The sequence below is a fragment of the Marinobacter sp. MMG032 genome (genome assembly GCF_040112695.1).
GTDB classification, from domain to species: Bacteria; Pseudomonadota; Gammaproteobacteria; order Pseudomonadales; family Oleiphilaceae; genus Marinobacter; species Marinobacter salsuginis.
The window spans coordinates 2346325-2403995 of sequence record NZ_CP157802.1 but is presented as its reverse complement, the minus strand read 5'-3'; the positions used below and the strand labels follow the sequence as shown (position 1 = coordinate 2403995).

Genomic DNA, 57671 nt, shown 5'->3' with positions numbered 1-57671 from the left:
TCCCGCTCAATCCGGCTGCGGGCGGTCATGATCAGCGCCGACAGAACGTCTTCTTCAGCGATGCCGTCGTACAGGTTGGTCAGGGCATCGTCCACCAGGGAATCACCGTCGATGCCCTCAAGCCCTGTGGCGGCCTGTTCCACCTGCAGTTTCATCAGGCCCAGATCCAGGGGCGCGATTTCACCGCTGGTCTTTTTCACCGTCAGATGGGGGTGTGCCTCAACCGGGGCGTGGCGGGCACGCTCCCGGGCATGCTCTTCCCGGTAAAGCACGTAGGCGCGGGCCACCTTCTGCTCCTCCGCCCGCATCAGGGCCAGTTCCACCTGATCCTGGATGTCTTCGATATGCACCTTGCCACCGGCTTTCAGGCGGCGACCGATGGCCTGGATCACCTGGTCAGTCACCCGATGTACGGCATCGTTGATCCGGGCGGAGCCGGCGGCTTTGTCACCCTCGACGGCGAGGAAGGCTTTGGTCACGGCAATGCTGATCTTCGACGGGTCGAAACCGACAAGGGTGCCGTTGCGCTTGATGACCTGGAGGGATTCGGTATCGGTGTGCGAGGTTGGCCGGGGTTCGGCCAGGGCTGAGGCAGACATGTGTGTTCTCCTGAATACGCGTTGAATTCCTTTCACCATCGCGTACGCAGGGGCACACCTCGCCATAGTAATGGCTGGGCATAACCGGTCTGCTCACCCTGGGTCGCGAAGGTGCAGTCAGGAGCTGTGAAGCTCCGTATCCCTGGCAGGTCTTCGGACTCAGGGGCGTGAATCGTTGGATTCGGCCTCGCTCGGCGACTTCCCGGTATCAACCAGTGTCGTAATGCCGTGCTTGTTCCCCAATACCGCTGCGCGTCAGTTCCGGAGTCTCACCGGATTCCCGATACCAGAATGGCGGAGATGATCACACGTTGACCGAGTTGGTTACGCATTGATCACTACATCTGGTATCTGACCAAGGATTAAATCACTATATAGGGGTATCTCTTACAGAACAAGGCACTTTCCGGTAAAACATTTGTCTGCAACGGAAATACCCGGACAGAGGAGAGGCACTGTGGAGATAATCGGATACCGAAGAATCTGGAGCCTGCTCCTCGCTTCCTTGATGCTCCCTGCCCCCGTCAGTTCGCAGGAAGCAACATTGACGCGTTTCTCCGAAATGCAGTCCCTGAATGACGGCTGGGAACCCCTGGAATTTCCCAAGATCGATCAGCTTAGTCGGTATGAACTGACCACCGAAGATGGTCAGCAGGTTGTCAGGGCCACCACAGACGGCGGGGCGTCTGGCCTCATTGCCCGGGTACGACTGGAGCCCGCCGGTTCACTGATTCTGCAATGGCGCTGGAAGGTCTCGAATGTGTTCGAGAAGGGCAATGCCCGGGAAAAGTCCGGGGACGACTATCCTGCCAGAATCTACGTGGCATTCGAGTTCCAACCCGAACAAGCGGGCTTCTTTGAACGCGCCAAACGGAAGACGGTTGAAGTGTTGTTCGGCGAGTCGCTACCAGGCAATGCCCTGAACTATATCTGGGCCAACACCCTGCCCAAGGGCGAGATCGTGCCCAACCCTTACACCGAAAAAACCATGATGATCTCGGTGAATTCAGGATCAGAAAAGGTCGGTGAATGGGTCACCGTGGAACGAGACATCATGGCCGACTATCGGGAAGCGTTTGGTGAGGAGCCGCCACCGGTGGTGGGTATTGCCATTATGTCGGATTCGGACAACACCGGGGAAAAAGCAACGGCCTGGTATGGGGATATCTTTCTTGATCCCGAATCGTGAACACCAAAAGATGGCTATCGGTATTGTTCCGGAAAGCCCGGTATCACAAAGCTCTCCCCGAACTTGCGTATCGGGGGCACTTCACCCTGTTCAGCCAGACGCAGGTAGGCATCGTCAAACTCTTCCCGCAAAATCGCTGCTTTGGGATTAGCAAGCGAAAACAGCCAGGTTAGATTTCTTAAACGAATCTCTGATTCACGAATCTTCTCGTCTTCGGGCATTATCAGAGTTTCCAGAACAGGATCCCGGTGTCCGAACAAGTATTGTCCGCGGCCAAGCTTGAGCATGTCCAAAGCCGCTCGATAATTGGGTGCCTGAGTGACGTCAATTGAACTCTCGCCCTCCAGCCAATACAAAAGCCCGCCATAGGTGTATCCAGCAATCGTGATTACTGTCTTCCCCCGCAATTGATCAAAATGGGACAGTGGTTCTGTTCCCTCCAAATACCAGGCGCTCAATTGGGAAGCGAAGGGACTCACCCAGGTTTCGAGAACTTCACCCTTTAGAGCCGGGACGTTGGCTGATCCAGGCCAAACATCAATCCGGCCGTTGCGCAAATACAGGTAAACACGACTGATGGGAAGGTAGAGGAATTCCGGTTCATAGCCCGCTTCGATCGCCACTTTTCGGGTAATCTCAATGAACGTGCCCGCCGGACTGCCATCGGCTTTCTGATAGGTCATCGGAGGAAAGTCGACATAGGCGATTTTGAGCAGTTTGCTGGCTGTTCCCGCTTCAGCGAGCGCGCCCGATGCTAAAAATAATCCTGCCAGCAATGCACAAATTCGGATACTGACAAAGCGCATGGCTTCAGACATCAGGGAAAGGCGGGCTGGGAAGTTTCTTGGCATGGAATCCGTGTTGTTGTGATCTGTTTAAGCAAAGATTAACAGACCCGCGCAAATCTGCACTGACACCGCCCGCAAAAATCTGAACAGAATGTCAAATATGGTTAATAACCATGTACAGGCCCACACCGCCCATGACCAGCATATAGGGAAACGCCATGATCACCATCTTGCCGTAGGACAGACGAACCAGCGGCGCAATGGCAGACGTCAGCAGGAACAGGAAAGCCGCCTGGCCATTCGGGGTCGCCACACTGGGAAGATTGGTGCCGGTGTTTATGGCAACCGCCAGCTTCTGGAAGTGATCATAGCTGATCGCACCTGCATCCAGGGCCTGCTTCACCTCACTGATATACACGGTGGCAACGAACACGTTATCGCTGATCATCGACAGTACGCCATTGGCAATAAAGAACATGCCCGGCTGCCGGGCTTCGGGAAGCGACAGAACGTAATCAATGATCGGCTTGAACAGGTGCTGTTCGTGGATCACCGCAACCACCGCGAAGAACACTACCAGCAGAGAGGTAAACGGCAGGGATTCCTGGAAAGCCTTGCCAATCTGATGCTCGTCGGTGACACCGGTAAATGAGGTAATCAGGATTATCACCAGAAGGCCAATCAAGCCGACCTCGGCCAGGTGGAATGCCAGGCCCACCACCAGAACTGCCGCGGCAAACGCCTGTACCCAGAGTGCGGCCTGATCAGCCTTGGTACGCTTGGCCCGCTCGTTCTCGGCAAACTCCTCCAGCACGCGGCGCACGGGTTTGGGCAAGCGCCCGCCGTAGCCAAACCAACGCAGCTTCTCCAGAGCCCAGCAGGTAAACAACCCGGCCGCCAGCACCGGTAGACTCACCGGCGCCATGTGCAGGAAGAAACCGGCAAAATCCCAGCCCACTACCTTGGCAATCAGCAGGTTCTGCGGCTCGCCCACCATGGTGGCCACGCCACCCAGGGCTGTACCGATTGCACCGTGCATCAACAGGCTGCGCAAAAAGGCCCTGAAGTTTTCCAGATCTTCCCGGTGCAGTTCGATCACTTCGTCATCACTGCCAGCGTTGTGGTCCTTGTGCTGATAGCCCTTACCGGAAGCCACCTTGTGGTAAACCGAGTAGAAACCTACTGCGACGCTGATGATTACCGCCGTCACCGTCAGGGCGTCCAGGAAAGCCGAAAGAATCGCCGCCGCGCAGCAGAACAATAATGACAGAGCCGACTTGGAGCGCACACCCACCAGAATCTGGGTGAAAGTCACCAGCAGCAGCTCCTTCATGAAATAGATGCCCGCCACCATGAACATCAGCAGCAGGATAACAGGGAAATTGGTGAGCACTTCCAGATAGACCGCGTCCGGCGTGGTCAACCCGATCAGCAAGGCCTCCACCGCCAGCAGACCACCCGGCAGCAGCGGGTAGCACTTCAGGGCCATAGCCAGGGTAAAAATAAACTCCGCAATCAGAAGCCAGCCGGCCGTTCCCGGCCCCAGGGTCCACATGACAATCGGGTTGGCGACAAGAAACAACAGGATGACCTGCTTGTACCAGACGGGCGCCTTGCCAAGGAAGTTGTGGGTAAAGCCGGAAATAACGGTAGTGGGCATTACGGAAATCTTCTGAGAAAACGGTTATTGGTATTGTGTGGCAGCAGGCTCGAATCTTCCTTGATATTTGCGTACCGGGGTATGGTCCAAAGGTACAAATCTGAGACCACTTTTGGTCTTAATAACAAAAAGAAAAGCTCAAAGGTCTCGCCAACACGACTATTTTCGTAACATTACTTAAATTAAACCCCTAATGCGACGGCATTTTAACCGATTTCCGCGGTCATGCGGTGATTTCATTAAAAATTTACCGTGTCATTTCTGCTCAAACCTACTGCATCTAAATGATATTGGTTTGCATTACGATTTATTTAAGAATAACATTCGGCGGATTTGATGACTTTCACCACTTAACCACTGTCCGCTATGAAGGTGTTCCCATTATGCCCGCCGTCGTTTTACCCAAGCCTTTGGCCCTCGCAATCCGTCTGACCCTGAGTATTGGTATTGCGACGGCGTCAACGCCACTTCTGGCGCAGGACGAGGCCGAAACCAGCCTGGATGCACTCGTGGTCTCAGCCACCGCACTGAAAGTTGAAACACCTCTGGTAGAAACGCCCCGCCCAGCTTCCGTGGTTGATGAAGAAGAGCTTCGTGAGCGCAACGTACAATCCCTTGATGAAACATTCCGCTATCGCGCCGGCGTGGTTTCCGGCCACTACGGCGCGGACAACGACACTGACTGGTTCAAAATCCGGGGTTTCGACCAGGCCACCTATCAGGACGGCTTGCGCATCTATCGCGAGGGTTTCTATCAGTGGCTGCCGGAAACCTATGGCCTTGAACGCGTGGAACTTCTCAAGGGACCCGCGTCCATTCTTTACGGTGAGGCACCCCCTGGCGGCGTAATCAACGCCATCAGTAAACGCCCGACCGATCAGGCGCAGGGAGAACTGCAGATTCAGGCTGGCACCAACGAGCACCGCCAATTGGGTCTGGACACCTCAGGCCCGATTGGAGACAGCGATTCGGTCAGCTATCGCCTGGTTGGCCTGTACCGTTCCACCGATGGTGATATTGACTACACCGAAAACGAGCGCTATTACCTGGCGCCCAGCCTGCGCTGGGATGTGTCCGAGGATACCTCCCTGACGTTCCTGGCGAGTCTTCAGAAGGATGATGCCGTACCCTACAATGGCTTCAAGCTGGCTTACGGCACGATCCAGGACACGCCCTTTGGCAAGGTTGAACCTTCCACCTTTTACGGCGAACCCGGATACGACACCAACGAACGTACCCAGTCCTCTGTCGGTTACAGCCTTTCACATCGCTTCAACAACACCTGGGAGTTTCAACAGGATACCCGTTACAGCGAGCTTGACCTGCTACTGCGCAGTATCTACATGTCGTTCCAGAGTGGCCCGAGAGAAGGGACCCGCGGCATCGTCTATCGCGATGGGGATCTGTCCAGCTGGACGGTGGATAACCGGCTGGTGGGAACTTGGTTTACTGACCGCACTGAAAACACCCTGTTGATTGGTGTGGACTATCAGGACCTCGAAACCAACGGTCTGGAGCTGGATAATTTCGCCTTTTCCACGATCGACATCTTCGACCCGACCTACGGTAATTTCACGCCGGTATCGCCTGCAGACCTGACCCTCCGAAACATCACCAAGGAGCAAACCGGCCTTTATCTCCAGAATCAGCTCCGACTGGACGACCGCTGGATTTTTCTCGCGGGCGCGCGGTACGACCAGGCTGAAGTGGTTGATCGCAACCTGACCGCGGATTCCCGGCAGAGAGCCGATGACGATCAGATATCTCTCTCCGGTGGGGTTATGTACCTCGCGGACAATGGCTTCTCGCCATACCTTTCGTGGACCGAGTCGTTCCAACCGATTGCCGGCGTGGATAACAACGGCAACCTTTACGAACCGCGGGTTGGTGAACAGTTGGAATTCGGCGTCAAATACGCTCCGAACAGTCTGGACGGCTATGTGACGGCGGCCATCTATAACATTGAGGAAGAAAACTCACTGGTCACCAGTCCCTCCGGCTTTCAGGTTCAGGGAGGCGTCAGGGAAACCCAGGGCTTTGAACTTGAGAGTGTCGCCTATCTGACCGAACAGCTCGAGTTGACAGCTGCCTACACCTACAACGACGCGACAACGGACAACACCTCCGACAACCAGCCCGCGGCTGCTGCGAATCTGATCCCCCGTCATTCTGCGTCGGTTTGGCTGGACTACGCCTTCCAGGATTTTGCGCCGGGTCTGAAGCTCGGTGGTGGCGCCCGGTACGTTGGCAGTACCGACGACAGCTTCACGGGAACCGAGGTGCCTTCTTACACGGTGGTGGACCTGATGGCACAGTACCAGTTCATGGATAACTGGGTGGCACAGCTGAACGTGAACAACGTTGCTGATCGCGAGTACGTCGCCAGCTGTGAGTTCTACTGTTACTACGGCGAAGAGCGCAGTGTGGTCGGCACCCTGAGCTATCGCTGGTAAATCCCCTGCCCGGTAACAGGAGTACCCGATGACCCCGTCAAGCCGGCAGACCCAGCTGGGCAGAATCGGGAAGGTTCTGGATTACATCCACCTGAACCTGGACAAGCCGCTGGCCGTTACCAGCCTTGCCAGGATCGGGGGATGGTCCCGCTGGCAATTCAACCGTGTGTTCGCCTTCGAGACCGGTCAATGCGTCGGGCAGTATGTGAGGGAACTGCGGCTGAGCCTGGCGGCGGAAATGCTGCTGTTTACCGATCAGCGCATCATCGATATTGGTCTGGCCTGCGGTTTTGGCTCCGACATCAGCTTCAGCCGCAGTTTCAAACAGCATTTCGGGTGTCCACCGGCCCAATACCGGCGCCGAGGACTGCCGTGCCTGCTGAGTACGCCCTTATGTCTCAATCCGGCCCTTCTGCCGGATGCCTCCCTCCGGGCCCGAGTTCCTGCCATCCGGCTTGATTCAAGGCCGGCGTTCACCGTGGCCGGTCGCTCCGAGAAGATACGGGGACTGTTCTCGTCCAATCCTGATTTCAACGTCAAGGTCCCTGCGCTCTGGGGTTCGTTATCAGCCGCCGGGCTGCTGCCAGAGGAGCGACCCAGGTTTGGCGTTCTTGATCTCTCCGGGGGAGCGGGTCCCGAATTCCACTATCTGGCTGGTGTTGAAACCGGTGAAGCCCACGCTCCTCAAGGTCTCGAAGTGCTTCAGGTGCCTGCCCAGAATTACGCGGTGGTCTCCTTTCAGGGCCCCATCCGCTCACTCGCTGAAATCCTGAAATGGTTTTTCAATGCCTGGCTTCCACATGCCGGCTGCAAGGCGGTCTATGGATTTGATCTGGAGGTCTACCCTCCGGAATTCGACGCCCGGGCGCCGGAAGTGAGCATGGAATACTGGATTCCAGTCGTGCTTGAGACACCATTAATTACCGGCATGCACCAATCGGTTAAGTCCTGTTCAACCAGATAAATATAATGGGAATGATTCGCAATTAATCATTCGAGGTTTAACAGGACCCATTATGCATTCACACGTTATCAAACCCTCCGCACTGGCTGTTGCCATTGGCCTGGCTGTCAGCCAGATGGCTGCCGCAGACTCCAATGACCCCCTGGAACTGGACACCATGACGGTGTACGGCGAGACCTACCGAAACACCGCCACCAAGACGGCACTGGAACCGGGCGAAACCCCGCAAAGCATCTCCGTTCTGGACCAACAGGCCCTGGAAATGCGCGATGCGGACTCGGTTGCGTCAGCGCTTCGTTATGCGCCGGGTGTGAACACCGAGTTGCGAGGCGGGGCTGTGGGCCGACTGGATCTGTTCAGCATCCGCGGTTTTATCAACTACCAGAATTATTATGACGGCCTGCAACTGCTCTACAACGACTGGAATCTACAGCCCCAGATTGATCTGAAGGCTGTGGAGCAAGTTGAGGTCTTCCGGGGCCCTACATCGACGCTATACGGGTCCATGCCGCCGGGCGGGATGGTGAATCTGATCGGCAAACAGCCCTCCACCGAGAGCTTTAACAAGATTGAGGTGGCGGGTGGTTCCCGCAATCTGGCGGAAGCCTCCGTTGAGAGCCGGGGTCAACTGGGCGATTCCAGCCTGTCCTACAGCCTGGTGGGTCTGACCCGTACCCGGGATGGTCAGGCCGAAACCTCCGAGGAGGAGCGCCACATGATCGCGCCGTCGGTGGATTGGCAGGTGAGCGAGGACACACTCATCAACTTCAACCTCTACTATCAGAAAGATCCGGCCATGGGGATTTATACCACCCTGTCCGCTTCCGGTCTGTTCCTGCCCAACCCCAATGGCGAACTGCCGCAGGATGCCTTCTCCGGCGACGCCAACTGGAATGAGTTTGAAAAAGAGGTGTTGCTGGCCGGCTACAAGGTCAACCACAACATCAACGACAACTGGAATTTCCTGCAAAACTTCCGGTACACCGACGCGGAAGCGTTTCAGACCAACACCTACGGAACGGGTCTGGCCGCGGATGGCAGGACTCTCTCCCGACAGGCCTATCTTACAGATGAGACAACCACCGGCTTCACCGTGGACAACCAGTTTTCGGGACGCTTTCAGACCGGATCGGCCCGGCACAATATACTGGTGGGCCTGGATTACTTCAGTCTCGACTCAGACGTAATCTACGAGGATACCGCAGCCCCCGCCATCGATCTGTTTGATCCGGACTACTACCAGATCACTCAAGACAACATAAATATAGAGAACACCGCACTGTCTTCTGACTTCAATATTCGCAAGAAGCAGCTTGGCATCTATTTCCAGGACCAGATCGAACTGAACCGGTTCGTAATCATTGGCGGCGTCCGCTGGGATGATTTCACCGGTGAGGAAAAAGGCAGACAATACGGTGGCACGGTCGACAGGAAGCTTGACCAGGACAACGTTTCCACTCGCGCGGGCGTGATGTATCGGGGTGCCAACGGCCTCTCACCTTACATCAATTATGCCGAAAGCTTTGAGCCACAAACCGGCAGTGACCGCAATGGCAATGAGTTTGATCCGTCGACAGGCGACCAGTGGGAGCTAGGTGTGAAATACCAGTCCCAGGATCAGCAAACATCAGCCAACCTTGCGTTTTACCAGATCACCAAGGACAACGTGCCGACTCGCGACCCCAACGGTGGCCCTTATGATCAGATCCAGGCCGGGGAAGTACGTTCCCAGGGCATCGAACTTGAAGCCCGGGCACAGCCCATCGACAGCCTGTTGGTGACCGCCAGCTACACGCTGCAGGATGTTGAGGTCACCAAGGACAATACCGGACTGAAAGGTCGAACGCCGGTCTGGGTACCCGAGCACCTTCTGTCTGTGTGGGCCGATTATGGCTTTTATGACGGACCTTTGAATGGCCTGGTTGCAGGCATTGGTGCCCGGTACATCGGCGAAGCTGAATACAACGCCGCCACCAATGAGGGGAACGTACCAGATACAACACTGGTGGATATCGCCCTGCGTTATAGCCTGGGCCGAGTCTCCCACACGTTGCGAGGTACCGAACTGGGCCTGTCAGTTAACAACCTCACCGATGAGCGCTATTACAGCTGTTTCGACAGTTCCAACTGCTGGTTTGGCGAGGAACGAACGGTAGAGGCGTCTGTTTCCTATCGCTTCTGAGGCTATGACTAAAAAGCCCCGCGTATGCGGGGCTTTTTTCATTCAACGGTAACGCTTTTGGCCAGATTGCGGGGCTGGTCCACATCGGTGCCCTTAAGCACGGCTACATGATAGGAAAGTAGCTGCAGTGGCACGGTGTAGACAATCGGGGCCGTAATCGGATGCACGGAAGGAATCTGCATCACATGAAGGCCCTCTTCGGCTTTCACATTGGCCCTCTTATCAGCAAAGACAAACAGCTCGCCGCCGCGGGCCCGCACTTCTTCCAAGTTGGACTTCAACTTCTCAACCAGATCATTGTTGGGCGCGACGGTGACCACCGGCATTTCGCTGTCAACGAGTGCCAGGGGACCATGCTTCAGTTCACCGGCCGGATAGGCCTCGGCGTGAATGTAGGAGATTTCCTTGAGCTTGAGGGCACCTTCCAGGGCAACCGGGAACTGGGAACCGCGGCCCAGGAACAGGCTGTGGTTCTTGTCCATGAAGGCTTTGGACATCTCGGCAATCTCGGCATCCAGGGCCAGGACATCACTGACCTGGCCAGGCAGCAGATGGATGGCCTCAACGATCTCTGCTTCCTGCTCTTCCGGCAGCCCGTTGTGACGAGCAAGAGCCAGGGTGAAAAGGAGCAGTGCGGTCAGTTGGGTGGTAAAGGCCTTGGTGGAGGCCACGCCGATTTCCGGTCCGGCCTGGGTCATGATCACCAGGTCGGATTCCCGCACCAGGGAGCTGCCCGGCACGTTGCAGATGGCCAGCGCCGCCCGGAAGCCTGCTTTCTTGGCCTGGCGCAGGGCCGCCAAGGTATCGGCGGTTTCGCCGGACTGGGAGATACACAAGAACAGGGTGTCCTGCTGGATCACGTGCTTGCGGTAACGAAACTCAGAGGCCACTTCCACCGAGCAGGCAATACCAGCCAACTCCTCGATCCAGTAACGGGCCACCATACCGGCATGGTAACTGGTGCCGCAGGCAATGATCTGTACGTGACGAACGTTCTCAAGGAGATTTGCTGCCTCGGTACCCAATGCCTGTTCCAGCACCCGGGTTTTGGTGACCCTGCCTTCCATGGTGGCCTTGATCACTTTGGGCTGCTCATAAATTTCCTTGAGCATGAAATGACGGTATTCGCCCTTGTCGGCTGAATCGGCGCCATGTTCGAAACGAGTTACTTCCCGCTCCACCGACTGACCCTCGCGATCGAGAACAGTGATGGCATCCTTGCGGATGTCGGCAATGTCCCCTTCATCCAGGAACATGAAGCGATCGGTGACCGGCAGCAGCGCGAGCTGGTCCGACGCGATGAAGTTCTCACCGATACCCACGCCGATCACCAGGGGGCTGCCCTCACGGCACACGACAAGATGGTCCGGTTCATCGGCGTGAACAACGGCCAGGGCATAGGCGCCACGAAGACGGGCAATGGCGGCCCGCACCGAATCATGGAGATTCCCCAGGGTCCGGTAGTTCTTCTCGATGAGGTGGGCAACGACTTCAGTATCAGTCTGGGAGGAAAACTCGAAACCGTCCGCCCGCAGCTCTTCGCGCAGCTCCTGATAGTTCTCGATAATGCCGTTATGGACGATCGCAAGCCGCTCGCCGGACATATGCGGGTGGGCATTGATCTGGGACGGCTCACCGTGGGTGGCCCAGCGGGTGTGCGCAATGCCCAGATGACCTGCAAGCGGGTTGGCTTTCATGGCGTCGCCGAGCGCGGCAACCTTGCCGACTTCCCTTGCACGCTGGACGCTGTGGTCACCACCGATCACGGCCATGCCCGCGGAGTCATACCCGCGATATTCCAGACGGCGCAGACCCTCAAGAAGGATGCCCTGAACGTCCCTTTCCGAAACCGCGCCTACAATTCCACACATGCTGCTCTACCTGTCTGTCGATCGTTTAAATCAGTGTTTCTTCGGCTTTTCCCAACCGGAGATATTCCGCTGTCGGCCCCGCGCCACGGCCAGCTCGTGGTCTGCTACGTCACGGGTAATGGTCGACCCCGCACCAATGGTCGCCTCCGCGGCAACAGTCACCGGAGCTACCAGGGCCGTGTTGGAACCAACAAAGACCCCATCGCCGAGCACCGTCTGATACTTGTTAACACCATCATAATTACACGTGATGGTTCCTGCACCCACATTCACATTACGACCCAGTGAGGCATCGCCCACGTAGCTCAGGTGGTTGATCTTGCTGCCTTCACCGACGATCGCCTTCTTGGTTTCCACAAAGTTGCCAACCTTGGTATTTGCGGCCAGTTCGGTGCCCGGACGAATTCGGGCAAATGGCCCAATCTGCGCGTGAGCGCCAATCACTGCCCCTTCGATCACACTGTTGGCCTTGATCTCGGCACCATCGGCAATGGTCGTATCCTTGATGACACAGCCCGGGCCAATGGACACGTTGCTGCCCAGGTTGACCTTACCCTCGAAGACCACGTTCACATCGATCCAGAGATCATTGCCAATCGTCAGCTCGCCACGAACATCCAACCGGGCAGGATCGGCGAGCGTGGCGCCTTCTGTCATCAGTCGGTCAGCCTGTTGACGCTGGAACCAGCGCTCCAGTTCCGCCAGTTGCAGGCGATTATTAACCCCCTGCACTTCAAAGGGATTCTCCGGCTGGGATACCGAAATACCCAGACCCTGATCCACTGCCATGGCAATGATGTCAGTCAGGTAGTATTCACCCTGGGCATTACTGTTGGAGAGGGTCGGCAGCCAGTTCTTCAGATGTTTTGCGGACACCGCCAGGATGCCGGTATTCACCTCGCGGATCTGCTGCTGCTCGGCAGACGCGTCTTTCTGCTCCACGATGGATTGCACCTTGCCATCAGCGTTTCGGACGATCCGACCGTAACCCTGGGGGTTGTCCATAGTCACCGTCAACAAACCCAGGGTGTTGTCATCCAGGGTCCCAACCAGCCCGTCGAGCGTTTCATGTCGCGTCAAAGGCACATCGCCATAAAGTACGAGAACCCGCGCATCATCCGGCAGGTCCGGCAGGGCCTGGGCCACAGCGTGACCGGTACCCAGTTGTTCGCTCTGGGTTACCCAGTTTACCGAGGCCTCATCGGTAGTTTCGCGAACTTTCTCGGCGCCATGACCAATCACAGTGTGAATCTTTTCCGCGCCAAGCTGTTTCGCCGTTGCAATCACATGATGAAGCATGGGGCGGCCGGCAATCGGATGCAGCACCTTTGGCAATGCGGATTTCATTCTGGAACCCTGGCCGGCGGCCAGAATGACGACGTGTAGCGGGCTCATGGAAAAGTCAGGCTCCTGGAGTGTTGAGTCTCTGAATACTGAAAATAAAAAAACCGCACCCTTCAGGGCCGGATGGCCAACGTAACACGTTGGTCTTCCAGCCGCTCAGGATGCGGCTTCGGTGTTCGGCAAACCCGAAACGGAAATGCTTATCGCATTTTGTTACGCAGCTGCTGGATGGTACGAAGCTGAGCAACAGCTTCGGCCAGCTCTGCAGCGGCACGGGAGTACTCGAATTCACCGGTCTTGTTGGCAAGTGCTTTCTCGGCTTCTTTCTGAGCTTCGAGCGCGGCTGCTTCGTCCACATCCTTTGCACGAACCGCGGTATCCGCCAACAAAGTCACCAGATTGGGCTGAACTTCCAGATACCCGCCGGACACGTAAAGAATCTCTTCTTCACCGCCCTGCTTGATAATCCGAATAGGGCCCGGCTTCAGCTGGGTCAGCAGCGGAGTGTGACCCGGGGCAATACCCAGGTCACCTTCAGAACCGGCTGCGATCAGCATTTCCACCAATCCGGAATAGATCTTTGTTTCGGCACTTACCACATCACAATGCACGGTCATACCCATGTCAGTTGCCTCTTTGATCGATCCGGAAACAAATGCGTCGGCTCAGATTAGCTCTTTGCCTTGCTCTTCATTTCCTTCGCTTTCTCGACCGCTTCCTCAATGGTACCAACCATGTAGAACGCCTGCTCGGGCAATTCGTCATAGTCACCATTCAGGATGCCCTTAAAGCTGCTGATGGTTTCCTTGAGGGAAACGTACTTACCGGGGGAACCGGTGAATACTTCAGCAACGTGGAACGGCTGGGACAGAAAACGCTCGATCTTACGGGCACGGGCAACGGTCAGTTTGTCTTCTTCTGACAGTTCGTCCATACCCAGGATGGCGATGATGTCTTTCAGCTCCTTGTAGCGCTGCAGGTTAGTCTGCACGCCACGGGCCACTTCGTAGTGCTCCTGGCCGATGATCAGCGGATCCAACTGACGAGAGGTGGAATCCAGCGGATCGATCGCCGGGTAGATACCCTTGGAAGCGATGTCACGGCTCAGTACCACGGTCGCATCCAGGTGCGAGAAGGTGGTTGCAGGCGACGGGTCAGTCAAGTCATCCGCCGGTACGTAGACCGCCTGGATGGACGTGATGGAACCGTTCTTGGTGGAGGTAATACGCTCCTGCAGCTGACCCATCTCTTCGGCCAGAGTCGGCTGGTAACCTACCGCAGACGGCATACGGCCGAGCAGTGCGGATACTTCGGTACCGGCCAGGGTGTAACGGTAGATGTTGTCAACGAACAACAGTACGTCACGACCTTCGTCCCGGAACTTCTCAGCCATGGTGAGACCGGTCAGGGCCACACGCAGACGGTTTCCAGGGGGCTCGTTCATCTGGCCATAAACCATGGCAACCTTATCGAGAACGTTGGACTCCTTCATTTCATAGTAGAAGTCGTTACCTTCCCGGGTCCGCTCACCAACACCTGCGAATACGGAGAGACCGGAGTGCTCTTTCGCGATGTTGTTGATCAGTTCCATCATGTTTACGGTTTTACCAACACCGGCACCACCGAACAGACCAACCTTACCACCCTTGGCGAACGGGCAGATCAGGTCGATAACCTTGATGCCAGTTTCCAGCAGGTCCGCAGACGCTGCCTGGTCGGCGTAGCCCGGGGCCTTACGGTGAATCGCCCAACGCTCTTCTTCGCCGATCTCGCCGGCTTCGTCGATGGGGCGACCCAGAACGTCCATGATACGGCCCAGAGTCTGGGTACCCACCGGTACCGAAATCGGGTTGCCGGTGTTTTCTGCTTTCAGGCCACGCTTCAGGCCTTCGGTACTGCCCATGGCGATGGTACGAACAATGCCGTCGCCCAGCTGCTGCTGGACTTCCAGAGTTGTTTCGCCACCTTCAAGCAGCAGTGCGTCATATACTTTGGGTACGGAGTCACGTGGGAATTCCACGTCGATAACCGCGCCAATGATCTGAACGATTTGTCCGCTACTCATGCTCGGTTCCTCGTTATCTTGATAGTCAATAAAACCAGTTGGATTGTGGGCTGGATCAGACCGAAGCGGCGCCGCTCACAATCTCCGATATCTCTTGGGTAATGGCTGCCTGACGCGCCTTGTTATAAGCCAGCTGAAGCTCGTCGATAATGCTACCGGCGTTGTCAGTTGCGCTCTTCATGGCGATCATCCGGGCTGCCTGTTCACATGCCAGATTTTCTACCACACCCTGGTACACTTGGGATTCAATAAAACGTGGCAGAAGGCCATCGAGGATCTGCCTGGCATCGGGCTCGTAGAGATAATCCCACTGGTTCTTGATCTCTTCCTCGTCTTCGCTCTCCGGCAGGGGCAGAAGCTGCTCCACCTTCGGGCTTTGGGTCATGGTGTTAACGAACTCGTTGCTGACCACGTACAGGCGATCAATCTTTCCTTCCGAGAACGCATCCAGCATAACCTTGACGTTGCCGATGAGTTTTTCAGAGCTCGGGCTGTCCCCCAGATGGGTCAGCGCCGCGACGACATTGCCGCCGTAGCTCCGGAAAAAGGAAGCCCCTTTCTGCCCGATGGCGCACAGATCGGTTTCCACTCCTTTTTCTTTCCACGCTTTCATTTCACGGACAAGCGCTTTGAACAGGTTAATGTTCAGACCACCGCAGAGGCCACGATCAGTTGACACCACGATATAGCCCACGCGCTTGACGTCGCGCTCGACCATGAACGGGTGCTTGTACTGAGCATTCGCCTTGGCAATGTGCCCGATCACCTGACGCATCTTGTCGGCATACGGGCGGGTTGCCTGCATGCGCTCCTGAGCCTTACGCATTTTACTCGCAGCCACCATTTCCATGGCGCTGGTGATTTTCTGCGTGCTCTTGATGCTTGATATCTGGTTACGTATTTCTTTGCCGACGGCCATAACTCACTGCCTTCTCAAGTTAGACACTCGTTGCTACGAAAAGCGGCCCGCGACAGTTGCCGCAGGCCCGTTTTCTTACCAGCTCTGAGTGGTCTTGAATTTCTCAAGTGCAGCTTTGAGGCCGGCAGCGATTTCGTCGTTGTAATCGCCTTTCTCGTTGATCTTGTCGAGGAGGTCTTTCTGCTCGGAGCGCATCCAGTCGAGCATCTGCGCTTCAAACTTCACTACCTTGTCGACATCAACGTCGTCCAGGAAGCCTTCGTTGGCTGCGAACAGAACCGTACCCATTTCAGCCACAGACATCGGGCTGTACTGGTTCTGCTTCATGAGTTCCGTTACACGCTGACCGTGCTCAAGCTGCTGACGGGTTGCTTCGTCGAGGTCGGAAGCAAACTGTGCGAAAGCGGCCAGTTCACGATACTGGGCCAGAGCCAGACGGATGTTACCGCCGAGCTTCTTCATGATCTTGGTCTGGGCGGAACCACCTACCCGGGATACGGAGATACCGGCGTTCATCGCCGGACGGATACCGGAGTTGAACAGGTTGGTTTCCAGGAAGATCTGACCGTCGGTAATGGAGATTACGTTGGTCGGTACGAACGCGGACACGTCACCAGCCTGGGTTTCGATGATCGGCAGGGCGGTCAGGGAACCGGTCTTGCCTTTCACTTCACCATTGGTCAGCTGCTCAACGTAGTCAGCGTTTACACGGGACGCTCGCTCCAGCAGACGGGAGTGCAGGTAGAATACGTCACCCGGGTAGGCTTCACGGCCTGGCGGACGACGCAGCAGCAGGGAAATCTGGCGGTAAGCCACGGCCTGCTTGGACAGATCATCATAGATGATCAGGGCGTCTTCGCCACGGTCACGGAAGTATTCACCCATGGAAGTACCGGAGTACGGAGCCAGGAACTGCATCGCTGCAGGATCGGCGGCACCGGCGGCAACCACGATGGTGTGATCCATCGCACCGTGCTCTTCCAGCTTGCGCACAACGGCAGCGATGGAAGACTGCTTCTGACCGACGGCAACATAGATACACTTGATGCCGGTGTCTTTCTGGTTAATGATCGCGTCGATGGCGACAGCGGTCTTACCGATCTGACGGTCACCGATGATCAGCTCACGCTGGCCGCGACCGATCGGCACCATGGTGTCGATTGCCTTCAGACCAGTCTGAACCGGCTCATCAACGGACTGACGTGCGATAACGCCCGGTGCAACCTTCTCGACAGGAGAGGTCAGGTCGGTACCGAGGTCACCCTTGCCGTCGATGGGGTTACCCAGCGCGTCAACAACGCGGCCCATCAGTTCCGGACCAACCGGCACTTCCAGGATGCGACCGGTGCAACGAACTTTCTGGCCTTCAGCCAGATCTTCGTAGTCGCCCAGCACAACCGCACCAACGGAATCACGCTCCAGGTTCAGAGCCATACCGAACGTGCCGTTGGCAAATTCAATCATCTCACCGTACATAACGTCGGCAAGACCGTGGATCAGCACGATACCGTCGGAAACCGACAGGATCGTACCTTCGTTCTTTGCTTCGGAAGAGATATCGAGTTTTTCGATTCTCTTCTTGATGATGTCACTGATCTCGGATGGATTCAGTTGCTGCATGCCAATATCCTCAAACCTTGTGCTGAAATCAGGAGCCCAGAGCGTCGGCCAGCTTGGTCAGCTTTCCGCGTACAGATGCGTCAATGACCAGATCGCCGGTGCGAATAATCACGCCGCCAATCAGAGACTTGTCCAATGACGCTGCGAGTGACACTTGCCGCTCGAGTTTCTTCGAAAGTGCCTGGGCGAGCTTCTGTTGCTGTTCGTCCGTCAGCTCGAAAGCCGCGGTGACATCGATATCAACAGTGCGCTCCAGATCAGCCCGGTACGTGTTGAAGAGCGCTGCAATCTCAGGAAGAAGAGTCAGCCGGCGGTTTTCAGCCAGTACAGCGAAAAAGTTGCGGACCTGATCGGTGACGCCCTCTTCGGCGACCTCCAGAATCAGCTCTGCCTTCTTCTGCTCTTCCAGACCCGGATTCGCGAGAAGCTGTCGAATGTCTTTGTTCGCGGTGACCTGCCCGGCAATTGTCAGCACCTGGGACCACTCAGCCAGCTGTTCATGCTCCTGAGCGGCACTAAATGCTGCCTTTGCGTAGGGACGGGCCAGCGTTCTCAGTTCTGCCATGATGAACCTCGTCGTTTAAAGTTCTGCCGCCAGTTTTTCCAACATCTCGTTGTGCTTGGAGGCATCGACAGAGGTTTCCAGGATCTTCTCAGCACCGGCAACGGCAATGGTGGCAATTTCTGCACGCAAAGCGTCACGAGCCTGATTGCGCTCCTGTTCAATTTCGGCCTTGGCCTGCTCAATCAGCTTCTGGCCTTCCTTGCGGGCGTCATCCTTGGATGCTTCCACAATCTGGGCCGCGCGCTTGTTGGCCTGTTCAATCAGACCAGCAGCTTGCTGCTTGGCTTCACGCAGTTCCTGAGCTGACTTTTCCTGAGCCAGTTCCAGATCGCGCGCAGCGCGGTCTGAGGCAGCCAGTCCGTCAGCGATCTTCTTTTGACGCTCCTGCAGTGCGGCCATGATTGGCGGCCACACATATTTCATGCAGAAGACGACAAAGATAAAGAACGCGATGGCTTGACCAATCATCGTCAAATTAATGTTCACGTCTTCACCTCTCGCCTGTTTTGTTAAGAATCATCTGACCGGGGCGAAACCCCGGCTCTGGCGACTCGATTAACCGGCGATCTGGCCGACAAACGGGTTGGCGAAAGTGAAGAACAGAGCGATACCAACACCGATCATGGTTACGGCGTCCAGCAGACCTGCAACGATGAACATCTTAACCTGCAGCATCGGGGTCATTTCCGGCTGACGCGCAGCGCCTTCCAGGAACTTGCCACCGAGGATACCAAAGCCAATCGCAGTACCCAGGGCACCCAGGCCAATCAGCAGTGCAACGGCAATAGCGGTCATTCCAACTACAGTTTCCATGATAACTCCCAGTTTTCAGTTAGGTTTTTCAGTTTAAGGGTTTAGGGTTTAGAACTACGGCTTAATGGTGTCCGATCAGTGACTGTCTTCGTGAGCCATGCTCAGGTACACGATCGTCAACATCATAAAGATAAATGCCTGCAGGGTGATAACCAGGATGTGGAAAATCGCCCAGGGAACAGACAGTGCCCACTGCGCCCAGAAGGGAAGCAGCGCAATCAGGATGAAGATCAGCTCGCCGGCGTACAGGTTACCGAACAGACGCAGTGCCAGTGAGATCGGCTTGGCGATCAGGCTCACGCCTTCCAGCAGCAGGTTGACCGGAACCAGAAGGATCTTCAGGAACATATTGTCGGAAGAGAAGGGGTGCAGGGTCAGTTCACCCACGAAGCCACCAACTCCTTTCACCTTCAGACTGTAGTAGATGATCAGCGCAAAGACAGACAGGGACATGCCCAGGGTCACGTTCACATCCGTGGTCGGAACCACCTTCATGTATTCAAGACCCATCAGGTGGAACAGCTGCGGCAGGAAATCCACCGGAACCAGGTCCATCAGGTTCATCAGGAATACCCAGCAGAAAATGGTCAGTGACAACGGAGCAATGACCTTGTTCTTTCCGTGGAAGGTTTCTTTCACGCTCTGGTCAACAAACTCGACCATCACTTCAACGAAGTTCTGGAGGCCCCCGGGCTGGTCCGAGGTAGCACGCTTGGCGGCCATTCGGAAAATGAACAGGAACAGGGCACCGAGCGCTACCGCCCAGCCCAGTGAGTCAATGTGCAATGCCCAGAAGCCCATGTCGGATGCTTCCTTGCCGGTGTGAGCCAGCGTCCAGGTTGCATCTTGAAGCACGGTTCCGTCGGCACGCTCATAGCCTGCCGGCAGCTTACCGTAGGTGAGGTTCTGGAGGTGATGCTGGATATATTCGGATGCACTTCCTGCCATAACGGTTTCCCAGGTCCAGTTAGCTTTGCTGCGTATTGCTGCCCGCCAGTAGCGGTGTCAACCAGTTGGTGACCAGCATGATCGCAAATGTTAAAAAAAGTGCCGCTATATCAAGCGGCTGAATCCATTTGAACACCATCGTGAAAAGGATGGCGCACAGGATGAGCTTGCCGGCCTCACCCTGGTAAAAAGAAGTCATGATCTTCTTGGCAGACCGCGCGCCGGCGTAGCGGAATGCCTTGAGCGCAAAATAACCATGGGGGATCAGAAAGATAAGTCCGCCCAGCAGCGCTGAATAACCGGAAACCTGGCCTCGCAAGAGAAACGCCAGGCTGACGAAGACAAGTACCACACCTTCTATTACAAACCATCGTGCGATGGGCGGGCGGCGAATACCGCCTGAAACTGCCTTCGTCATGTTCGTCCCGGAAGTACGGTGCTTTTCAGTCGATGTCGTTTAAAAAGTAAGCAAATACACCGATACGAGCGCCGCAGATTATATGTGTTCAATGTGCACGAATCAACAAAACCGGGCGCGGGCTGATCCGTCAAACGCGGCGGAATAACTGGGGTTCGGCAATTTCAGTCACAAATAGACGGCCGTTCAGATTTTCACCACTACATGTTGTGTGCGTGGCCAGATACGAACTTTCGTAGGGGGGCCGGAAGGCTTACAAAACCCCGACGTTTTATTTGATATGGCCCAGAATACCGTCCAGCTCGTCCAGCGAGCTGTATTCAATGACCAGTTTGCCCTTACCGCGCTGGCCATGATCGATTGATACCCGGGCGCCCAATCGTTCGGCCAGATCATCCTGCAAGGCGCGAATGTTCGGATCCAGCGTTCCCTTTTTCCGGGATTTGCTGTCCGGGGTTTCCTGTTGCACACGTCGAACAAGAGCCTCGGTCTGGCGCACCGATAGCGATTTTGCCACCACCTGTTTGGCCACCTGCATCTGCAGTTCCGGGGCGAGAGTCAGCATCGCGCGACCGTGGCCCATCTCCAGATCACCATGCTCGAGCATGATACGAACGTCTTCCGACAAACCGATCAGTCGCAACAGGTTGGTAATGGTGGTACGGGATTTACCAACGGCCTCGGCGACCTGGGCCTGGGTCAGACCAAACTCATCCTGCAGGCGCTGGAGAGCGAAGGCTTCTTCGATCGGATTGAGATTTTCACGCTGGATGTTCTCGATCAGCGCCATGGCGATGGCGGCTTCATCGGGCACATCCCGGATGATCGCAGGAATGCTGTCGAGTTCGGCCATCTGGGTGGCACGCCAGCGGCGCTCACCGGCGATCAGTTCGTAGCGACCTTCCGCGATCGGGCGAACGACCACCGGCTGCATCACGCCCTGCTGGCGAATGGAATCCGCCAGTTCCTGCAGGGCTGCAGGGTCCATATCGCGCCTGGGCTGATACCGGCCACGCTGGATCAGATCAATGGGAACTTCGCGGAGCTCACCGTCGTGGTCTTTCAGCTCCTGGTCAAGGTTGACCTTGGAGCCTGCCAGCAGGGCGCCCAGTCCACGCTCACCCAGTCCTCGTTTCTTCGCCGCCATGGTGTCAGTCATTCTTCCCGTTGAAAATCGTTGTGCTTAAGTGAGTGACAGGGCGGTATGTTACACCGCAACCGGCGCGGATGTCTTTTTTGAACCGTGGCGGCGGACCATTTCACCGGCCAGCGCCAGATAGGCAATGGCACCCTTGGAGGCGCGATCGTATTTCAGGGCCGGAACGCCGTAGCTGGGCGCTTCCGCCAGGCGAACATTGCGGGGAATCACCGCTCGATACACCTTGTCGCCAAAGTACTCACTCAGCTGACCGGACACATCGAGAGTCAGACTGTTCCGGGGGTCGTACATGGTACGCAGAATGCCTTCCACCTGCAGATTCGGGTTCACCGTCTCCTGAATCTGCTCTACGGTGTTCATCAACGCTGCCAGCCCCTCCAGTGCGTAGTACTCGCATTGCATGGGGATCAGCACGGAGTCTGCGGCGGAAAGGGCATTCACCGTCAACAGGCTAAGTGAAGGTGGGCAATCAATCAGAATGTAATCGTAATTGTCGCGGACTGTATTCAGCGCCAGGCGCAGGCGATGTTCCCGGCCAATTTCGTTCATCAGCTCAACTTCGGCGGCTGTGAGATCGCCGTTGGCCGGCAGGATATCGAAACCGGACGCCTCGGCCGGAATAATAACCTCGGCGGCGCTGGCGCGCTTGGTCAGCATGTCGTAGCCGGACAGTTCCAGAGCGTTTTTATCCACACCGCTGCCCATGGTGGCGTTACCCTGGGGGTCCATATCCACCAGCAGCACCCGGCGCTTGGTGGCGGCCAGGGAGGCAGCAAGGTTGACGCAGGTGGTGGTTTTGCCCACACCGCCTTTCTGATTGGTCACTGCAATCACGCGCGCCATGTCCTGCCTCCTTGTTGATAGGTTAGCGGTATTGAAATTCGACTGCCGAATTACCCGGAAATCGTCGCCCGGGCGACCACCAGGAGATGGCGCTCGCCATCGGCACCGGGAACGTCCAGGGGATGGCTGGATTTTACCTGCCAGCCAGCCGGGAGGGCAGCCACTTCATCATCCGGAAACTGGCCTTTCATGGCAAGGAACTCGCCCTCATTTGCCAACAGATCGCCACACCAGTTCACCAGGTTTTCCAGAGCGGTAAAGGCGCGGCTGCTGATCTGGGCAAAGGGTTCCGGGGGGCTGCAATCTTCCGCCCGACCGTGAATCACCTCGACATTATCCAGGCCAAGCTCCAGGACACACTGATTGAGAAAGCGGGTTTTCTTGCCGTTGCTATCAAGCAGGGTAAATCGCTTTTCCGGCAGGGCAATCGCCAGCGGGATACCGGGCAGACCGCCGCCGGCACCCACATCCAACAGATGCTCCGCGGTGATCCAGGGCAGAATGCTCAGGCTGTCGAGCAGTTGCCGGGACACCATCACACGCTCATCACGCACAGCCGTGAGGTTGTAAGCCCGGTTCCACTTGTTAAGCAGGCCCAGAAAAGCCAGCAGCTTTTCCTGCCGTTCCTCATCCAGGGACAGGCCCATTGTGGCCAGTCCATCCCGGAGCTGGCCGTGCCACAGTGAATTGGTCATGGGCGCAGATCAGGCCGACTGTTTGCGCAGCAAGTCGCGCTTTTTCAGGTGCACCAGAATCTGGCTCACCGCCGCCGGGGTCACGCCCTGGATGCGTGAAGCCTGGGCAACGGTTTCCGGCCGCACGGTCTTGAGCTTCTGCTTGATCTCGTTGGACAGGCCACCGATGACGTCGTAGTCCAGATCCACCGGCAGGGCAGTGTTTTCATTCTTGCGCAGCCGCTCGATCTCGTCGGTCTGGCGGGAAATGTAACCCTCGTACTTGATTTCGATTTCAACCTGGTCGGCGACCACCGGGTCGTCGGCCTGCTCGGCACCGATCTCGGCGATATGGCCGTAGACAATCTCGGGGCGACGCAGCAGCTCGGCCAGGGACTGGTCCCTGGTCATGGGCTGCTTGAGATAACCGTTGGCGCGCTCACCGGCCTCGGTATTCGGGTGAATCCGGGTGGACTCCAGGCGGCTGCGCTCGGTGGCGATGGCCTCGCGCTTGTCATTGAACTTCTGCCAGCGCTCGTCATTGACCAGGCCGAGCTTGCGACCGGTTTCGGTCAGACGCAGATCGGCATTGTCCTCGCGCAGGATCAGGCGATACTCGGCGCGGCTGGTAAACATGCGATAGGGCTCGGACGTGCCCATGGTGATCAGGTCATCCACCAGTACACCGAGGTAGGCCTCGTCCCGGCGCGGATACCACTCATCCTTTTCCTGCGAACGCAAAGCCGCGTTGATCCCGGCCAGCAGGCCCTGGGCCCCCGCTTCTTCATAGCCGGTGGTGCCGTTGATCTGGCCGGCGAAATACAGGCCCTGGATAAACTTGGTTTCCAGGGTATGCCGCAGGTCCTGAGGATTCAGGTAATCGTATTCGATGGCGTAACCCGGACGGGTGATATGAGCATTCTCAAAGCCGGGAATGGAACGTACCGCTGCCAGCTGAATATCGAACGGCAGGCTTGTGGAAATCCCGTTCGGGTACAGCTCGTTGGTGGTCAACCCCTCGGGCTCCACAAAGATCTGGTGGGAATCCTTGTCGGCAAAGCGGTTCACCTTGTCCTCGATGGACGGGCAATAGCGCGGGCCCACGCCTTCAATGCTTCCAGCGAACATCGGCGAGCGGTCGAAACCGCTGCGGATGATATCATGGGTCTGTTCGGTGGTCCGGGTCACGTAGCAGCACACCTGTTCCGGGTGCTGGCTACGGCTGCCGATAAACGACATCACTGGAGTGGGGTCATCCCCCCACTGCTCCTGCATCATCGAGAAATCCACAGACCGGGCGTCGATGCGCGGCGGCGTGCCGGTTTTCAGGCGGCCGACGTTGAACGGCAGTTCCCGCAGGCGCTGTGCCAGGGCATTGGCCGGCGCATCGCCGGCACGACCGCCGGAATGGTGTTGCATGCCGATGTGAATAACACCGCCGAGGAAAGTACCGGTGGTGAGTACCACTGTTTTGGCGTTGAAGCGGATACCGGTCTGGGTAACGACACCGGTCACCTGGTCGTTTTCCACAATCAGGTCGTCCGCCGCCTGCTGGAACAGGGTCAGGTTCGGCTGACTTTCCAGGGTATGGCGAATGGCAGCCTTATAGAGAACGCGATCTGCCTGGGCACGGGTGGCTCGCACGGCCGGTCCCTTGCGGCTGTTCAATACCCGGAACTGGATACCGGCCTTGTCCGTGGCTTCAGCCATGGCGCCACCGAGGGCATCTATCTCTTTCACCAGATGGCTCTTACCAATGCCGCCGATGGCCGGGTTACAGGACATCTGACCCAGGGTTTCAATGTTGTGGGTCAGCAGCAGGGTTTGGGAACCCATGCGTGCAGCCGCCAACGCGGCCTCGGTACCGGCATGGCCACCACCAATGACAATGACATCGAAACGGGTCGGAAAATCCACAGCTCACCTCGGAAATCGGGGATAAAATAGGGCGGCGAGTATAACGCCTCACCCAAGAAATTGCAGTCAGAATGTGCAAATTTTAACCAGAGGTAGCCGGGGTTAAAAGCTCATTGCCCCCATGCGCCGTCGCCGAGAGCCTCCCTGGCCAGGTTCAGAGGATAGTGGAAAACCGAAATTCATGGCTTTTCAGACGCTTGGATAAGTCTTTTTAGAAAAGTTTTCAAGAAAGTTATCCACATGCTCGACTACTTGTTAAACACCCTTAAAAGCGATCTAACCTTCTGTTTAAAATACCTATTTTATAATTTATCCGGCGTGTTTCCGCAGGTTTTCCAATTAATTATCCACAGAATGTGAGGCGGTTTTTCGTCGAAGCCGCCAGACCACCAGCAACACCAGGCCATTGAGCAGCGAGAGCAGCAGGAAAAACCCGGGAATGCTAAAGCCCAACACACCCAGCACCAGGATTCCGGCCAGGGCACTCACCACCATGAATAACGCATTGATGACGTTCAGCGCGGCGATAATACGGGCGCGCTTGGCCCGGGGCGTTTCGTGCTGAATAAAGGCATACAGGGGAACGATGAACAGACCACCGCAGATGCCGATACCCACCAGATCCACGAGCACTCTCAGGTAGACTGGATCGGTCAACAGGGTCACCCAGGTGGAAGCCACAGGATCGCCCGGCACCGCAAAATACAGGTCAATGCCAAACAGACTCAGGCCCAGAGCCCCCCAGGGTACAGGCCCCAGAGTGATCCGGTGTTTGGTAAGCCGCTCACACATCATGGCGCCGATGGAGATACCGATGGTGAACATGGCCAGCAACAGGGTGACAACGGTTTCATCACCCAGCAGATCGGTGCGGGCAAAGTTGGGAAACTGGGTCAGGTAGGCTGCGCCAAGAAACCAGAACCAGGAGATGGTCAACACCGCCAGCAACACTTGCCGACGCTCGGCGGCCAGGGCCATCAGCCGCCAGGTCTCCACCACCGGCCGAAAACGCACCGTAACGCAGGAACCATCAGGCTCGGTTGCGGGCACCTGGCGCGCCGCCAGATAACCAAGCACCGCCATCACCACGACCCCAATCGCCGTCAGGCGCGCAGCCGTCTCGAAGCCCATCAACAGGCCTGCGGCAATGGTGCCCAGCAGGATTGCAACAAAGGTGCCCATACCGACAAGGCCATTACCACCGACGAGCTCATCGTCCGACAGCACCTGGGGCAGGATGGCGTACTTCACCGGACCAAAGAAGGTGGACTGGGTGCCCATCAGAAACAGTAGCACCAGCAACAACTCGTACCAGCCGAACCAGAGCCCAACTGCGGCAACAGACATGATCACAATTTCCGCCAGCTTCACATTGCGGATGATCCGGGCTTTTTCATAGCGGTCCGCCATTTCGCCGGCAATGCCCGAGAACAGAAAAAACGGCAGAATGAACAGGAAGGCTGCCAGGTTGACCACCACATTCACCGAAAGCCCCATCAGACCGCCGGCGCTGTAGGTGATCAGCAGCAGCAGCGCGTTCTTGAACAGGTTATCGTTGAAGGCGCCGGAAAACTGGGTCAGGTAGAACGGCAGAAAGCGGCGTTGACCCAGCAGACGGAACTGACTTTTTGATGGCATCAAGAAATCCTGTTTTGGTGCATTGCCAACCCTGCCGCTCGGAATCTGCCCGGCTCTGGTGCAATGTTTCGGAAACCGATAGCGCAGTTCATTTATTTGACGGAACTAATCTAACTTAAACGCTTGATTTTTGGCTATCTGGTACGAAATTCGCTTTACCTGCATGTTCAGACACTCATAAACATCAGGCCAGGATGGCCAGAACATCGGCAGTTTAAAGGTTCCTGACCATGAGCAGCGTAGTCCGACTTCCCCGACGCATCTATCGCGGAGCCGAAATAACCCGGGCTCCGGACATGATCAACAACTATGATTTCAGTTCGGTTTACCAGCCTATACTGAGTCCGACCCATCGAAAACTGGTGGGTTACGAAGCACTGGTAAGGGTCCGGAAAGATAACGAGAACATCTCTCCGTTCGAGCTTTTTGAGCAGGCGGAAGCCAAAGACCTGACAGCCGAACTGGACAGACATCTGTTGCAGATTCATCTGGATAACTTTGCCGCAAGCTCGCAGCCCGTGTGGCTGTTCCTCAATATAAATCCCGGCACCTGCATTCATCCAGAAGCCTCCCTGGAAAAGCTGGCGCTGCAGTGCCAGAGCAGCGGAATCGATCCTGAAAAAGTGGTTCTGGAACTGGTGGAGACAGCATCCGACAATCCGGCAGCATTGCTGGAGTTCATCCTGAAAGCCAAGGCCCACGGTTTCCAGATTGCCATTGACGATTTCGGTATGGGCGATTCCAATTTCGAGCGTCTTTGGCGCATCAACCCACTGATCGTCAAACTTGACCGCAGCCTGTTGGTAAACGCGGAGAACCACAGCCGGGCCCGAATGCTGTTGGAGAGCCTGGTGAAAATGATTCGCGAGAGCGGAAGCCTCGTACTTCTGGAAGGCATCGAGAACTGCACACAGGCTCATATCGCCCTGCAAACGGAAGCGGACCTGCTGCAGGGGTTTCTGTTCGCCCGGCCAACCAGCCTGAAAGAGCACGAGCCGGAACTGATAGAACTCGCCTTGAAGGGCGTTATAGCTGACTCCAGTGAGTCTTCGGCCCAGGATATCCGGGACCAGGAGAGCTATTTTCGGCTTCTCCGCTTCGAAATTCTGGAAGCCTGCCACTCCCTGAGCCGGGAGCTACCTTTCAATTCAGCCTGTGAAAAGCTGTTGGGCGTCGACGGTGTGAAACGCTGTTTCCTGCTCAACCCCCAGGGTATCCAGCAGGGTAACCTTGCCCGGGCCAACCCGGACATCCATCGCGGAAAGTTCAATCCTCTGTATCACTCGGCCGGCGCCCGATGGACGCACCGGGAATACTTCCGTAATGCGCTGGAACGGCCGCAGCATATCAGCAGTTGTCGGCCCTACGTCGGCCTTCCGGACGCAAAACGTACGGTAACTCTCTCGACCATGCTGCCGGGACAGCGGGTGTTCTGCGTTGATATCCATCCGGATGAGATTTTCGGTGGCCAGCTCGAATTCCCGGCTACCCTGTGATCCAGAACTGATCAGAAATCATCCGCGCGTTTCTGGGGCGCCGCCGCCAGGCCCGTACCACCGGCCTGGCCCGACGCCTGGCGTTCCAGTTCCTTCTCGACGGCGTTGGACGATTTGGCAAACCGCGCCAACAGGTTATAGAGCACCGGAATGATGAACAGGGTCAGCGTGGTGGCGAAAATCAGGCCACCGAGGATCACCATGCCAATGGCTGCCCGGCTCTCCGCTCCGGCGCCGGTGGCAATCACCAGCGGCACAGCTCCGAAGATGGTTGAGATGGTGGTCATCAAAACAGGCCGGAACCGAAGACTCGCCCCCTCGATAATGGCCTCCCGCACCTCATAGCCTTTGTCCCTGAGCTGGTTGGCGAACTCCACGATCAATATTCCGTTCTTGGCCATCAACCCCAACAACATGATGATGCCTATCTGGCTGTAAATGTTGAGACTGATCCCGGTCCACCAGAGCGCCAACAGGGCCCCGGTCACCGCCAATGGCACCGACAGCATGATGATCAACGGATGAATCCAGCTTTCGAACTGGGCCGCCAACACCAGGAACACGATGACGAAGGCCAGCGCAAAAGTAACGTAGATGGCCGCCGAGGATTCCTGGAACTCCCGGCTCAGGCCCTTGTAACTGACCCGGGCTTCCGGCGGCAGGTTATCCACAGCCAGGTTGTTCAGGTAGGTCAGGGCCGAGCCCAGGTCATAGCCATCGGCGAGAGAGGCGCTGATGACCACGGCGGGCAGGCGGTCAATGCGGCGCAGGTCCGGGTTGGCGCCAATCTCCTGCACCGAGACCAATGCCTGCAGGGGGATGAGATTGCCGCCCTCCCGGGGCCGCAGGAAAATCTGGCCCAGATCCTCCGGCGTTGCCCGGTTGGATTCCTCGGCCTGGACGATCACATCATACTCCCGCCCCCGATCTATGTAAGTGGTTACCTGCCGTGAGGCAAGCATGGTCTGTAAGGTAAGGCCGACGTCTTCTACCGTAATATCCAGATCCGCCGCCCGCTCCCGGTCGATATTGACCCGCAGTTCAGGCCGGGTCAGCTCGAAGTCGGTGTCCAGATTCTGCAGATTCGGGTTTTCCTTGGCCCGTTCCACGATTTCCTCGCTCCAGGCCTGCACCGATTCATAGTCCGGACCCGCTACCACAAACTCAACTGCCTGACTGAAACCCCGTTGGCCCAGACCCGGCGGATTCACAGCCACGGTCCGGATGCCAGACACATCGGCCAGTTTCTTGCGGATTTCGCTGGTCACTTCCTGCTGCTTGATGTCCCGCTCTTCCCAGGGCACCAGGCCCATGATCAGGAACGCATTATCCTCCTCGTTGCGGAACCCGACGATGGAGAGCAGGCGATTGGCGATGCCCTCATCCAGATACGGCAACAAAGACTCTTCCACCTGGCGCACGTAGTGATCGGTGTATTCCACCGTTGAGCCCCGGGGCGCGCTGGTAGGCATGATAATCACCGCACGGTCTTCGGTCGGCGCCAGTTCCTGGGGCAATTTGGGGTAGACCACGGCCGCAATGACCAGCCCCACCAGACCGAGGCCCAGCAACAGGCCCGGCTGCCTGAGAGAGAACTGCAACAATCTGCGGTAACCGTTGGTCAGGCCGTTCAGGACCTTCTCGCTGGCCGCCCACAGACGATGCCCCTCTGCCGATTCCGGGCTGTGCCTGAGCCACTTGGAGCACAGCATCGGTGCCAGTGTCAGGGCAACAAGACTGGAAAACACCACCGCCGCAGCCAGGGTGAACCCGAATTCGGCAAACAGCCGGCCGATATTGCCGCCCATGAACGAAATGGGCACGAACACCGCCACCAGGGTCAGGGTGGTGGCAATCACTGCAAAGGCAACCTGTTTTGCGCCCCGATAGGCGGCCAGCAAGGGCGGTTCACCTTCATCAATGCGGCGCTGGATGTTTTCCAGCATCACGATCGCGTCGTCCACCACCAGGCCAATGGCGAGGATCACCGCCAATAGCGTCAACACGTTAATGGAAAAACCGAGAAAGCCGAGGCCGATAAACGCACCAATCACCGCCACCGGAATGGTGACGGCAGGAATCAGGGTGGCGCGCCAGGAACGCAGGAACAGGAAAATCACCAGGATAACCAGGGACACCGCGATGGCCAGCGTGGTGACCACTTCCTTGATCGAGGCACGAATGAAGATGGATTCGTCGTAGCTTTCCGCGATGGTGACTTCCGGCGGCAGGGTTTCGCGGATTTTCTCCAGCTCGGCACGGACCGCATCCGAAACAGCCACGGTGTTGGCCTTGGACTGGCGAATAATCCCCATGCCGATGGCGGTCTGGCCGTTGGCGCGCAGGCGGCTGACATCCGACTCCACGCCCATCTGGACATTGGCCACTTCCCCGAGCCGCAACAGATCATTGCCATCCCGTCGAATCACCAGCTCGCGGAACTCTTCCACATTCGACAGCCGGCCTTCGGCACGAACCGTGAAGTTGCGGGTGGAGGAATCCACCGATCCGGCCGGCAACTCCACGTTGTTGGCCCGCAGGGCCCGTTCAACTTCCGCCACGGTGATATCCCGGGCCGCAAGCCGCTCACGATCCAGCCACACCCGAATGGCGTAGCGCCGTTCGCCACCAATACGCACATCGGCAACACCGTCGAGCACCGACAGACGATCCGCCAGAACCCGGTCAGCAAAGTCGCTGAGCTCGGCACTGTCCCAGACATCACTGCGCAGGGTCACCCACATCATCGGGCGGGCATCGGAATCCGCCTTACGGACAACAGGCGGATCGGCCTCATCCGGCAGCTGGTTGGCGACACGGGACACCGCATCACGGACATCATTGGCGGCAATATCCACATCCCGGGCCGTGGTGAATTCGATGCTGGTTCGGGATTCGCCCTGCTCGGTGGAGGATTCGATGGAGCGAATACCCTCGATGCCACTGATGGCGCCCTCGATCACCTGGGTAATCTGGGTATCCACCACTTCGGCCGCCGCGCCGGTGTAATCGGTGGATATGGAAACGACCGGTGGGTCGATATCCGGGTATTCCCGCACTGGCAGGCCCAACAGGGCTGCCAGCCCGAACACCACGATCAGGAGACTGAGAACCGTTGCAAATACCGGCCGCTTGATGGAAACGTCAGATAGGACCACCGGTTACGACTCCCGGGCCGAAATAAAACGGTTCTCGGGGATGGCCTTGTCATTTTCAAGTACCCGGACCCGGTCGCCGCTGCTCAGCCGATCCTGACCGGTCACGATAACAGGATCGTCCTGGCTTAAACCTTTCGAAACCTCGACAAAACCGGGCATGCGCGACCCCAGGTTGACCGAAACACGCCGGGCGACACCGTCTTCAGCGACAAACACATACTGTTCGTCACCGCGGATCATCACCGCCTGTTCGGGGATCACCAGTGCTTGCCGTTCCCGAAGCGTCAGGGTCGCTGACATGAACTGCCCCGGGCGGAGCAGCCCGTCCGGATTATCGATCAGTGCCCGCACCGGCAGCGACCGGCTCAATTCGCTAATCCTCGACCCCAGCTCAACCAGCTGGCCGGAAAACGTCTGATCCGGATAGGCGGGAGATGCGCCGCGAACCTCTTGTCCACGACTCACCTGCCCCAGAAAACGTTCCGGAATCGAAAAACCCAGCTCCATACGGTCTGTGGCATCGAGAGTGGTTACCGAGGTTCCAGCGGTGATGTAGGCCCCCACACTGATATCACTCAATCCGACCACACCGGAAAACGGCGCTTCTATCCGGTGATTCTCCAGGCGCACTCGTGCCGACTGGCGCTGGGCCTCCGCCACATCGACGGCCGTTCTCAGTTCATCCACCTGGGACTGGGAAATACTGTTGTTGGAGCGCAACCGCTGCGCCCTCTCGAACTGCCGGCGGGCATCCGCCAGTTGCGCCTCGATCACCTGCAGATCCGCCCTGGCCTGGCGATCGTCCAGCCGCAGCAGCACCTCGCCCTGCTCGACCCGGCGGCCGGTTTCCAGGTTCAGTTCTACCACCCGGCCACTGACTTCCGTGGTCAATTCCACCGCGTTCAGGGCTTTCAGACTGCCAACGGCGTTGACCACATCACGCACCCTATCCATCTGCGGAAGCATGGTGTTAACCGCGCTCGCGGGACGCTCACCACCGCCCTGGGCGGCATCACCATCGTCCAGGTTCTGGTAGACAAAGGCACCACCGACGGCCACAGCCACCAGCACCAACGCAATCAACCACTGCTTCCACATAGGACTTCCAGTTATTCCGGGTTTTAGTTAGTCGTCAGTTCTTTTTTCTGGATCACCAGTACTACTTCACCCACGTCGATGCCCCACTTGCTCATGGTGGTCTGGTTGATCAGCGTGTCGGGCGTAATCAGGTACATCCAGTCGTCCATCCGCACATCCAGGGTACCGTCACCGTAGGCCACGCGGAGAAGGTAATTCATATGAATGGCATTGCCGCTCCAGCGCATGGTTCCTGGTTCAACCACATCGCCAGCATCGGCATGATACCCCTCGTCGATCGGCGTCAGGGTCCAGACCCGCGTCTGCACCTCGCCGTCATCGAAGCGGAACACCTCATCCAGGGTGCCCACACCCTCATCGTCCCACGACGCGCTGATGTCCGCATCGAAGGTGCGGATCACCTCTCCGGAGAAATTCTTGACCACTCCCCGGGCGGAAAGTTCGCCGGTGAAAAACTCTTCAGGAACCAGCTCGGGCGTGCGGTCTGCGTAGTCCTCAAGGGAGGGGCTGGCACAGCCACTGAGCAACAGTGCCGAAGCCAGTACCCAGAGTATAGGTGTCGACAGACGTTTCGATATCTCAGTTAACAGGCTTTGCATGACTTTTACACTCTCCGAACAGGTTTATTGCGGATCTACGAACAATTAAATACGTCTCAATCGACTCTAGCGATCAGCAACAGGAATGGCCGGAGTCTGGCTACGTCATTTCGGCCAATTGTCCATTCTGACAGTCCGCTGAGCTCTTTTCGTCAATGGCAGTGCGCGGCTATTGGCGTAAAACAGCGGGTAATGGGCAGAGATTGCCCACCTGAGATACCGAGAAAGAGACAGAGGATTCCGCTATGCCGGTTTACAAGGCGCCCCTGCGCGACATGAAATTTCTGCTGAACGAAGTGTTCGACTACCCGGGCCATTACGCTACCCTTGCCAGCGGTGAAAACGCCACACCGGATATCGTGGATGCAATTCTCAGCGAATGCGCAAAATTCTGTGAGGAAGTACTGAGCCCACTCTATCTCTCCGGCGACGAGGAAGGCTGCAAACTCGAGAACGGTGAGGTCACGACACCCGCCGGTTATCGCGAAGCCTACCAGCAATACGCCATGGGTGGCTGGCAGGGACTGTCGGCACCGGAGGAATATGGCGGCCAGGGCCTGCCGGCGTCCATGGGATTGCTGAAGCAGGAAATGATGGGCACCGCCAACTGGCCCTTCTCCATGTACCCCGGCCTGTCCCTCGGCGCCATGAATACCATTTTTCTGCACGGTTCCGACGAACAGAAGCAGACCTACCTCGCGCCACTGACCGAGGGTCGCTGGGCCGGCACCATGTGCCTGACCGAACCCCAGTGCGGCACCGATCTGGGCCAGGTAAAGACCAAAGCCGAACCCCGGGCCGACGGCAGTTACCGTCTGACGGGCACCAAGATATTCATTTCCTCCGGTGATCACGATCTGACCGAGAACATCGTCCATATTGTCCTCGCCCGTCTGCCGGATGCGCCCAAGGGCACCCGGGGCATCAGTCTGTTTATCGTGCCCAAGTTCCTGCCCGACAGTCAGGGCGGCGTGGGGGAACGCAATGCTGTGGTCTGCGGCAGCCTGGAAAAGAAGATGGGGATCAAGGCCTCGGCCACCTGTGTGCTGAATTTCGACGGGGCCACCGGGTATCTGATCGGGCCCGAGAATGAGGGCCTCAACTGCATGTTCACCTTCATGAACACCGCCCGGATTGGCACCGCAATCCAGGGTGTCGGGCCGGCGGAGCTGTCCTATCAGTGGGCGTTGGCCTATGCCAAGGACCGGCGCTCCATGCGGGCACTGTCCGGCAAGAAAGAACCGGACCAGGTGGCCGACAGCCTGATCCACCATGCCGATGTGCGCCGGATGCTGCTGACCCAGAAGGCCATTGCCGAAGGCGGCCGGGCCATGCTCTATTACGCCGCCCGCCTGGCCGACCACATGGTGGAAGGATTCACCGAAGGCGACGAGAAAAAGGCCGACAAATACGACGACAAGCTCGGCTTCCTGACGCCGATCCTGAAAGGCTTTCTTACCGAACTCGGGAGCGAGGCGGCCAACCTGGGGGTACAGGTCTTTGGCGGCCATGGTTACATCCGGGAACACGGCATGGAGCAGATTGTCCGGGATACCCGCATCGCCACACTTTACGAGGGCACTACCGGTATCCAGGCACTGGATCTTCTGGGTCGGAAGGTCTTGCTGATGACCCAGGGCGGGGCGGTCCGCGAATTCACCCTGAAGATTGCCAATTTTGCCCGCAAGCATCTGACCGACAAACGGCTACGGCCCTGGGCCCTTGAGCTGCTCAAACTGACTGGCCAGTGGAACCTGCTGACCGTCCGGATCATGCTCGCAGCCCGCAAGGACCGGGATGTGGTGAGCTCTGCAGCGTATGATTTCCTGATGTACAGCGGCTACGTCACCATGGCCTATATCTGGTTGCGCCAGGCCTCGGTGGCTGTGGATAAACTCGACAACGGAGGCGAGGAGTCGGCGGGCTTTTACCAGGCCAAGCTCGGGACTACCGAATTCTATTTCGAGCGCTTGCTGCCCCGGGCCCAGAGCCACGCTGCCAGCATGCTGAGCCCCAGCAAAAACCTGATGCAACTGGATGCCGAGGATCTGGCCTTTACCGGATGACTCATCCGGTCACTTTTACTCCCGGGCAAGGCCCGGGATTTTTTGCCCTTGAAATACTCCTGCCCGCCCCCACCTCACAGGTGCATTTCCGCTTCGGAGTTATTAACTTACTGAATTAAATGAAAAACCTTTGAATTCGTAAATAAAAGAAGGAGGTTCGAATATGGACAATCGTGCTGACGACTTTTATCCCACCCGCCTGGAACGCCCCACCGGAAGTTTCGAGCGCCAAGATCCTGTGGTACACAGCAAGGGTTCGGATCGAACCGATGGACCTCTGAGTGAAACCGAGCTGGCGCAATACGAGCGCGACGGCTTTCTCGTGTTCAACAGTTTTCTCGACCAGGCCACCGTTCGCCAGTTCCGGGAGGATCTGCGGGCCTACGAAGACGATGAGAGTATCCTTCGGTCCGAAGGGACGATTACCGAGCCCGGCAAGCAGGAAATCCGCTCGATTTTCGGCATTCACGAACTGTCCGATCGCTTCGACCGCCTGACCCGGGATCCGAAGATTCTGGCCATGGTACGCCAGCTTCTGGGGAGCGACGCCTATATCCACCAGTCCCGCATCAATTTCAAACCCGGCTTCCACGGCAAGGGCTTTGACTGGCACTCGGATTTCGAGACCTGGCATGCCGAAGATGGGATGCCTCGCATGCGCGCGGTCAGCTTTTCCATCGCCCTCACCGACAACACGCCCTTCAACGGCCCGCTGATGCTGATCCCCGGATCCCACAAGACCTTTGTGCCCTGCGTCGGCCGTACCCCGGAAGACAACTACCAGTCATCCCTGAAAAAACAGGAGCTGGGCGTTCCCAATGATCGTGACCTTGCCGACATGGCGGACCAATACGGCATCAAGGCCCCCACCGGTCCCGCCGGCTCGCTGATCATTTTCGAATGCAACACGCTGCATGCCTCCAACGCCAATATGTCGCCCTGGCCCCGCAGCAATCTGTTCTTCGTTTATAACAGTGTCGAAAACCAGCTCCAGGCCCCATTCTGTGGCAACAAACCGCGGCCGGATTTCCTCGGTAATCGCAGCAACACCAAGGCACTGGCGCCAGTATCAGACGACGAACGCCGGAAAACCGGGTAAGACTGTGCTCCCTGGAACGAAAAGAGGGAGGCCGGTGCCGGCCTCCCTCTGTTTTCAATGGGTCAGCTTACTGCAAGGCTGACATAGGCGCCGGTTTGGGCGTGGAGTCGGTGCTTGGCGGCAGCTCCGGATACTGGATTTCCGGAATGTTGCCCGTCAGGGTTTTCAGGAAGGCCACAATGGACTGGACTTCCTCATCATTCAGCTCAGTACCAAGCTGGGAGGTGCCCATAACCGCCACGGCCTCCTCAAGGCTCCATACGGCTCCGGAATGGAAGTAGGGCGCTGTCAGCTCAATATTACGAAGCGGTGCCGCGCGGAATACATACTCGTCGGACGCCGTCTCGGTTACCGCAAACCGGCCTTTATCGCCGCTTGGCAGGATCTCGGCCCCGGGCCGGGTGACCAGTCCGAATGGGTAGTAATCCTGGCCACCGAAGTTGGTACCGCCATGACAGGCTGCACAGCCCTTGTTCATGAATAACGCCAGCCCTTCTTTCTCGGTTTCATTCAACGCGCCACCATCGCCCCGCAGGTATTTGTCGAACGGAGCATCCGGTGTGATCAATGTTGCTTCAAACGCCTCGATGGCCGTTGCCATATTGTCGAAGGTTACCGGGTCTTCCTCGCCGGGGAAGGCATCCTCAAACTTGGCGACATACTCCGGCATACTCTTGAGGGTGGAAACAACCCGCTCTGGCGTGCTGCTCATCTCAACGCCAGCCTGCACCGGGCCCTTGGCCTGTTCTGCCAGATCGGCAGCCCGGCCATCCCAGAACTGGGCGGCGTTAAAAACGGCATTGAAGACCGTGGGCGAATTCCGGGGCCCTTTCTGCCAGCCGTGCCCGATGGACGTGGGCAGATAGTCATGACCACCCATCCCTACGTTGTGGCAGGTGTTGCAACTGATCAGATGGCTGGAGGACAGGCGTGGCTCAAAGAACAGCATTTTTCCCAACTGTACCTTGTCCGCGGTGAGCTCGTTGCCATCAATGACAGGTGGATACTTTGGCACTGCGTCGAACATGGTCCGCGCCTGATCCCGTAATTCATCGGCGACAACAGGTGCTCCCAGCGTACCCAGGCTGAAGGCCAGGGCTATGCCCAAGGTCGTTTTCTTCATGGTGATCTCCCTCTGCTTCATTGCATACCGTTTCTATGTTCAAAGCTAACAGAACGGTAATGTCAGTGAAGTAAAGGAAGAGAGGAAAACAAGAAAAGCGGTTCATTTATTGACGTCTGTCAATCAACACCCGTAATACCCCCTATGACCCGGATGGGCGCAGTCATTCTTCCAGCTTACTTACCAATACAGAAGCTGCTGAAAATTTTCCCTAGAAGCTCATCCGGGGTGAGATGCCCGGTGATCTCGCCCAGACTGTCCTGGGCGGCCCTTAGATCTTCAGCGAGTAACTCGCCGGCCCCGAATCCTTCCAGCTGGCTCTGGCCCTGAATCAGCAGGGCCTGGGCTCGTTCCAGGGCATCCAGGTGCCGGCGGCGGGCCAGGAAACCGCCTTCGGTGGTGCTAGCAAAGCCCATGCATTGCTTGAGATGGTCCCGAAGGATTTCGAGCCCTTCGGCGGATTTGGCCGCCAGGCGGATCACCGGCACGCTCTGGTGATCCTCGGCACTGATTCCGACTGGTTCTCCGGACAGATCCACCTTGTTGCGAATAACCGTCACCGGTGCGTTGGCCGGTAGCTGGTCAATGAAATCCGGCCAGATCTCATGGGGACTGGTTTTGTCGGTGGTGGTGGCATCCACCATCAGAAGGATGCGGTCGGCCTGGCGGATTTCATCCCAGGCCCGGGCGATACCAATCTGCTCCACTTCATCGGGGCTGTCCCGAAGACCGGCGGTATCGATAATGTGCAGCGGCATTCCATCGATGTGGATATGTTCCCTCAGGACATCCCGGGTTGTGCCCTCGATAGCGGTGACAATGGCAGCCTCGCGACCGGCCAGGGCATTGAGCAGACTGGATTTTCCGGCATTGGGCCGGCCACCAATGACCACTTTCATGCCGTCTCGCAGAATGGTGCCCTGCTGGGCTTCCGCCAGGATTTTCTCGAGCCGGTCCAGCAGGCTCTGGAGGTCGCTGGCCACCTTGCCGTCGGCCAGGAAGTCGATCTCCTCCTCGGGAAAATCGATCGCCGCCTCAACGTAAATTCGCAGGTGAGTAACCGCATCCACCAGATCTTCGATCTGACGGGAAAATACCCCCTGCATGGAACGAACGGCACAGCGGGCGGCCTGTTCCGAGCTGCTTTCAATCAGATCGGCAATGGCTTCGGCCTGGGCCAGATCCAGTTTGTCGTTCAGAAATGCCCGCTCGGAGAACTCGCCCGGCCGGGCCAGTCTTGCTCCCCTGCCACAGACCTCCCGCAACAGAAGATCGAGAATCACCGTGCCGCCGTGGCCCTGCAGTTCAAACACGTCCTCCCCGGTGAACGAATGGGGGTTGGGGAAAAACAGCCCAATGCCCTCATCAATGAGCTCGCCCTGGCTGTCATGGAACGGACCGTAATGGGCATAACGGGGTTTGGGCTCGAACCCCAGCATCTGTTGGGCAATGGTCCGAGCCCTGGGACCGGACACGCGAACGATGCCCACACCAGCCTGTCCCGGCGCGGTGGCTATGGCTGCAATGGTGTCAGAACTCTGGCTCATGTTTTATCCACAGGCTGAAAACAACAAAGGCTCCACAGAGGAGCCTTTGCCGGGTCGGTTCGGGCACCGGTCAGTGCTTCTTGCCGGCCATTTCTGTTTCGATCTTGCGGGTAATGTACCACTGCTGGGCAATGGACAGAATGTTGTTCACCAGCCAGTACAGAACCAGACCGGCCGGGAACCACAGGAAAAACACGGTGAAGATCAACGGCATCATCTTCATGATCTTGGCCTGCATGGGGTCCGGCGGCGTCGGGTTCAGGCTCATCTGCAGGAACATGCTGGCGCCCATCAGGATCGGCAGGATGAAGTAGGGATCCATCACCGACAGATCCTGAATCCACAGCATGAAGGGCGCATGGCGCAGCTGAACACTTTCGAACAGAACCCAGTACAGGGAAATGAACACCGGCATCTGAACCAGGATCGGCAAGCAGCCACCGAGCGGATTGATCTTCTCCCGCTTGTACAGTGCCATCATTTCCTGGGACATGCGCTGTCGGTCGTCACCGTACAGTTCCTTTAGCCGGGTCAGCTGCGGCGCGACTGCGCGCATCTTGGCCATGGATTTGTAACTGGTGGCGGACAGATGGAAAAACACCGCCTTCACCAGGACCGTCAGCAGAATGATGGCGACGCCCCAGTTGCCAACCAGACCATGGAACCATTCCAGAATGATGAACAATGGCAGTGAGATGAAGAACAACCAGCCGAAATCAACGGTACGGTCAAGGTTTGGCGCCAGGCTCTCGAGACGATCAATAATCTTGGGACCGACGTAGGCGCGGGCGCCAACCTCGGCGGTCTCACCCGGCGCCACGCTGGTTGCCGGGTAGACAAACCCCATTACATAGTTGTTGCCACGACGCGTGGTCTGGAACTGGGCCGGGATGTCCCGCTCGGGTACCCAGGCAGACAGGAAGTAATGCTGGAGGAATGCCAGCCAACCGTTGGTAACCGACTGGTTGATCTGGGTTTCCTGCAGGTCGCTGAAATCAAACTTCTCGTACGGATCTTCAGGTGAGCTGATCACCAGCCCAAGAAATGCCTGGATGCCCATGCTGGTCTGGGAGGTCGGGTCCGGAGACTGGTCACGAACGATCTTGCCGGTGAAATTGGCCTGCCAATTGTCACTAGACTGGTTGTTCACCAGGTACTTGACGCCAATCTCATAACTGTTGCGCTCGAACAGATAGCGCTTGGTGATCTCGACGCCGTTATCGGTGGTGTAAGTCAAGTCAACCTGAAGTTGGTTGTTACCTTCAGCCAGCTCATAGCTGGAGGCTTCGGCACTGTAGACAGGAGCGGAGCCGTTCTTACGGCTGTCAGGACCATCACGACCGATCAGGCCGCTTTCCAGAACGTAAAGACGGTTCTGGGTATTGTTCAGGAGTGTGAGCGGTTCTTTGCTGTTAAGCGACTTGTCGTAGTTGAGTAGCTGAGCCTTCACGACGTTGCCACTCACCCGATCAATCTGCAGATCGTACACATCGGTGCGAACCGTGATGAACTGATTACTGACCGTGGTGTTGTTTTCCGTTGAGCTGACTACAGCCTGTCCCGTTTCCGGAGTCGTGAATTCGCCATCACCGTCCACCTGCGCTGCATTGTCTTCCGGGAGCACCATATCGTCTGAACCGGCCATGCTGCCGTTCGACTGTGAAGGCTGGGATTCAGCGACTTGAGCCGTCTGCGGCTGCTGGTGGTAGTCCTCATTCCAGGCAAGCACCATCAGATAACTGACAATAGCCAGGCCGGCAAATAATACGATGCGTTGAATATCCATAGAGTTACTGTCTGGTCTGGGTTGTTGTGTGGGAATGATCAGCGTGTACGCAGTTTGCGACGGCTTCCTGACTCCGGGGGTCTACGGTTCCCGGTACTGGATCATAACCGCCTTCCGCCCAGGGATGACACCTTAACAGACGCCGGATTGCGAGAAATAATCCTTTAAGCGCGCCATGGTGGGTTATGGCTTCAACGGCGTATTGTGAGCAGGTGGGGTAGTGGCGGCAGTGGCTGGCCATCAGTGGACTGATTGCGTACTGGTAGAAGCGGATGGGCAGAAGCAGGAGCTTACGCATTAACCCGTTCCTCGACCGGCAGTCTCTGATGTCGCTGCCAAAGATGGCTGAGATTGAGCGTACTTTTTCTTGAGACGTCGCCAGAGATCGTCCATGGACGCGCGCAGCGACGGGTTGTCCAGCGATACCAGCCCTTGGCGTCCCAGAACTACCAGGTCGAGACCGGGTAGATCCGTCTGGTGCCGGAAGCTTTCTCTGACTTGGCGTTTAACCCGGTTTCTCTGGACAGCAAGCTTCAGGTTCTTCTTTGAGAAGATCAAACCGATCCTGGCGTGACCGAGGTTGTTCGGTGTTGCCAGGATCAGAAAATTCCGGTGTGGAACCTTCAGCTGCACGTCGTTGAAGACTTTGCCGTAATCAGCTGGTCGCAGGAGACGATGTGATTTCGGGAAACTCAAAGCCTTCATGAGGCAATCAGAGCTTACGCGGACAGACGTGCGCGGCCCTTGGCACGACGACGGGAAATAACCTTGCGACCGTTGGCAGTGGCCATACGGGCACGGAAACCGTGAACGCGCTTACGCTTCAGGACGCTTGGTTGAAACGTTCTTTTCATGGTGATGATCTCACAATTCGTAAGTTGGAAATTCAGTAACTGGCTGGAAAATGAACAGCCAAAACAGGAGCGGCATTCTATGCAAATACCGGTGGGAATTCAATGCTTATTGCTAGTGGGTTGTGCGCATGCTGGTAATTCCGCAACGCCTTGGCCAGGTAATAAATTCAGTAAGTCTTTTTAGAATTCTTTTAAGGATTAATTATTACTGTTATTAGCATCGAGGGTTTTTGTGGATAAGCCAAAAAAATTATTAAAAAACAGATCACTGAAAGGTTTATAAGGGTATTGATAAGGTGGCCTGAGTTCTGTGGACGATCGCAGGGCGGAATGTGGGTAAGTCGGGTTTGGTGGATTCACTCAAGTTATCCCCGTTTGCGTCCCGGGGTTCCTCACAGGGTTAAACCCGGCCTGTACACACAGGGCTGTGGGTAACTTCTCAAGAAGATATTTTCTGTACACAAGGTTGTAGGTAAGTTTGTAAAAATCTGAAATTTAAGGAGATTAATTTCCACAGGCTGTTCATGAACCGGCTTTGGCTCTTTCACTGACAGGCCGGTCGGGTTAGAATCCGGAGTCATCTCACTGGACAGGAAGTCCCTTGTCCGTTCAGAGACATTTCAGGGTTATCGGGAGCAGGCTGTCGTGCCAAACAGTATGTGGCATCAATGTCTTGAAGTACTCCGGGACGAGTTTCCCGCACAACAGTTCAATACCTGGCTCAGGCCCCTGCAATCCGATCATCGGGAGGGGCAGCTGATGTTGTTCGCGCCCAACCGTTTCGTAATGGATTGGGTTAATGAAAAGTATCTGAGGCGCATCGAAGAGGTGCTGAAGGATCTGAACGGCGGGCAGGCTCCCCGGGTCAATATGAAAGTGGGGTCGGCACCCCGCGAAGATGAACCTGTCAAACGCTCGGAAGCACCGGCGCCTGTTAATGGACAGGTCCATGAAGAAGCTGGCAGCCGGGTTACGGAAGAAGAGAAGGGTGTGGCTGCCACCGTAGCCGGTTCTCCCTCTGTTCGGCCGAAAAGCGGTAATGAGCGGCGCCCAGTCCAGGTGGAAGGTGATATCAAGCACCAGAGCTTCCTGAATGAGGGATTTACCTTCGAAACCTTTGTTGAAGGTAAATCCAACCAACTGGCACGTGCCGCCTCCATGCAAGTGGCCGAGAATCCGGGTGGTGCCTACAACCCATTGTTCCTGTATGGCGGTGTTGGTCTGGGTAAAACACACCTGATGCACGCCATCGGAAATGAAATTGTCCGTCGGAATCCCAAAGCCAAAGTGGCTTATCTCCGTTCGGAACGGTTTGTGGCGGACATGGTGAAAGCGCTGCAGCTGAATGCGATCAATGAGTTCAAGCGCTACTACCGGTCGGTGGATGCGCTGTTGATCGACGATATCCAGTTCTTTGCCCGTAAGGAGCGCTCCCAGGAAGAATTCTTCCACACCTTCAATGCGTTGTTGGAGGGGGGTCAGCAGGTTATCGTGACCTGTGACCGTTTCCCGAAAGAAATTGTCGACATGGAAGAGCGGCTCAAATCCCGGTTTGGCTGGGGTCTCACTGTGATGGTTGAGCCACCGGAACTGGAAACGCGGGTGGCGATTCTGATGAAGAAGGCCGACCAGGCCAATGTGAAGCTTAGCAGCGAAGCGGCCTTCTTTATTGCCCAGAAAATTCGTTCCAATGTCCGGGAGCTTGAAGGAGCGCTGCGCCTGGTGATAGCGAATGCTCACTTTACCGGTTCGGAAATCACCCCACCGTTCATCCGTGAAAGTTTGAAAGACCTGTTGGCGCTGCATGAGAAACAGGTGAGCATCGATAATATTCAGCGCACGGTGGCGGAGTACTACAAGATCAAGGTGGCCGATCTGCTCTCCAAGCGTCGAACACGAACGGTCACCCGGCCCCGGCAGGTGGCCATGGCGCTGTCGAAGGAACTGACCAATCACAGTCTGCCGGAGATTGGCGACGCGTTTGGCGGTCGCGACCATACCACCGTGTTGCATGCGTGCAAGAAAATCGTGGAACTGCAGGAGACTGATCCGGGCATCCGCGAGGATTATCAGAATTTTATGAGACTGCTGACCACCTGATGCAGGGCGTTGGCGAATAACATTCACCCTTCCAACATAAAGAAAGCTGAGTGCCATGAAACTGACGATCAGCCGTGAATCCCTGCTTACCCCGCTGCAAAGTATTGCCGGCGTGGTGGAAAAGAAACAGACCATGCCCGTGCTGTCCAACGTGTTGCTGGTGGCCGAGGACAATACCCTGACCTTGACCGGTACCAACATGGAAGTGGAACTGGTGGCGCGGGTAACACCGGTACATGTGGATCAGCCCGGGCGGATTACCGTACCGGCCCGCAAGCTGTCCGATATCTCCCGGGCCCTTGGTGATGAAGCGCCAATGGAGTTGTCCCTTGAAGGCGATCGGTTGCATCTGCGCTGTGGCGCCAGCCATTTCACTTTATCCACACTGCCGGCCGAACATTTTCCGAATGTGGAAGACGAAGACGAGAGTTTCCGTCTGGAGCTGCCCCAGAAAGAACTTGGCCGGATGCTGGACGCAACGGCCTTCGCGATGGCCCAGCAGGATGTTCGTTACTACCTGAACGGCCTGTTGCTGGAAGTGGACAAGGACCACGTTCGGACGGTGGCCACCGACGGTCACCGACTGGCCATGGCACACTTGGAACTGGCAACCAATTGCCCGGAGTTGCGACAGGTAATTGTCCCGCGCAAAGGGGTTCTGGAGCTTTCCCGTCTGCTCGACGATGTGGAAACACCGGTCACTCTGGTTATTGGTGACAATCATCTACGGGCGACGGTTGGGTCTTATACCTTCACGTCGAAGCTCATCGAGGGCAAATTCCCCGATTACAACCGAGTTATTCCCCGTGGTGGCGACAAGGTAGTTCTGGCCGATCGCGCGACGCTGAAGAATACCCTCCAGCGTGCAGGGATTCTGTCGCATGAGAATATCCGGGGTGTGCGACTGAACCTGGCATCCAATGAGCTCCAGGTGTTTGCCAACAACCCCGACCAGGAACAGGCCGAAGACGCGCTGCCGGTGGACTATCAGGGCGAATCACTCCAGATCGGGTTTAATGTAGGCTATCTGGTGGATGTCATGAACGCGCTGGATGAGGATCAGGTAAAGATTACCCTGTCCAACCCGAACAGCAGTGCGTTGATCGAGGCGCAAAATGATAACCGCTGCCTCTATGTCGTCATGCCCATGAGGCTGTAGGAGGAGAATCGATTGATGGGTACCGTAACGAATGGAATCAAAGGCGCCTTCCGGATTGGCCAGACTGTGTCGGTACTCGGGCGCACCGGGATCAATTGGCTGCGGGGGGATCGGCCTCCTACGCCCAGGCTGTTAAGGCAGACGTTTGAATCACTCGGTGCGACCTACATTAAGCTGGGTCAGTTTATTGCCAGCTCTCCCACGTTTTTCCCCAAGGAGTATGTGGAGGAATTCCAGTACTGTCTCGATAAGACCCCTAACCTGCCCTTTGGTGTGATCAAGAAGATCATCCGGGAGGAACTGGGTCGACCGCTGGATGAAGTCTATGCGGAAATTGATCCGGTGGCGCTGGCGTCGGCCTCGATTGCCCAGGTTCACGCCGCCCGATTGGTGACCGGTGAAGAAGTGGTGATCAAGGTCCAGAAGCCGGGGGTGGAGAACATTTTGCTGACGGATCTGAACTTTCTGTATCTGTCTGCCCGCATTCTTGAAACCTTGGCGCCGAAACTGTCCTGGACTTCCATGTCCGGTATTGTGGAGGAAATCCAGCGGACGATGATGGAAGAGTGTGACTTCATCAAGGAAGCCAACAACCTGAAGGTGTTCCGGGATTTCCTGCACGACACTCATAACGAAGATGCGGCGGTGCCAAGGGTGTTTGAGCACTGCAGCACTCGCCGGATTTTGACCATGGAACGCTTCCACGGTGTTTCCCTGACGGATCTGGAAAGTATTCGCGGCTATGCCCGCGATCCGGAACGCACGTTGATCACCGCCATGAACACCTGGTTTGCCAGCCTGACTCAGTGCGAATTTTTCCACGCGGATGTCCACGCCGGTAACCTGATGGTTCTGAAGGATGGCCGGGTCGGTTTTATTGATTTCGGGATTGTCGGTCGGATCAAGCCGGACACCTGGCAGGCGGTCAGTGATTTTATTTCGGCGGTCATGGTCGGCAACTTTGAGGGGATGGCTGATGCCATGATCCGTATCGGCATTACGCGCCAGACGGTTCGGGTTGAAGACCTCGCGGGGGATCTTAGAAGACTGTATCAGCAGATGGACAAGATGGTGCCGGACGAAGTGCCCTATGAGGCGGACCAGGCGGAGGATGACGTTAATCACATTCTCATGGACATGGTTAAGATCGGTGAAAGCCATGGTCTCCATTTCCCCAGGGAGTTTGCCTTGCTGTTGAAACAGTTCCTGTATTTCGATCGCTACGTTCACATCCTGGCTCCGGAAATGGACGTGTTTATGGACGAACGGTTGAATATGCTCCACTAAGGCTGTCGCCTTGAGCGAGTGGCTTTTGTACACTAGGGCAGCGTTACTGAAGGGAGGTAACGCTGCCTTTTTCGTTCTACGAGTGTTCCGGTTCCTTCCCCTCCCCTTCGAGTTTGCTTTTCTATGGCGCTTGTAAAATTCCAGACTGAAAATTTTCGCAATCTGTCGTCTGCGCCCGTCAGTTTTTCGCCTTCCTTCAATCTGCTTTATGGAGAAAACGGCAGCGGTAAAACCAGCGTTTTGGAAGCAATTGGTTACCTGGGATTGGGACGCTCCTTTCGAGTGAATCGACACCAAGCGGTGGTCAGTCATGGCCAACAACGACTCACGGTGTTCGGCGGTCTGGATCATGGTCTCGAGGGAAATAGCCAGGGTAATGACTGTGAACTTGTGCATCGGCTTGGAATAGCCCGGGATGTGGGGCAGAAGGAAACGGTGTTGCGGGTGGATGGCGAAGCGGTTCGCAGCTTGTCCGGTCTTGCAAAACATCTCCCGGTATCGGTCATAGACCCTGGTGTGTTTGATGTGGTTGCGGGCGGGCCGGGAAAGCGCCGGCAGTTTCTGGATTGGTTAGTGTTCCACGTGGAACCTTCGTTCGGATCTGTGTGGCAGCAATGCCAGAGAGTTACATCACAGCGGAATCAAACGCTGAGAAATGGTAGACTAGACGAAGCTTTAATGCGGGTCTGGGACCATCAGTACGCTACCCTGAGTGAACGTATTACCGAGGCTCGTTCCGGCACCTTTGACCGGTTCAAGGCGGCTTTTGAAAAGCTGGTTGGGGAAGTAGAAGTCCCCTGGACCGAAGGGCTCAAGCTTGAATACTACCCGGGCTGGGACGTCACTCGTCCACTGGTGGAATTGCTTGGAGACCACCGGGAGCAGGAGCGAAAGGTTGGACACACCCTGTATGGTCCCAACCGTGCGGATATCCGGTTGAAGTTTCAGGGAAGGCCTGTTGCCGAAACCTTCTCCCGGGGCCAGCAGAAAACCCTGGTGATTTTGATGAAGATTGCCCAAGGCATGGTGTTGAGTGACATGGGCAAGCAGGTGACGTTTTTGTTGGACGACATCAACGCCGAACTGGATGAGGGGCATAGGGCCATGCTCGCCAGCAGGTTGCAGGCATTACGTTGTCAGGTGTTTATTACGTCTATCGAGCGTCCCCTGGTGGAGCAGCTCTGGCCCGACGGTAAGGCACCGGATTACAGATTGTTCCACGTGGAACATGGCAAATTGACGGAAGAATAAGACCGGTGCGAGGAACCAGAAAGCCCCGGCCTATCACGCTTCAGGAGTTTCCGAATGAGTGAATCGAACTACAATTCCTCCAGTATCAAAGTCTTGAAAGGACTGGATGCGGTGCGAAAGCGGCCAGGCATGTACATCGGGGATACCGATGATGGTACCGGCCTGCACCACATGGTCTTTGAGTTGGTGGATAACTCCATCGATGAAGCGCTCGCGGGCTACTGCTCGGAGATTGGTGTGATTATTCACCCGGACGAGTCGGTGACGGTCAAGGATAACGGCCGTGGAATTCCGGTCGATCTGCATGAAGAGGAAGGCGTTTCCGCCGCAGAAGTTATCATGACCGTGCTGCACGCCGGTGGTAAATTCGACGATAACTCCTACAAAGTGTCCGGTGGTCTGCACGGCGTCGGGGTTTCTGTAGTGAACGCACTGTCCTCCACCCTTACCCTGACCATCCGTCGCGACAACAAGGTCTACGAGCAGACTTACACTCACGGTGTTCCCAACGCGCCTCTTGCGGCGGTTGGTGAAACCGATGCCTCTGGCACCAAGGTGCATTTCATCCCGTCGCCGGAAACTTTTACCCACATCGAATTCCATTACGACATCCTTGCCAAGCGCCTTCGCGAGCTGGCATTTCTGAACAGTGGCGTGCGAATCCGTCTGACCGACGAACGCTCTGGCAAGGAAGAAGTCTTTGAATACGAAGGTGGCCTGCGAGCCTTTGTTGAGCATTTGAACGCCAACAAGACACCGATCAACCGGGTGTTCCACTTCAACCGCGAACGCGAAGACGGGATTGCCGTGGAAGTGTCCATGCAGTGGAATGATGCCTTCCAAGAGAATATCTACTGCTTCACCAACAACATTCCTCAGCGGGATGGTGGTACCCACCTGGCCGGTTTCCGCGCCGCCCTGACCCGTTCTCTCAACAACTACATTGAGCAGGAAGGTCTGGGCAAGAAAGCAAAAGTTGCCACATCAGGCGACGATGCCCGTGAAGGCCTGACCGCGATCATCAGCGTCAAGGTTCCGGATCCGAAGTTCTCCTCCCAGACCAAGGACAAGCTGGTGTCTTCCGAGGTGAAAACCGCGGTCGAGCAGGAGCTGTACCAGAGTTTTGCGGAATACCTGCAGGAGCAGCCGAACGAAGCCAAGCTGATCGTTAACAAGATGATCGAGGCTGCACGGGCCCGTGAAGCCGCCCGGAAAGCCCGGGACATGACCCGCCGAAAAGGCGCCCTGGACATTGCCGGCCTGCCCGGAAAACTGGCTGACTGCCAGGAGAAAGACCCCGCCCTTTCCGAACTTTACATTGTGGAGGGTGACTCGGCCGGCGGTAGCGCCAAACAGGGCCGCGATCGTAAAACCCAGGCCATCCTGCCGTTGAAGGGTAAGATCCTGAACGTGGAAAAAGCGCGCTTCGACAAGATGCTCTCCTCTGCGGAAGTGGGCACCCTGATTACGGCGCTGGGCTGCGGCATTGGTCGGGAAGAGTTCAATCCCGACAAGCTGCGTTACCACTCCATTATTGTCATGACAGATGCTGACGTGGACGGGTCCCACATCCGGACCCTGCTGCTGACCTTCTTGTTCCGTCAGATGCGCGAGATCATTGAGCGCGGCCACGTCTTTATCGCGATGCCACCGCTGTACAAGGTCAAGCGTGGCAAGCAGGAGCAATACCTGAAGGATGAAAAAGCCAAGGAAGCCTACCTTACCCAGACGGCACTGGAAGGCGCCCAGCTCTTTGTGAACCCCGCGGCTCCGGCCATCAAGGATTCTGCGCTGGAAACCATGGTCAAGGACTACCAGGCCGTCATGAACATGATTGGCCGCCTGTCACGGGCCTACCCAGCCAAGGTGCTGGAGCAGATGCTGCAGAACGTTACGCTCAAGCCCGAGCACCTGAAAGAAGAAGCAGAAGTGGCTCGTTGGGTCGCGCGCCTGGGTGATGGCCTGGACCTGGATACCCGGACCGGGACCAAGTACACCTTCTCGGTGACCAAGGATACTGAACGGGGTCTTTTCCTCCCGAAAGTCACGATCTATGTTCATGGCATTCCTTACGAGCACGTGTTCAGCCATGAGTTCTTTGAATCGTCCTCGTACGCGGCCATAGCCCGGATGGGTGAGACTCTGGATGGTCTGATTGAAGAAGGCGCCTTTATCCAGCGTGGTGAGCGCAAGCAGCCGGTTCTGTCCTTTGAAGGCGCCCTGGACTGGCTGATGAAAGAGGCCCAGCGTGGCCTGAACATCCAGCGCTACAAAGGGCTGGGCGAGATGAACCCGGAACAGCTGTGGGAAACCACCATGGATCCGGAGACCCGTCGGATGATGAAAGTGACGATCGAGGACGCCATCGCGGCAGACCAGATCTTCACGACGCTGATGGGCGACGACGTAGAGCCTCGTCGTGACTTTATCCAGACCAATGCTCTGGAGGTGACCAACCTGGACGTCTGATCACTGGTCCAGGTTGTCATAAAAAAAGCGGCGGAGGCTTCCAAACCTCCGCCGCTTTTTTGTGGTTGGTCTTATCGGAATATCTGAGAAACCGTTACTTCCCGGTGGTGGATTCCGAAGATTTGTTCCTTTGTTTCTCTTTTTCAGCCAGATGCGGCGCCATCACCTCTTCCAGGCTGTACCCGGTCAGACGGCGAATGGTTCGCCAAAGGTAATAGAAAATCAGCATCATCATGATCATCGAAGGAATCGCGATCATGGGATAGCTCACCAGGGTCATCCGGCCGAGCTCCTCATTGAACGCCTGGGTGCCGGATGGGCTGACAACAATCCATTTGGCCAGCACATAGTTCATGATCGATGAGAACAGGAAGGTGCCGGCGAAGAAGTAGCTGGCCTTCAGAAGACGTGCTTCGAACTCCTCCACCCGGTCGTGTTCCTCAAGCGTCTTGTGGATCTTATCCACATCCAGAACACTGGGGTTATACAATAGCGTGCGTACCAGCGGATACTTGGTTCTAGTGGAGGCCAGTACCGCCAAGCCGATGATTGCGGGAATCGCGGCCTCCTTGATGGCCAGCCAGCCGGCATCCAGTTCCAGCAGACCAATGCCACCGGTCAAGCCTACGCTGACCAGACCGAGTACTGCAATAAAGTTTTTCTTCCGGTATTTGATCAGTTCAAACAGGCCCCAGCCCAGAGGGAATGCGAGGCCTATGAGCAGCGCGTTGACGTTGCCCAGGTGCTCCTCGCTACTGAACTTCATCAGGATCACGGAGGGAATGATAATGCTGACCAGCAAATCGACCCAGGGTCTTGGTTTGTGGTCCGGTCTGTTCACGGAGCTCGGAGACGTCATGTTCTAGCCTGGTTGGTGAAACTGTAGCAGGCCGAACGGCACTGCCGGAAAACTCCCGGCAGTATACGACGAATCCGAGCTCGGACGTAACCGCTGTCAGAAGCCTCCCTGGGCGGTCATGGACGACCCAGAACCGCCGGTTTGCAGACTGTTGTTTGCTCCGGATTGCCATTCCAGTTGCGCCGAAGGATCGGATTCACTGCGCTTGATACACTTCCATTCGACGCTGCTGTCGGCGGGTATGTCAAAGGTGCCGGCCCAGGTGGGATAGTTGGAGGCATCGAGTTTCCGGGCACTGGCCGGCGACCAGTTACCTAAGTCACTGTTATTCCCAGTGATATAGACGCTCTGTCCCCAATTGGTTATCCCGTTGGCGCACTGAAAGGTAACCGATACCTTGTCAGTATCCCCGGCGTTGTCGTTGCCTGAGTTGTTGTCTCCACTATCCCCGTTGCAATCCGCGCCAACATGCAGGGCTGCAGCCTGCATTGCCGGAATATCCAGCGTAACCTGCCCACCCTGGACAGTGACACACCTGCCATCACCCGCGACGTTCCGATAGTTGCCATCGGGCAGGAAAGTGCTGAACGTGCGGGCCAGGTTGGCCCCTTCCCGGTTAATCGCCACAAAGCCTTTATCGCCACGGTTGAAGGCTATCTGATTGTTGCCGTTGTCCCACCATCCCGAGACGCCAGTTCCATCAGTCATGTTACGAAACGCCACCATATTGGCAATGGAATCCCAGCGGTGCTCACATATCCAGGCGCCGCCACATTCAGCGCTGCCATTCTGATAAACCGACTGGGCAGGCGGGCCCTGATCACCATTGGAAAACCCATAGCTGGACATCACCTTCGGGTAGCCGTAAGGCCACGCCAGCATGAACACATTGGCGAGGTTATACAGACTGCCGTCTTTGTAGGTCACCACATTACTGCCACCGGCACCATGGCCGCGCTGGTTGTCATGATTGTCGGTAAACACGACGGCGTTACCTCCGGCCAGAAAGCCCCAGCTCTCTCCAAAACTGTTCAGGTAGGCAAGTTTCTGATTTTTAAACACATTGCCAATAGAAGAGCTGTACCGGAACTCGGTGACATCGGAAGTGCCGGTGTATTCCCCAGCACTCACCGCTTCCCCGCCAAGGTCAATCACTTCCTGGAACACATATAACGGCTCGTTCACTCTCGAAAGGATCCCGCTGATGTCCCCGGGCGCCATATGCTTCGCTGCATCAATCCGGATGCCTTTCACACCGAGAGAGGTCAGGTGATTCAGATAACCGGCTATGGTGTTCTGAACGTAGGCCGCATTGGTATCCAGGTCTGGGAGGCCCACCAACTGGCAATTCCGAACCCGCCAGGCGTCGGTTCCATAATCCTCGGGATTGATACCACAGGGCGTATGGAAATCGTTACCACTGTAGACCGGAAAACTGAACGAACCGGAATCGTAGTAGGATCCAGCCGTCCCGGTCCCGGACCCATTGGCCATATGATTGATGACCGCATCAGCGTAGACGTCAACCCCGGCGGCGTTGCAGCGCTGGACCATATCCGAAAAAGCGCTGGAATCGCCACTGCGGCTATTTAACTGATAACTGACAGGCTGATACCGGGTCCACCAGGCGCCACCCTGGATATGTTCCTGAGGGGGCGATACCTGCACCGCGCTGAATCCCTTTGGCCCCAGGAAATTCTCACACTCCTGGGCAACATCACTCCACTTCCATTCGAAAAGATGGACAAACACCCCTGCCTGGGCCTGTTTCATCGGCAGGGTGGTCATGATCGCGCCAAGAGCGGCGCCGACGATAAACCGAGGTAATTGAATCATTGCATGCTCCTGTATTGTCTTTGTTTTGGTGCATCGAACAGGCACGAGAGCGTCAGTCGACGTTTCTCACCTGCTAACAGACAACATGCAGTGATCAACAATTGGCCAAAACATCCTCATAAGGATTAAAAGGGGCGTAGTGGTAGGAAGGGTATAGTGAGAGGTCACATTCGGTGGTCTGAACGCCAGTGATCAGGGTTACCCCGAACAGCCCCGGACATAAAAAAGCCGGGCTCGTGCCCGGCTTCTCTGACTCCTCACGAAGCTCAGTGCCGATCAGGCACCAACTTCCTTGAGGCTCTCTTCCACAATTGCCAGACCTTCTTCCAGCACATCGTCTTCGATGGTGACCGGCATCAGGAAGCGCAATGTGTTGCCGTACATGCCACAGCTCAGAAGAATCAGTCCCTTCTCCTTCGCTTTTTTGGTTACCGCCGCCGCCAGTTCCGGCTTCGGTGTCCGGCTTTCTTTGCTTTCCACCAGTTCGAACGCTGCCATGGGTCCAAGATTTCGGACATTGTCGACATGGGCAAACTGTTCCTGCCACTGGCTGAAGCGCTGCTTGAGCTTCTCGCCCAGCGCCTGGGATTTGCCGAGGATATCCTCTTCCTTGAACACATCAAACACGGCCAGTGCAGCGGCACAGGCTGTCGGGCTACCCGTATAGGTACCGCCCAGCGAGTTCGGGCCAGAGGCATCCATGTACTTGTCGGTGCCGACGATCGCGGATATCGGCATGCCATCGGCCATACTCTTGGCCATGGTCATCAGATCCGGTTCAACACCACTGTGCTCGATGGCAAACATCTTGCCGGTCCGGCCAAAGCCACTCTGGACTTCATCCACAACCATCAGGATGTCGTTTTCATCGCAGATCTTGCGGATTTCCTTGAGGAAACTGGTCGGTGCCGCGTAGAAACCGCCCTCACCCAAAACCGGCTCGATGACGATCGCAGCCGTGTTGTGGGCCGGGGAATCCGCCTTCATGGCCATCTTCAGGCCACGCAACGCTTCCTCTTCGCTGACCCCGTGATAAGGCACGGGATAGGGGGCACGGTAGACGGTACCGGGCATGGGACCGAAGTCTGTCTGATAAGGGGCCGCCTTGCCGTTCATCGCCATGGTGTAGAAGGTACGGCCGTGATAACCGCCGTCAAAGCAGATTACGTTGGTCTTGCCAGTTGCCGCACGGGCAATCTTCATGGCGTTTTCCAGGGCTTCGGCACCGGAGTTGGCCAACATCACCTTGGCATGGCCGCGTACCGGTACCACGCCGCTGAGTTTTTCAGCCAGCTTCACATAGCCCTCATAGGGCATGACCGTCTGGCAGGTATGCATCAGCTTGTCCAGCTGCGCCTTGACCGCTTCCACCACCTTCGGGTGGCGATGGCCAATGTTCAATACACCAATGCCGCCGGCAAAATCGATCATGCGTTTGCCGTCTGCATCCCACAATTCCGCATTCGTTGCATGGTCGGCAAACTGTTCATTGGGACTTGCCGCGCCCGCCGCAACGTAGCGTTCTTTGAGTGCCTGCAATTCTTTATTGCTCACTTTGCCATTCTCCCTGGGTTCAGGTTCGAAAGTTTCATCTAACAGTGTAAGTAGTACGGTGACAGGAAACAAACCGACTATTGCATTCCTCAGGCGGCATCGTCCCGGAATTGCAGTTTTGCCAGCCGCTGATACAGGGCATTGTGGCGAATCAGTTCGTCGTGGCTGCCTACCGCCAGCAGGCGTCCCTCGTCCAGTACAGCAATGCGGTCAGCATCACGCACGGTTGCCAGACGATGGGCAATCACCAGAGTGGTTCGCCCTGCGGTAAGAGCCGGCATGGCCTGCTGGATCAGGTTTTCGCTTTCCGCATCCAGGGCACTGGTGGCTTCATCCAGAAGCAGGATTGGTGCATCCGCCAGCAGGGCCCGGGCAATGGCAAGGCGCTGCTTCTGGCCACCTGAAAGACCGAGGCCGGCATCTCCAAGCGGCGTTTCATAGCCTTTTGGCAGGCTCTGGATGAAATCATGGGCATGGGCGATCGTCGCGGCCCGCTCGACGTCCTGCTGGCTGGCATCGGGTCTCGCGTAGCGGATGTTATCGGCCACGGTGCCATGGAACAGGGCGGGGTTTTGGGGCACCAGGGAAAAACACCGGCGCAGGGCCTCAAGAGACAGGCTCGCAGTGTCCGTACCGTCGATGAGCACCTTGCCTTCCGTCGGTTGATAGAAGTGCAGAAGCAGATCAAACAGGGTGGATTTACCAGCCCCGGACGGGCCCACCAGGGCCAGGGTCTCACCAGCCCTGACCGTTAGAGAGAAATCGGACAGCGCCGGCTTTTCGGTGCGTCCCGGATAGTTGAAGCTCAAGTGGTCGATGCGGATTTCACCTTTCACCGGTTCCGGAAGGCCTCCGGTTGCTTCTGTGCGTTCAAACGCCGGCTCGGTCTGTAATAACTCGAATAGCCGTGCTGCTGAACCGGCGGCCCTCTGCAGCTCGCCGATCACCTCACTGATGGCACCTGCGGCTACACCCACCAGCAGGCTGTAAAACACGAAGGCGGCCAGCTCGCCAGGACTGATACGGCCATTAATTACATCCAGGCCCCCAATCCAGATAACGATGCCAACAGCACCCATGACCAGGGAAATGGCCAGTGTGGTCAACCAGGCACGCTGACGGATGCGCTGACGGGCAATATCAAAAGCCCGTTCAGAAACTTCGGAGAAGTACCTGCGATCATGGGGTTGGTGATTAAAGGCCTGAACCGTCTTGATCTGGGTAAGGCTCTCGCCCACATAGCTGCCGACATCAGCCACCCTATCCTGACTGAGCCGGGACAGCGCACGAACCCTCCGGCCAAAAAACAGGATGGGCGCGATGACCAGGGGGAAGCCCAACAGAATAATGCTGGCCAGCTTGGCGTTAGTAATGAAGAGCAGCAGCAAGCCACCGATCAACATCAGGGCGTTCCGGAGGGCGATGGACACCGTGGAGCCAATCACCGACTGGAGAACCGTGGTGTCAGCCGTAAACCGCGACTGGATCTCCAGGGCCAGATTCTGTTCGAAAAAGCCCGGGTGAAGATCAATCAGGTGGTTGAACACTTTCTTGCGAATATCCGCCACCACCCGTTCACCGATCCAGGACACAAGGTAGAACCGGGCGAATGACCCGAATGCCAGGCCAAGCACCAGTACGAAGAACAGCCCGATCGCCCTGGCCAGATTCTCCGGCGACTCGGTGGCTAATCCCTGATCCACCAGGATACGTAAACCCTGCCCTAACCCCAGCGTGATACCGGCCGTGAAAACCAGCGCCACCAAGGCACCGGCGACAGCTCGGCGATAGGGGCTGATAAAGTCGATGACCAGTTTCAGGGCTTTTCGGTGACGGGTGTTGATGATGTGCCTCCTGGATACGGGGTGCTGTAGACTCCGTCAACAATACGGTTTGTACACCATATAAGACCTATCATACAGCTACGCAAGAGCGTGCGGGTGGAGCAGCTTGCCAGGACCGTCGAAAGCCAGGGATGGCTTTCGCCGAGCGTACAGGGACGTATTCACAGCGTGTCCTGGCAAGCTGCTCCACCTGCGCGCTCGATTACTCTGAAGCGAAAGGAACATGAATTGAGAGCCTACGCCGACAACGACTACCCGGCAGATCATAAACCGGACTGGAAAATCATTTCAGGCCTCTGGCCCTTCCTGGCCGAATTCCGCGGTCGGGTGATCCTGTCCCTGGCTCTGCTGGTGCTGGCCAAACTGGCCACCGTTGCCACACCCATCGCCCTGAAATACATCGTCGACTACCTGGACCAGAACCGGGGCGCCGATATGCTCCTGTGGATTCCGGTGATCCTGGTTGTCGCCTACGGTTCACTGCGCTTTGGTGCAACCCTGTTCAACGAGCTCCGGGACGCGGTGTTTGCCCGGGTGGCTGAACGGGCCATGCGCCGGGTGTCCCTGCGGGTGTTCGAACACCTGCACCAGCGGGAACTGGCCTTTCACCTGGACCGGAAGACCGGCGGCCTGGCCCGTGATATCGAGCGGGGCACCAACGGCATCAGCTTCCTGCTCCGTTTTACCCTGTTCAACATCGTGCCCACCCTGCTGGAGATCCTGCTGGTGGCCGGCATCCTGTTCGTCGTGTTTAACGTCAGCTATGTGCTGGCGATCCTGGTGGCTGTCGTGGTGTATGTGGTTTTCTCCATCAAGATCACCGAATGGCGGACCAAATTCGTGCGCGAAGCCAATGCCCGGGATAACCAGTCCAACTCGCGGGCCATAGACAGCCTGCTGAACTACGAGACGGTGAAATATTTCAACAACGAGCGCTATGAGGCCGAAGTTTATGACCGGGACCTGGACGACTGGGAACAGGCCCGATTGAAGAACCGGCTGTCACTGGCCGCCCTGAACTCCGGCCAGGCGCTGATTATTGGTCTGGCCATGATCGTCATCATGGCTATGGCGGTGCGGGAGGTGGCCAGCGGCGAGATCACCCTCGGGGATTTCACCATGATCAACGCCTATCTGCTGCAGCTGTTCATACCCCTGAATGCCCTGGGTTTTGTCTACCGGGAAATCCGACAGGCCCTGGTGAACGTCGAGCGTCTGTTCAAGCTGCTGGGGGATAAGCCGGCCATTGAGGATGCCCCGGACGCAACGAAACTGGCTGTGGATAAAGGCGAAGTGCAGTTCGATCATATCCACTTTGCCTACCGCCCGGACCGGCCGATCCTGCGGGATGTGAGCTTTTCCATCCCGGCGGGACACACGGTGGCGGTGGTGGGGGCCAGTGGCGCCGGCAAGTCCACCCTCGCCCGCCTGCTGTTCCGCTTTTATGAAGTTGATCAGGGCGCTATCCGTATCGATGGCCAGGATATCCGGACGGTAACTCAGGACAGCCTGCGGTCGGCGATTGGTGTGGTGCCCCAGGATACGGTGCTGTTCAACGATACCCTGTACCGGAACTTGGCCTATGGCCGGCCGGAAGCCACCGAGGAGGAGGTCTATCGGGCGGCCCGCATGGCTCACCTGGAAGACTTTATCCACAGCCTGCCGGAGGGCTATGAAACCAAGGTGGGCGAGCGTGGCCTGAAGCTCTCCGGGGGTGAAAAACAGCGGGTGGCCATTGCCAGGGTGATTCTGAAGAACCCGCCGTTGTTGATTCTGGATGAGGCCACGTCCTCCCTGGATTCACTGTCGGAGCAAGCGATTCTCGGGGCGCTCAAGGAAGTCAGCCAGAGAAGAACA

At 56.8% G+C, this 57671-nt stretch carries 45 protein-coding genes and 1 riboswitch (2 of these 46 only partly in view); of the genes, 13 read left to right on the top strand and 32 right to left on the bottom strand.

Going from position 1 to position 57671, the window contains the following annotated elements; all coding sequences use genetic code 11:
- On the bottom strand, window positions 1–599 hold the beginning of the coding sequence (locus tag ABNF92_RS11050) for a ribonucleoside-diphosphate reductase subunit alpha (protein ID WP_349342155.1). It extends 2167 nt beyond the left edge of the window; 599 of the gene's 2766 nt are visible here — the first part of the coding sequence; it begins with the start codon at window positions 597–599; the stop codon falls past the left edge of the window.
- Between the two features lie 126 nt (window positions 600–725).
- Window positions 726–934: riboswitch (cobalamin riboswitch) on the bottom strand.
- A 173-nt stretch (window positions 935–1107) separates the two neighbouring features.
- On the opposite strand from ABNF92_RS11050, the gene ABNF92_RS11045 reads away from it, so the two are divergent.
- Window positions 1108–1788 carry a DUF3047 domain-containing protein gene (locus ABNF92_RS11045; RefSeq protein ID WP_349344082.1) on the top strand — a complete coding sequence of 227 codons (681 nt, stop codon included), beginning with the start codon at window positions 1108–1110 and terminating at the stop codon, window positions 1786–1788.
- Window positions 1789–1802: 14 nt separating this feature from the next.
- Here the strand turns inward: ABNF92_RS11045 and ABNF92_RS11040 are convergent, their stop codons facing one another.
- Both ABNF92_RS11040 and nhaB read right to left on the bottom strand, forming a co-directional pair.
- On the bottom strand, window positions 1803–2639 hold the full coding sequence (locus ABNF92_RS11040; RefSeq protein ID WP_349342154.1) for a transporter substrate-binding domain-containing protein: 837 nt from the start codon (window positions 2637–2639) through the stop codon (window positions 1803–1805).
- 91 nt (window positions 2640–2730) lie between these two features.
- Complete coding sequence (nhaB, locus tag ABNF92_RS11035) at window positions 2731–4236, bottom strand: sodium/proton antiporter NhaB (RefSeq protein WP_153637121.1); 1506 nt, start codon at window positions 4234–4236, stop codon at window positions 2731–2733.
- Window positions 4237–4619: 383 nt separating this feature from the next.
- Between nhaB and ABNF92_RS11030 the strand changes: the two genes are divergently transcribed.
- Genes ABNF92_RS11030 through ABNF92_RS11020 form a run of 3 tightly spaced genes read left to right on the top strand, consistent with a single transcriptional unit; the run spans window position 4620 to window position 9835 of the window.
- Window positions 4620–6689 (top strand): TonB-dependent siderophore receptor, encoded by a 2070-nt coding sequence (locus ABNF92_RS11030; protein ID WP_349342153.1) that lies wholly within the window; start codon window positions 4620–4622, stop codon window positions 6687–6689.
- A 28-nt stretch (window positions 6690–6717) separates the two neighbouring features.
- Window positions 6718–7653, top strand: coding sequence for an AraC family transcriptional regulator (locus ABNF92_RS11025; RefSeq protein WP_349342152.1), 936 nt, complete (start codon window positions 6718–6720; stop codon window positions 7651–7653).
- 52 nt (window positions 7654–7705) lie between these two features.
- Entirely contained in the window at window positions 7706–9835 is a 2130-nt protein-coding gene (locus ABNF92_RS11020) for a TonB-dependent siderophore receptor (RefSeq protein ID WP_349342151.1), read from the top strand.
- A gap of 38 nt (window positions 9836–9873) precedes the next feature.
- On the opposite strand, the gene glmS is transcribed toward ABNF92_RS11020, so the two are convergent.
- From glmS to ABNF92_RS10940, 16 genes are all read right to left on the bottom strand, one after another.
- Complete coding sequence (glmS, locus tag ABNF92_RS11015; RefSeq protein ID WP_349342150.1) at window positions 9874–11706, bottom strand: glutamine--fructose-6-phosphate transaminase (isomerizing); 1833 nt, start codon at window positions 11704–11706, stop codon at window positions 9874–9876.
- 30 nt (window positions 11707–11736) lie between these two features.
- A complete protein-coding gene (gene glmU / locus ABNF92_RS11010) occupies window positions 11737–13101 on the bottom strand; it encodes a bifunctional UDP-N-acetylglucosamine diphosphorylase/glucosamine-1-phosphate N-acetyltransferase GlmU (protein WP_136630337.1) in 1365 nt (454 codons plus the stop codon).
- Between the two features lie 149 nt (window positions 13102–13250).
- Window positions 13251–13673: a F0F1 ATP synthase subunit epsilon gene (locus ABNF92_RS11005; RefSeq protein WP_008172596.1), complete on the bottom strand. Its 423-nt coding sequence runs from the start codon at window positions 13671–13673 to the stop codon at window positions 13251–13253.
- A 47-nt stretch (window positions 13674–13720) separates the two neighbouring features.
- Window positions 13721–15115, bottom strand: coding sequence for a F0F1 ATP synthase subunit beta (gene atpD / locus ABNF92_RS11000; RefSeq protein WP_008172594.1), 1395 nt, complete (start codon window positions 15113–15115; stop codon window positions 13721–13723).
- Window positions 15116–15170: 55 nt separating this feature from the next.
- Window positions 15171–16034: a F0F1 ATP synthase subunit gamma gene (atpG, locus tag ABNF92_RS10995; RefSeq protein WP_305965360.1), complete on the bottom strand. Its 864-nt coding sequence runs from the start codon at window positions 16032–16034 to the stop codon at window positions 15171–15173.
- A gap of 75 nt (window positions 16035–16109) precedes the next feature.
- Window positions 16110–17654, bottom strand: coding sequence for a F0F1 ATP synthase subunit alpha (atpA, locus tag ABNF92_RS10990; RefSeq protein ID WP_136630338.1), 1545 nt, complete (start codon window positions 17652–17654; stop codon window positions 16110–16112).
- Between the two features lie 28 nt (window positions 17655–17682).
- Complete coding sequence (locus ABNF92_RS10985) at window positions 17683–18219, bottom strand: F0F1 ATP synthase subunit delta (RefSeq protein ID WP_069182394.1); 537 nt, start codon at window positions 18217–18219, stop codon at window positions 17683–17685.
- A gap of 15 nt (window positions 18220–18234) precedes the next feature.
- Window positions 18235–18705 carry a F0F1 ATP synthase subunit B gene (locus tag ABNF92_RS10980; RefSeq protein ID WP_174805021.1) on the bottom strand — a complete coding sequence of 157 codons (471 nt, stop codon included), beginning with the start codon at window positions 18703–18705 and terminating at the stop codon, window positions 18235–18237.
- Window positions 18706–18774: 69 nt separating this feature from the next.
- A complete protein-coding gene (gene atpE / locus ABNF92_RS10975) occupies window positions 18775–19032 on the bottom strand; it encodes a F0F1 ATP synthase subunit C (protein ID WP_012138088.1) in 258 nt (85 codons plus the stop codon).
- Between the two features lie 75 nt (window positions 19033–19107).
- On the bottom strand, window positions 19108–19980 hold the full coding sequence (gene atpB / locus ABNF92_RS10970; protein ID WP_069182395.1) for a F0F1 ATP synthase subunit A: 873 nt from the start codon (window positions 19978–19980) through the stop codon (window positions 19108–19110).
- 19 nt (window positions 19981–19999) lie between these two features.
- Window positions 20000–20398, bottom strand: a complete 399-nt coding sequence (locus ABNF92_RS10965; RefSeq protein ID WP_069182396.1) for a F0F1 ATP synthase subunit I — start codon at window positions 20396–20398, stop codon at window positions 20000–20002.
- A 271-nt stretch (window positions 20399–20669) separates the two neighbouring features.
- Window positions 20670–21545: a ParB/RepB/Spo0J family partition protein gene (locus ABNF92_RS10960; protein ID WP_069182821.1), complete on the bottom strand. Its 876-nt coding sequence runs from the start codon at window positions 21543–21545 to the stop codon at window positions 20670–20672.
- A gap of 60 nt (window positions 21546–21605) precedes the next feature.
- Entirely contained in the window at window positions 21606–22400 is a 795-nt protein-coding gene (locus tag ABNF92_RS10955; protein WP_008172572.1) for an AAA family ATPase, read from the bottom strand.
- A 50-nt stretch (window positions 22401–22450) separates the two neighbouring features.
- Window positions 22451–23095 carry a 16S rRNA (guanine(527)-N(7))-methyltransferase RsmG gene (gene rsmG, locus ABNF92_RS10950; protein ID WP_349342149.1) on the bottom strand — a complete coding sequence of 215 codons (645 nt, stop codon included), beginning with the start codon at window positions 23093–23095 and terminating at the stop codon, window positions 22451–22453.
- A gap of 9 nt (window positions 23096–23104) precedes the next feature.
- Window positions 23105–24991, bottom strand: coding sequence for a tRNA uridine-5-carboxymethylaminomethyl(34) synthesis enzyme MnmG (mnmG, locus tag ABNF92_RS10945; RefSeq protein WP_349342148.1), 1887 nt, complete (start codon window positions 24989–24991; stop codon window positions 23105–23107).
- A gap of 339 nt (window positions 24992–25330) precedes the next feature.
- The gene (locus ABNF92_RS10940) at window positions 25331–26629 is read right to left on the bottom strand and encodes an MFS transporter (protein WP_349342147.1); all 1299 of its coding nucleotides are present in this window, start codon (window positions 26627–26629) and stop codon (window positions 25331–25333) included.
- 230 nt (window positions 26630–26859) lie between these two features.
- Here ABNF92_RS10940 and ABNF92_RS10935 point away from each other — a divergent pair, with 230 nt between their 5' ends.
- Window positions 26860–28125, top strand: a complete 1266-nt coding sequence (locus ABNF92_RS10935) for an EAL domain-containing protein (RefSeq protein ID WP_209399393.1) — start codon at window positions 26860–26862, stop codon at window positions 28123–28125.
- A gap of 11 nt (window positions 28126–28136) precedes the next feature.
- On the opposite strand, the gene ABNF92_RS10930 is transcribed toward ABNF92_RS10935, so the two are convergent.
- Genes ABNF92_RS10930 through ABNF92_RS10920 form a run of 3 tightly spaced genes read right to left on the bottom strand, consistent with a single transcriptional unit; the run spans window position 28137 to window position 32980 of the window.
- Entirely contained in the window at window positions 28137–31283 is a 3147-nt protein-coding gene (locus tag ABNF92_RS10930; RefSeq protein ID WP_291904863.1) for an efflux RND transporter permease subunit, read from the bottom strand.
- Window positions 31284–31286: 3 nt separating this feature from the next.
- Window positions 31287–32381, bottom strand: coding sequence for an efflux RND transporter periplasmic adaptor subunit (locus ABNF92_RS10925; RefSeq protein WP_349342146.1), 1095 nt, complete (start codon window positions 32379–32381; stop codon window positions 31287–31289).
- A gap of 23 nt (window positions 32382–32404) precedes the next feature.
- The gene (locus ABNF92_RS10920; protein ID WP_349342145.1) at window positions 32405–32980 is read right to left on the bottom strand and encodes a DUF3833 domain-containing protein; all 576 of its coding nucleotides are present in this window, start codon (window positions 32978–32980) and stop codon (window positions 32405–32407) included.
- A 245-nt stretch (window positions 32981–33225) separates the two neighbouring features.
- Between ABNF92_RS10920 and ABNF92_RS10915 the strand changes: the two genes are divergently transcribed.
- Both ABNF92_RS10915 and thpD read left to right on the top strand, forming a co-directional pair.
- Complete coding sequence (locus ABNF92_RS10915; RefSeq protein WP_349342144.1) at window positions 33226–35046, top strand: acyl-CoA dehydrogenase C-terminal domain-containing protein; 1821 nt, start codon at window positions 33226–33228, stop codon at window positions 35044–35046.
- 163 nt (window positions 35047–35209) lie between these two features.
- Window positions 35210–36145, top strand: a complete 936-nt coding sequence (thpD, locus tag ABNF92_RS10910) for an ectoine hydroxylase (protein WP_349342143.1) — start codon at window positions 35210–35212, stop codon at window positions 36143–36145.
- 67 nt (window positions 36146–36212) lie between these two features.
- On the opposite strand, the gene ABNF92_RS10905 is transcribed toward thpD, so the two are convergent.
- The 6 genes from ABNF92_RS10905 to rpmH all read right to left on the bottom strand — a co-directional run bounded on the left by ABNF92_RS10905 (window position 36213) and on the right by rpmH (window position 41455).
- Window positions 36213–37172: a cytochrome-c peroxidase gene (locus ABNF92_RS10905; RefSeq protein ID WP_349344081.1), complete on the bottom strand. Its 960-nt coding sequence runs from the start codon at window positions 37170–37172 to the stop codon at window positions 36213–36215.
- A 272-nt stretch (window positions 37173–37444) separates the two neighbouring features.
- The gene (gene mnmE / locus ABNF92_RS10900) at window positions 37445–38815 is read right to left on the bottom strand and encodes a tRNA uridine-5-carboxymethylaminomethyl(34) synthesis GTPase MnmE (protein ID WP_349342142.1); all 1371 of its coding nucleotides are present in this window, start codon (window positions 38813–38815) and stop codon (window positions 37445–37447) included.
- Window positions 38816–38885: 70 nt separating this feature from the next.
- Window positions 38886–40601, bottom strand: a complete 1716-nt coding sequence (gene yidC, locus ABNF92_RS10895; RefSeq protein WP_349342141.1) for a membrane protein insertase YidC — start codon at window positions 40599–40601, stop codon at window positions 38886–38888.
- Window positions 40602–40605: 4 nt separating this feature from the next.
- Window positions 40606–40899, bottom strand: a complete 294-nt coding sequence (gene yidD / locus ABNF92_RS10890) for a membrane protein insertion efficiency factor YidD (RefSeq protein WP_349342140.1) — start codon at window positions 40897–40899, stop codon at window positions 40606–40608.
- Window positions 40899–41306, bottom strand: a complete 408-nt coding sequence (gene rnpA / locus ABNF92_RS10885; RefSeq protein ID WP_209399384.1) for a ribonuclease P protein component — start codon at window positions 41304–41306, stop codon at window positions 40899–40901. The genes yidD and rnpA overlap by 1 nt, the downstream gene beginning before the upstream one ends.
- 14 nt (window positions 41307–41320) lie before the next feature.
- Window positions 41321–41455 (bottom strand): 50S ribosomal protein L34, encoded by a 135-nt coding sequence (gene rpmH, locus ABNF92_RS10880; RefSeq protein ID WP_008172542.1) that lies wholly within the window; start codon window positions 41453–41455, stop codon window positions 41321–41323.
- A gap of 645 nt (window positions 41456–42100) precedes the next feature.
- On the opposite strand from rpmH, the gene dnaA reads away from it, so the two are divergent.
- From dnaA to gyrB, 5 genes are all read left to right on the top strand, one after another.
- On the top strand, window positions 42101–43555 hold the full coding sequence (gene dnaA / locus ABNF92_RS10875; RefSeq protein ID WP_069182409.1) for a chromosomal replication initiator protein DnaA: 1455 nt from the start codon (window positions 42101–42103) through the stop codon (window positions 43553–43555).
- A gap of 55 nt (window positions 43556–43610) precedes the next feature.
- A complete protein-coding gene (dnaN, locus tag ABNF92_RS10870; protein WP_069182410.1) occupies window positions 43611–44714 on the top strand; it encodes a DNA polymerase III subunit beta in 1104 nt (367 codons plus the stop codon).
- A 15-nt stretch (window positions 44715–44729) separates the two neighbouring features.
- On the top strand, window positions 44730–46001 hold the full coding sequence (locus ABNF92_RS10865) for an AarF/ABC1/UbiB kinase family protein (protein ID WP_069182411.1): 1272 nt from the start codon (window positions 44730–44732) through the stop codon (window positions 45999–46001).
- A 123-nt stretch (window positions 46002–46124) separates the two neighbouring features.
- Window positions 46125–47252 (top strand): DNA replication/repair protein RecF, encoded by a 1128-nt coding sequence (gene recF / locus ABNF92_RS10860; protein ID WP_349342139.1) that lies wholly within the window; start codon window positions 46125–46127, stop codon window positions 47250–47252.
- Window positions 47253–47306: 54 nt separating this feature from the next.
- The gene (gyrB, locus tag ABNF92_RS10855; protein ID WP_349342138.1) at window positions 47307–49721 is read left to right on the top strand and encodes a DNA topoisomerase (ATP-hydrolyzing) subunit B; all 2415 of its coding nucleotides are present in this window, start codon (window positions 47307–47309) and stop codon (window positions 49719–49721) included.
- Window positions 49722–49815: 94 nt separating this feature from the next.
- Here the strand turns inward: gyrB and ABNF92_RS10850 are convergent, their stop codons facing one another.
- The 4 genes from ABNF92_RS10850 to ABNF92_RS10835 form a co-directional block, all read right to left on the bottom strand.
- Complete coding sequence (locus tag ABNF92_RS10850) at window positions 49816–50580, bottom strand: VC0807 family protein (protein WP_349342137.1); 765 nt, start codon at window positions 50578–50580, stop codon at window positions 49816–49818.
- A 96-nt stretch (window positions 50581–50676) separates the two neighbouring features.
- Window positions 50677–52416, bottom strand: coding sequence for a carbohydrate-binding module family 20 domain-containing protein (locus tag ABNF92_RS10845; protein ID WP_349342136.1), 1740 nt, complete (start codon window positions 52414–52416; stop codon window positions 50677–50679).
- A 276-nt stretch (window positions 52417–52692) separates the two neighbouring features.
- Window positions 52693–53970 carry a 4-aminobutyrate--2-oxoglutarate transaminase gene (gene gabT / locus ABNF92_RS10840; protein WP_349342135.1) on the bottom strand — a complete coding sequence of 426 codons (1278 nt, stop codon included), beginning with the start codon at window positions 53968–53970 and terminating at the stop codon, window positions 52693–52695.
- Window positions 53971–54059: 89 nt separating this feature from the next.
- On the bottom strand, window positions 54060–55790 hold the full coding sequence (locus ABNF92_RS10835; protein ID WP_349344080.1) for an ABC transporter transmembrane domain-containing protein: 1731 nt from the start codon (window positions 55788–55790) through the stop codon (window positions 54060–54062).
- 252 nt (window positions 55791–56042) lie between these two features.
- On the opposite strand from ABNF92_RS10835, the gene ABNF92_RS10830 reads away from it, so the two are divergent.
- Window positions 56043–57671: the 5' portion of an ABC transporter ATP-binding protein/permease gene (locus ABNF92_RS10830; RefSeq protein WP_349342134.1), read on the top strand. Its footprint extends 177 nt past the window's final position; only the first 1629 of its 1806 coding nucleotides appear in the window; the start codon lies at window positions 56043–56045; its stop codon lies beyond the right edge, outside the window.

Bases quoted from the DNA above. Each gene is read 5' to 3' on its own strand.
- ABNF92_RS10940 (WP_349342147.1), bottom strand. From the start codon at position 26,629: ATGCCATCAAAAAGTCAGTTCCGTCTGCTGGGTCAACGCCGCTTTCTG.
- ABNF92_RS10925 (WP_349342146.1), bottom strand. From the start codon at position 32,381: ATGTGGAAGCAGTGGTTGATTGCGTTGGTGCTGGTGGCTGTGGCCGTC.
- ABNF92_RS10865 (WP_069182411.1), top strand. From the start codon at position 44,730: ATGGGTACCGTAACGAATGGAATCAAAGGCGCCTTCCGGATTGGCCAG.
- ABNF92_RS10845 (WP_349342136.1), bottom strand. From the start codon at position 52,416: ATGATTCAATTACCTCGGTTTATCGTCGGCGCCGCTCTTGGCGCGATC.
- rpmH (WP_008172542.1), bottom strand. From the start codon at position 41,455: ATGAAAAGAACGTTTCAACCAAGCGTCCTGAAGCGTAAGCGCGTTCAC.
- nhaB (WP_153637121.1), bottom strand. From the start codon at position 4,236: ATGCCCACTACCGTTATTTCCGGCTTTACCCACAACTTCCTTGGCAAG.
- ABNF92_RS11020 (WP_349342151.1), top strand. From the start codon at position 7,706: ATGCATTCACACGTTATCAAACCCTCCGCACTGGCTGTTGCCATTGGC.
- yidC (WP_349342141.1), bottom strand. From the start codon at position 40,601: ATGGATATTCAACGCATCGTATTATTTGCCGGCCTGGCTATTGTCAGT.
- ABNF92_RS10985 (WP_069182394.1), bottom strand. From the start codon at position 18,219: ATGGCAGAACTGAGAACGCTGGCCCGTCCCTACGCAAAGGCAGCATTT.
- glmU (WP_136630337.1), bottom strand. From the start codon at position 13,101: ATGAGCCCGCTACACGTCGTCATTCTGGCCGCCGGCCAGGGTTCCAGA.
- glmS (WP_349342150.1), bottom strand. From the start codon at position 11,706: ATGTGTGGAATTGTAGGCGCGGTTTCGGAAAGGGACGTTCAGGGCATC.
- ABNF92_RS10965 (WP_069182396.1), bottom strand. From the start codon at position 20,398: ATGACGAAGGCAGTTTCAGGCGGTATTCGCCGCCCGCCCATCGCACGA.
- rnpA (WP_209399384.1), bottom strand. From the start codon at position 41,306: ATGAAGGCTTTGAGTTTCCCGAAATCACATCGTCTCCTGCGACCAGCT.
- ABNF92_RS11025 (WP_349342152.1), top strand. From the start codon at position 6,718: ATGACCCCGTCAAGCCGGCAGACCCAGCTGGGCAGAATCGGGAAGGTT.
- ABNF92_RS10850 (WP_349342137.1), bottom strand. From the start codon at position 50,580: ATGACGTCTCCGAGCTCCGTGAACAGACCGGACCACAAACCAAGACCC.
- atpD (WP_008172594.1), bottom strand. From the start codon at position 15,115: ATGAGTAGCGGACAAATCGTTCAGATCATTGGCGCGGTTATCGACGTG.
- dnaN (WP_069182410.1), top strand. From the start codon at position 43,611: ATGAAACTGACGATCAGCCGTGAATCCCTGCTTACCCCGCTGCAAAGT.
- ABNF92_RS10905 (WP_349344081.1), bottom strand. From the start codon at position 37,172: ATGTTCGACGCAGTGCCAAAGTATCCACCTGTCATTGATGGCAACGAG.
- atpE (WP_012138088.1), bottom strand. From the start codon at position 19,032: ATGGAAACTGTAGTTGGAATGACCGCTATTGCCGTTGCACTGCTGATT.
- ABNF92_RS11030 (WP_349342153.1), top strand. From the start codon at position 4,620: ATGCCCGCCGTCGTTTTACCCAAGCCTTTGGCCCTCGCAATCCGTCTG.
- gyrB (WP_349342138.1), top strand. From the start codon at position 47,307: ATGAGTGAATCGAACTACAATTCCTCCAGTATCAAAGTCTTGAAAGGA.
- ABNF92_RS10915 (WP_349342144.1), top strand. From the start codon at position 33,226: ATGCCGGTTTACAAGGCGCCCCTGCGCGACATGAAATTTCTGCTGAAC.
- mnmE (WP_349342142.1), bottom strand. From the start codon at position 38,815: ATGAGCCAGAGTTCTGACACCATTGCAGCCATAGCCACCGCGCCGGGA.
- thpD (WP_349342143.1), top strand. From the start codon at position 35,210: ATGGACAATCGTGCTGACGACTTTTATCCCACCCGCCTGGAACGCCCC.
- ABNF92_RS10920 (WP_349342145.1), bottom strand. From the start codon at position 32,980: ATGCAAAGCCTGTTAACTGAGATATCGAAACGTCTGTCGACACCTATA.
- atpA (WP_136630338.1), bottom strand. From the start codon at position 17,654: ATGCAGCAACTGAATCCATCCGAGATCAGTGACATCATCAAGAAGAGA.
- ABNF92_RS11045 (WP_349344082.1), top strand. From the start codon at position 1,108: ATGCTCCCTGCCCCCGTCAGTTCGCAGGAAGCAACATTGACGCGTTTC.
- yidD (WP_349342140.1), bottom strand. From the start codon at position 40,899: ATGCGTAAGCTCCTGCTTCTGCCCATCCGCTTCTACCAGTACGCAATC.
- ABNF92_RS10955 (WP_008172572.1), bottom strand. From the start codon at position 22,400: ATGGCGCGCGTGATTGCAGTGACCAATCAGAAAGGCGGTGTGGGCAAA.
- rsmG (WP_349342149.1), bottom strand. From the start codon at position 23,095: ATGACCAATTCACTGTGGCACGGCCAGCTCCGGGATGGACTGGCCACA.
- ABNF92_RS11005 (WP_008172596.1), bottom strand. From the start codon at position 13,673: ATGGGTATGACCGTGCATTGTGATGTGGTAAGTGCCGAAACAAAGATC.
- ABNF92_RS10935 (WP_209399393.1), top strand. From the start codon at position 26,860: ATGAGCAGCGTAGTCCGACTTCCCCGACGCATCTATCGCGGAGCCGAA.
- atpG (WP_305965360.1), bottom strand. From the start codon at position 16,034: ATGGCCGTCGGCAAAGAAATACGTAACCAGATATCAAGCATCAAGAGC.
- ABNF92_RS10960 (WP_069182821.1), bottom strand. From the start codon at position 21,545: ATGGCGGCGAAGAAACGAGGACTGGGTGAGCGTGGACTGGGCGCCCTG.
- recF (WP_349342139.1), top strand. From the start codon at position 46,125: ATGGCGCTTGTAAAATTCCAGACTGAAAATTTTCGCAATCTGTCGTCT.
- atpB (WP_069182395.1), bottom strand. From the start codon at position 19,980: ATGGCAGGAAGTGCATCCGAATATATCCAGCATCACCTCCAGAACCTC.
- ABNF92_RS11040 (WP_349342154.1), bottom strand. From the start codon at position 2,639: ATGCCAAGAAACTTCCCAGCCCGCCTTTCCCTGATGTCTGAAGCCATG.